51 protein-coding genes and 1 pseudogene (1 of these 52 running past the window's edge) are annotated in these 56,576 nt (G+C 62.6%); 18 read left to right on the top strand and 34 right to left on the bottom strand.

The genetic code is table 11. The annotated features are described in order from the left end of the window. From SAZ10_RS30885 to SAZ10_RS30875, 3 genes and pseudogenes are all read right to left on the bottom strand, one after another. Positions 1-13, bottom strand: the 5' end (the start) of a protein-coding gene (locus SAZ10_RS30885; RefSeq protein ID WP_318613325.1) for a hydantoinase/oxoprolinase N-terminal domain-containing protein. 335 nt of this gene lie to the left of the window's left edge; 13 of the gene's 348 nt are visible here — the first part of the coding sequence; its start codon is at positions 11-13; its stop codon lies off the left edge, out of view. Positions 14-610: 597 nt separating this feature from the next. Then, complete coding sequence (locus tag SAZ10_RS30880; protein ID WP_318613324.1) at positions 611-1,321, bottom strand: type 1 glutamine amidotransferase; 711 nt, start codon at positions 1,319-1,321, stop codon at positions 611-613. Positions 1,322-1,542: 221 nt separating this feature from the next. Further along, positions 1,543-1,779, bottom strand: a pseudogene (locus tag SAZ10_RS30875) (integrase); the annotation flags it as partial. Between the two features lie 1,093 nt (positions 1,780-2,872). Here SAZ10_RS30875 and SAZ10_RS30870 point away from each other — a divergent pair. From SAZ10_RS30870 to SAZ10_RS30850, 5 genes are all read left to right on the top strand, one after another. Then, complete coding sequence (locus tag SAZ10_RS30870) at positions 2,873-3,505, top strand: tyrosine-type recombinase/integrase (RefSeq protein WP_318613323.1); 633 nt, start codon at positions 2,873-2,875, stop codon at positions 3,503-3,505. Between the two features lie 1,124 nt (positions 3,506-4,629). Continuing rightward, positions 4,630-5,610 (top strand): sugar ABC transporter substrate-binding protein, encoded by a 981-nt coding sequence (locus SAZ10_RS30865; protein ID WP_412535333.1) that lies wholly within the window; start codon positions 4,630-4,632, stop codon positions 5,608-5,610. Positions 5,611-5,684: 74 nt separating this feature from the next. Beyond that, entirely contained in the window at positions 5,685-7,190 is a 1,506-nt protein-coding gene (locus SAZ10_RS30860) for a sugar ABC transporter ATP-binding protein (protein ID WP_318613322.1), read from the top strand. Continuing rightward, positions 7,187-8,209 (top strand): ABC transporter permease, encoded by a 1,023-nt coding sequence (locus SAZ10_RS30855; RefSeq protein ID WP_318613320.1) that lies wholly within the window; start codon positions 7,187-7,189, stop codon positions 8,207-8,209. Before SAZ10_RS30860 ends, SAZ10_RS30855 begins: the two co-directional genes overlap by 4 nt. 9 nt (positions 8,210-8,218) lie before the next feature. Continuing rightward, positions 8,219-9,232, top strand: coding sequence for a LacI family DNA-binding transcriptional regulator (locus tag SAZ10_RS30850; protein WP_318613318.1), 1,014 nt, complete (start codon positions 8,219-8,221; stop codon positions 9,230-9,232). A 67-nt stretch (positions 9,233-9,299) separates the two neighbouring features. Here SAZ10_RS30850 and SAZ10_RS30845 read toward each other — a convergent pair whose 3' ends face one another. The 4 genes from SAZ10_RS30845 to SAZ10_RS30830 all read right to left on the bottom strand — a co-directional run bounded on the left by SAZ10_RS30845 (position 9,300) and on the right by SAZ10_RS30830 (position 13,055). Continuing rightward, positions 9,300-10,217, bottom strand: a complete 918-nt coding sequence (locus SAZ10_RS30845) for an NADP-dependent oxidoreductase (protein ID WP_318613316.1) — start codon at positions 10,215-10,217, stop codon at positions 9,300-9,302. A 41-nt stretch (positions 10,218-10,258) separates the two neighbouring features. After that, positions 10,259-11,176, bottom strand: a complete 918-nt coding sequence (locus SAZ10_RS30840) for an NADP-dependent oxidoreductase (RefSeq protein WP_318613314.1) — start codon at positions 11,174-11,176, stop codon at positions 10,259-10,261. Positions 11,177-11,461: 285 nt separating this feature from the next. Beyond that, on the bottom strand, positions 11,462-11,728 hold the full coding sequence (locus SAZ10_RS30835; protein WP_318613313.1) for a hypothetical protein: 267 nt from the start codon (positions 11,726-11,728) through the stop codon (positions 11,462-11,464). Between the two features lie 232 nt (positions 11,729-11,960). After that, positions 11,961-13,055, bottom strand: a complete 1,095-nt coding sequence (locus SAZ10_RS30830; protein WP_318613312.1) for a lactonase family protein — start codon at positions 13,053-13,055, stop codon at positions 11,961-11,963. A 660-nt stretch (positions 13,056-13,715) separates the two neighbouring features. Here SAZ10_RS30830 and SAZ10_RS30825 point away from each other — a divergent pair. The 4 genes from SAZ10_RS30825 (at position 13,716) to SAZ10_RS30810 (ending at position 18,783) form a co-directional block, all read left to right on the top strand. After that, a complete protein-coding gene (locus SAZ10_RS30825) occupies positions 13,716-13,922 on the top strand; it encodes a hypothetical protein (RefSeq protein WP_318613311.1) in 207 nt (68 codons plus the stop codon). Between the two features lie 2 nt (positions 13,923-13,924). Beyond that, positions 13,925-14,890 carry a 4-hydroxy-3-methylbut-2-enyl diphosphate reductase gene (gene ispH, locus SAZ10_RS30820; protein WP_318613310.1) on the top strand — a complete coding sequence of 322 codons (966 nt, stop codon included), beginning with the start codon at positions 13,925-13,927 and terminating at the stop codon, positions 14,888-14,890. A 33-nt stretch (positions 14,891-14,923) separates the two neighbouring features. Further along, positions 14,924-16,084: an adenosyl-hopene transferase HpnH gene (gene hpnH, locus SAZ10_RS30815; protein ID WP_318613309.1), complete on the top strand. Its 1,161-nt coding sequence runs from the start codon at positions 14,924-14,926 to the stop codon at positions 16,082-16,084. A gap of 110 nt (positions 16,085-16,194) precedes the next feature. Further along, positions 16,195-18,783, top strand: coding sequence for an MMPL family transporter (locus SAZ10_RS30810; RefSeq protein ID WP_318613307.1), 2,589 nt, complete (start codon positions 16,195-16,197; stop codon positions 18,781-18,783). A 15-nt stretch (positions 18,784-18,798) separates the two neighbouring features. On the opposite strand, the gene SAZ10_RS30805 is transcribed toward SAZ10_RS30810, so the two are convergent. Then, entirely contained in the window at positions 18,799-20,190 is a 1,392-nt protein-coding gene (locus SAZ10_RS30805; protein WP_318613306.1) for an aspartate aminotransferase family protein, read from the bottom strand. Positions 20,191-20,400: 210 nt separating this feature from the next. Here SAZ10_RS30805 and SAZ10_RS33675 point away from each other — a divergent pair, with 210 nt between their 5' ends. From SAZ10_RS33675 to shc, 6 genes are all read left to right on the top strand, one after another. Further along, positions 20,401-21,228, top strand: coding sequence for a phosphorylase (locus SAZ10_RS33675; RefSeq protein ID WP_412535332.1), 828 nt, complete (start codon positions 20,401-20,403; stop codon positions 21,226-21,228). A gap of 146 nt (positions 21,229-21,374) precedes the next feature. Then, complete coding sequence (locus tag SAZ10_RS30795) at positions 21,375-22,511, top strand: glycosyltransferase (protein WP_318613304.1); 1,137 nt, start codon at positions 21,375-21,377, stop codon at positions 22,509-22,511. After that, the gene (gene hpnC, locus SAZ10_RS30790; protein ID WP_318613303.1) at positions 22,508-23,380 is read left to right on the top strand and encodes a squalene synthase HpnC; all 873 of its coding nucleotides are present in this window, start codon (positions 22,508-22,510) and stop codon (positions 23,378-23,380) included. Before SAZ10_RS30795 ends, hpnC begins: the two co-directional genes overlap by 4 nt. Further along, positions 23,377-24,216 (top strand): presqualene diphosphate synthase HpnD, encoded by an 840-nt coding sequence (gene hpnD / locus SAZ10_RS30785; RefSeq protein WP_318613302.1) that lies wholly within the window; start codon positions 23,377-23,379, stop codon positions 24,214-24,216. Before hpnC ends, hpnD begins: the two co-directional genes overlap by 4 nt. Further along, complete coding sequence (hpnE, locus tag SAZ10_RS30780; RefSeq protein ID WP_318613301.1) at positions 24,216-25,466, top strand: hydroxysqualene dehydroxylase HpnE; 1,251 nt, start codon at positions 24,216-24,218, stop codon at positions 25,464-25,466. The genes hpnD and hpnE overlap by 1 nt, the downstream gene beginning before the upstream one ends. A gap of 5 nt (positions 25,467-25,471) precedes the next feature. Continuing rightward, positions 25,472-27,436, top strand: coding sequence for a squalene--hopene cyclase (gene shc, locus SAZ10_RS30775; RefSeq protein WP_318613299.1), 1,965 nt, complete (start codon positions 25,472-25,474; stop codon positions 27,434-27,436). Positions 27,437-27,515: 79 nt separating this feature from the next. Here the strand turns inward: shc and SAZ10_RS30770 are convergent, their stop codons facing one another. From SAZ10_RS30770 to SAZ10_RS30695, 16 genes are all read right to left on the bottom strand, one after another. After that, positions 27,516-27,953, bottom strand: coding sequence for a VOC family protein (locus tag SAZ10_RS30770; protein ID WP_318613298.1), 438 nt, complete (start codon positions 27,951-27,953; stop codon positions 27,516-27,518). 106 nt (positions 27,954-28,059) lie between these two features. Further along, entirely contained in the window at positions 28,060-29,391 is a 1,332-nt protein-coding gene (locus SAZ10_RS30765; protein WP_318613297.1) for an aspartate aminotransferase family protein, read from the bottom strand. A 5-nt stretch (positions 29,392-29,396) separates the two neighbouring features. Further along, on the bottom strand, positions 29,397-30,065 hold the full coding sequence (locus SAZ10_RS30760; RefSeq protein WP_318613296.1) for an isochorismatase family cysteine hydrolase: 669 nt from the start codon (positions 30,063-30,065) through the stop codon (positions 29,397-29,399). Then, positions 30,062-31,081, bottom strand: a complete 1,020-nt coding sequence (locus SAZ10_RS30755) for a branched-chain amino acid ABC transporter permease (RefSeq protein WP_318613295.1) — start codon at positions 31,079-31,081, stop codon at positions 30,062-30,064. Before SAZ10_RS30755 ends, SAZ10_RS30760 begins: the two co-directional genes overlap by 4 nt. A 7-nt stretch (positions 31,082-31,088) precedes the next feature. Next, on the bottom strand, positions 31,089-31,979 hold the full coding sequence (locus SAZ10_RS30750) for a branched-chain amino acid ABC transporter permease (protein ID WP_318613294.1): 891 nt from the start codon (positions 31,977-31,979) through the stop codon (positions 31,089-31,091). Positions 31,980-32,009: 30 nt separating this feature from the next. Then, complete coding sequence (locus SAZ10_RS30745; protein WP_318613293.1) at positions 32,010-32,717, bottom strand: ABC transporter ATP-binding protein; 708 nt, start codon at positions 32,715-32,717, stop codon at positions 32,010-32,012. Then, a complete protein-coding gene (locus SAZ10_RS30740; protein ID WP_318613292.1) occupies positions 32,710-33,444 on the bottom strand; it encodes an ABC transporter ATP-binding protein in 735 nt (244 codons plus the stop codon). The genes SAZ10_RS30745 and SAZ10_RS30740 overlap by 8 nt, the downstream gene beginning before the upstream one ends. A gap of 49 nt (positions 33,445-33,493) precedes the next feature. Then, complete coding sequence (locus SAZ10_RS30735) at positions 33,494-34,630, bottom strand: ABC transporter substrate-binding protein (RefSeq protein WP_318613342.1); 1,137 nt, start codon at positions 34,628-34,630, stop codon at positions 33,494-33,496. A gap of 161 nt (positions 34,631-34,791) precedes the next feature. Beyond that, complete coding sequence (locus SAZ10_RS30730; RefSeq protein ID WP_318613291.1) at positions 34,792-35,757, bottom strand: branched-chain amino acid ABC transporter permease; 966 nt, start codon at positions 35,755-35,757, stop codon at positions 34,792-34,794. After that, positions 35,757-36,638, bottom strand: coding sequence for a branched-chain amino acid ABC transporter permease (locus SAZ10_RS30725; RefSeq protein WP_318613290.1), 882 nt, complete (start codon positions 36,636-36,638; stop codon positions 35,757-35,759). Before SAZ10_RS30725 ends, SAZ10_RS30730 begins: the two co-directional genes overlap by 1 nt. Next, positions 36,635-37,369 carry an ABC transporter ATP-binding protein gene (locus tag SAZ10_RS30720; protein ID WP_318613289.1) on the bottom strand — a complete coding sequence of 245 codons (735 nt, stop codon included), beginning with the start codon at positions 37,367-37,369 and terminating at the stop codon, positions 36,635-36,637. The genes SAZ10_RS30725 and SAZ10_RS30720 overlap by 4 nt, the downstream gene beginning before the upstream one ends. Then, entirely contained in the window at positions 37,366-38,109 is a 744-nt protein-coding gene (locus tag SAZ10_RS30715) for an ABC transporter ATP-binding protein (RefSeq protein WP_318613288.1), read from the bottom strand. Before SAZ10_RS30715 ends, SAZ10_RS30720 begins: the two co-directional genes overlap by 4 nt. Positions 38,110-38,184: 75 nt before the next feature. Beyond that, positions 38,185-39,420 carry an ABC transporter substrate-binding protein gene (locus SAZ10_RS30710; protein ID WP_318613287.1) on the bottom strand — a complete coding sequence of 412 codons (1,236 nt, stop codon included), beginning with the start codon at positions 39,418-39,420 and terminating at the stop codon, positions 38,185-38,187. A 29-nt stretch (positions 39,421-39,449) separates the two neighbouring features. Further along, positions 39,450-40,766: an ArgE/DapE family deacylase gene (locus SAZ10_RS30705; protein WP_318613286.1), complete on the bottom strand. Its 1,317-nt coding sequence runs from the start codon at positions 40,764-40,766 to the stop codon at positions 39,450-39,452. A 34-nt stretch (positions 40,767-40,800) separates the two neighbouring features. Beyond that, positions 40,801-41,466: an isochorismatase family cysteine hydrolase gene (locus SAZ10_RS30700; RefSeq protein WP_318613284.1), complete on the bottom strand. Its 666-nt coding sequence runs from the start codon at positions 41,464-41,466 to the stop codon at positions 40,801-40,803. Beyond that, entirely contained in the window at positions 41,459-42,265 is an 807-nt protein-coding gene (locus SAZ10_RS30695; protein WP_318613283.1) for an N-formylglutamate amidohydrolase, read from the bottom strand. Before SAZ10_RS30695 ends, SAZ10_RS30700 begins: the two co-directional genes overlap by 8 nt. 171 nt (positions 42,266-42,436) lie before the next feature. Between SAZ10_RS30695 and SAZ10_RS30690 the strand changes: the two genes are divergently transcribed. Together SAZ10_RS30690 and SAZ10_RS30685 are read left to right on the top strand one after the other, a co-directional pair. Beyond that, complete coding sequence (locus tag SAZ10_RS30690) at positions 42,437-43,300, top strand: MurR/RpiR family transcriptional regulator (RefSeq protein WP_318613282.1); 864 nt, start codon at positions 42,437-42,439, stop codon at positions 43,298-43,300. Then, positions 43,297-44,607: a glutamine synthetase family protein gene (locus SAZ10_RS30685; RefSeq protein WP_318613281.1), complete on the top strand. Its 1,311-nt coding sequence runs from the start codon at positions 43,297-43,299 to the stop codon at positions 44,605-44,607. The genes SAZ10_RS30690 and SAZ10_RS30685 overlap by 4 nt, the downstream gene beginning before the upstream one ends. A gap of 416 nt (positions 44,608-45,023) precedes the next feature. Here SAZ10_RS30685 and doeB read toward each other — a convergent pair whose 3' ends face one another. The 10 genes from doeB to SAZ10_RS30635 form a co-directional block, all read right to left on the bottom strand. After that, complete coding sequence (doeB, locus tag SAZ10_RS30680; RefSeq protein ID WP_318613280.1) at positions 45,024-46,022, bottom strand: N(2)-acetyl-L-2,4-diaminobutanoate deacetylase DoeB; 999 nt, start codon at positions 46,020-46,022, stop codon at positions 45,024-45,026. Positions 46,023-46,026: 4 nt separating this feature from the next. Continuing rightward, complete coding sequence (gene doeA, locus SAZ10_RS30675; RefSeq protein ID WP_318613278.1) at positions 46,027-47,208, bottom strand: ectoine hydrolase DoeA; 1,182 nt, start codon at positions 47,206-47,208, stop codon at positions 46,027-46,029. Between the two features lie 282 nt (positions 47,209-47,490). Beyond that, on the bottom strand, positions 47,491-48,483 hold the full coding sequence (eutC, locus tag SAZ10_RS30670; RefSeq protein ID WP_318613277.1) for an ectoine utilization protein EutC: 993 nt from the start codon (positions 48,481-48,483) through the stop codon (positions 47,491-47,493). Positions 48,484-48,699: 216 nt separating this feature from the next. Next, complete coding sequence (gene eutB / locus SAZ10_RS30665; RefSeq protein WP_318613276.1) at positions 48,700-49,683, bottom strand: hydroxyectoine utilization dehydratase EutB; 984 nt, start codon at positions 49,681-49,683, stop codon at positions 48,700-48,702. Between the two features lie 250 nt (positions 49,684-49,933). After that, on the bottom strand, positions 49,934-50,725 hold the full coding sequence (gene eutA, locus SAZ10_RS30660) for an ectoine utilization protein EutA (RefSeq protein WP_318613275.1): 792 nt from the start codon (positions 50,723-50,725) through the stop codon (positions 49,934-49,936). Further along, the gene (gene ehuD, locus SAZ10_RS30655) at positions 50,722-51,381 is read right to left on the bottom strand and encodes an ectoine/hydroxyectoine ABC transporter permease subunit EhuD (RefSeq protein WP_318613274.1); all 660 of its coding nucleotides are present in this window, start codon (positions 51,379-51,381) and stop codon (positions 50,722-50,724) included. The genes eutA and ehuD overlap by 4 nt, the downstream gene beginning before the upstream one ends. Beyond that, positions 51,381-52,040 carry an ectoine/hydroxyectoine ABC transporter permease subunit EhuC gene (gene ehuC / locus SAZ10_RS30650; protein WP_318613273.1) on the bottom strand — a complete coding sequence of 220 codons (660 nt, stop codon included), beginning with the start codon at positions 52,038-52,040 and terminating at the stop codon, positions 51,381-51,383. Before ehuC ends, ehuD begins: the two co-directional genes overlap by 1 nt. 175 nt (positions 52,041-52,215) lie before the next feature. Continuing rightward, on the bottom strand, positions 52,216-53,073 hold the full coding sequence (gene ehuB, locus SAZ10_RS30645; protein ID WP_318613272.1) for an ectoine/hydroxyectoine ABC transporter substrate-binding protein EhuB: 858 nt from the start codon (positions 53,071-53,073) through the stop codon (positions 52,216-52,218). A 69-nt stretch (positions 53,074-53,142) separates the two neighbouring features. Continuing rightward, entirely contained in the window at positions 53,143-53,928 is a 786-nt protein-coding gene (gene ehuA, locus SAZ10_RS30640) for an ectoine/hydroxyectoine ABC transporter ATP-binding protein EhuA (protein ID WP_318613271.1), read from the bottom strand. Between the two features lie 380 nt (positions 53,929-54,308). Then, complete coding sequence (locus tag SAZ10_RS30635) at positions 54,309-55,694, bottom strand: PLP-dependent aminotransferase family protein (RefSeq protein WP_318613270.1); 1,386 nt, start codon at positions 55,692-55,694, stop codon at positions 54,309-54,311. A gap of 84 nt (positions 55,695-55,778) precedes the next feature. Here SAZ10_RS30635 and SAZ10_RS30630 point away from each other — a divergent pair, with 84 nt between their 5' ends. Further along, positions 55,779-56,276: an Lrp/AsnC family transcriptional regulator gene (locus SAZ10_RS30630; protein ID WP_318613269.1), complete on the top strand. Its 498-nt coding sequence runs from the start codon at positions 55,779-55,781 to the stop codon at positions 56,274-56,276. The last annotated feature ends 300 nt before the right edge of the window (positions 56,277-56,576 follow it).

The following is a 56,576-nucleotide window of genomic DNA, read 5'->3' as shown; positions in this document are numbered from 1 at the left end:
GGTCGAAAGCCACGACAATCGGTGAATGTCCCGCCGATATCGACGGCCACGCTCAAAGCGGCAGACTCATTTCCGTTCCCCAATGATCGCTCTCCCGCCGCGTGTTCTTAACGACCCGGCTGCCCTGCTTCCGTGCGCTGAGAGCGAGTGAAAAGGTCAAGTGGCTGGGAGCATTGGACGGTTCGCACCTTGCGAAAGCAATCCAGTCATCATCTCGAAAACCGATAGGCTTGGAGCTATCGTCATGGTCGCAAATGGACCGGCACCCGGACAATTGCTTCTGCTCTGGCACAAGCGCGGGGCAGCAGCGAAGGGTTCGACTTCACCGCGATTACGCACGAGATGGGGCATTGAGGACGGAGTAGCTAATGACTTGGGTCGAAGCACATTATGACGGGCGTTGAGTTGATCCGAAGGCGACCTTAGTCAGACGCGTGGGAACGGCGGCTTTGCGCCTTCATCTCGGCCCTTGAGACTCGTTTTGCCGCTACCCAAAAGCGGACGCCTGCCGCGAACCACACTGCAGGTCATCTGTAAGCCAAGCATCGACGTTGGCAATCGCTTGATCGATCAACTCCATTTGGCGAGAACGCTTGGGCGACCAGAGATCTCACCCGCGGGAGCGGACCACCTGCACCCACGCTCCAACGAGTGCTTCGGCGTCCCTCCGCATTGCCACATCCGCCGCCTCGGCCTCCGCGACGAGCGTCTCCTTGTCGAATCCGAGCGCCGCGAGTTCCGCGGCGTTCCAGTCGCGCACGTTCTCAGCACTCACCTCGGGATGGAACTGCGTTCCCCACGCAACCGGTCCGAGGCGGAATGCCTGGAACTCGCACGCCTCGCTTGATGCCAGGAGCACCGCCCCGGGGGGGAGTACGGTGATGCGATCAACGTGGCTCTCGATGAAAGCGGTCTCCTTCGGCACGGCTGAGAAGACCGGGTCGTTTTCGGCATCAGCGGTGAGCCTTATGCGAGTCGACCCCTTCTCTGGTACTCCCGTGTTGGCAGCAACCGTGCCGCCGCCCACATGCGCGAGCATTTGTCCGCCGAGGCAGATCCCCAGCAACGGTGTTCCCCGCGCGAGTGCCGCTCGCGTGAGATCTGCCTCACCCGCGAGCCAGGGACCACGCGCGACATCGTCGGGCATGTATCCCCCACCGAGGAGCACTAGTCCGTCATAGTCCTCGAGATCGTCGGGCGTGGGAGAGCCGCTCACGGCACCGATGCGCACGTTGAATTCGACATCACGCCCGAGGAGCCACGGCACAAGAAGACCTGGCTTGGAGCCGGTACTGTTGACGAGGATGAGAACGCGAGTCATGCGAAGATTTCCATGAGGGTGGAGTACGCGGCGATCGTGGACATCGAGGATGTGCACCGAAGTCCGTCGCACTGCAACCGTGGTCAGGCAACAACCTTGTTAACCCGTAGAAACCCTCCATCCACTGCGCGGCACTCCGCTTCGTCTGCGGTTGCGAGAAGGGGCACCTGCAAGACATCGAGTGGCGGAGCGTCGTGCACGCCGGGCGCTTTGGCGAGGCACATTTGGCCGCCCGCGACAACGTCGCCAATCCTGACATTTACGACGTCACAACCGCGTAGTTTGCTGTCGATCGCCAAGTCGAACAGCGCACGGTCACGAAGGCGCCCATGCTGATTGAGGAAGAAGCGAATTGCCCAGACCTGCCGTGGTTTCAACGGCCGCTTAGCTCCCACCTTCCGTGCAGCATTCCATGGCTGACGGTGGCGCCAGCCAGGATCAAACTCTGACATTCCCATCTCATTTCTCCTTCGGCCGGGATGGCCGAGGAGGAAACGGCAATGGAGAATGCTCAAATGGGGCCGTAAGCTGACCATCCACAATCAGGACGAAACCTATCAGAAAGTGGCCATTCCGCTGACGACCTCTACTAAACCAAGTGGTCCCCAAACTGCGACGAGAGATCGGCTATCGCTTCAACATTATAGTCAGCCACAGCCGACATATAAGCTCAAACGTGGCTCAGGTGCTCTATCGGCCGGAACGAACCGGACTCCATCTCCCCGTCCGAGTCGTCCGCTTGATCTAACTATCCCCATTTTCCCCAGATATTTGAGACCGACGTAATACCTGGAATCGGGCGGCATTGTTGGAATTGTCCCGCTTTGTTGGTCTGCTTCGATGAAAGTAAAAAGGTGCCGCGCCCCAGGATCGATCGTCTCATCGAACTCGTGCGATCTAGAAGTCGAAAGCTGTGTAGCAAGCGTGGTGTGAACCGGAATATCTTTGATGTCGCACGATGCCCTCAGAACTCCTCGCGAAGGGTCAAATATAAATAGCTTGTATCCCGCACCAAAATAGTATGTCCCGCTTTCGGCGGACCGATAGATAACAAGCCCGGCGTTATAGGGTCTTTTCCATATCTCGATCCATTCGCTTGACGGCCCTGATATTAACGCCCCGACGGGTGTGAGACTGAATTTCTCGTCCATGCCCCAACCCCAAGCCATGGTGTAGGTCAAATTATATCCGGCCGCCTCCAACCTGATCGTTGTCGAGCGCGTCATTTCAACTTTCCAAAAGGCATAGCCTACGCAGATCACGACCAACGTGACGGTTAAGATGCGTCGCACAGTAACCCTGTCTGGTGACCGCTCGTTCGGTAGACCGTCGGCCGCGACACCGAAAATAATCGTTAACATCTTAGGGACTTTTGCGGCTGCCACAATGACTGCTTGGAGGCGCGCTGCTGTTTGATCACCTGGAGGGCCGAATGCGGACTGTCCGGTCCTGGCAGGTGCCCAGCCTATAGCTGCCCTTCGGCAAGCGGCCCCCGAGCGATAGCGCCCCGCACCGTTTCTCTTCGGCCAATCACGGCCGAGGAGAACTCACATGGGTCACTCTCAATACGATGATGCCAGCCGCGAGCGCGCAGCTTGGAACGCTGGCAAACGGGTGGGAACGAAGCGCCCGCTCACGCAGAAGCAGATCTGGGCCGTCCGCTTCTTTCTCGACCGCGAGCGCCGCATTCGCGACCGTGCCCTGTTCGATCTTGCGATTGATAGCAAGCTTCGGGGCTGCGACCTGGTCAAGATCAGGATTTGCGATGTGGTCGCCGGACCAGACATCAGGACTCGCGCGATCATAGTTCAGCAAAAGACGGGACGGCCGGTCCAGTTCGAGATCACCAGCGATGTTAGAGCCAGCCTTCTGTCTTGGCTCGAACGGCGTGGCGGCACGGTCGAGGACTATGCCTTCCCAAGCCGGATCGATCACACACGTCACATGAGCACAAGGCAGTATGCTCGCCTCGTGGACGAGTGGGTGACTGCCATCGGTTTGCGTTCAGAGGAGTATGGCACTCACTCGCTTCGTCGCACGAAGGCGTCGATGATCTACAAAGCGACGGGCAATATCCGCGCCATCCAAATCTTGCTCGGTCACTCCAAGATTGAGAACACCGTCCGCTATCTCGGAGTCGATGTGGAGGACGCCCTGCTCCTGGCCGAGCGAACCGAAATCTGACGGTCGGCGGTCATCCGACGCAACGCGGATGACCGCTTGTACTCGCGGGAAGTCTTGCCGCCCCGTCCGTCATTGGTGGTTTCCCGCCGTCCGTTCTCGCAATCGGAACGAGCGCCTAGCGCCAATAGCAGCATTGCCCATTACAGGCAGCTTACCGGTCCAACTGCCGCATAGGCGGCCCGCACACAAGCTATCATTCCAATGGTGAGTGCCATTCCGTGGCTCGCTGCTAAAAAGAACCATGTGCCGCGGAGCGGCGGACGAAAAGCCGACGCCAGCAGGACCGCGGAACTGTACACGGCGATTACGAGAACCAGGGCGCCGACAGGCGGAATATAGACCAGAATGATGGTCCAGCAGCTTGCGAACTTGTACGGCCCTGCGGTGGCGTAGGCCCTCATTGCGAGCGCCATCCATAGCAAGATGTGAGGCAGCAACGACCATGTAAAGAACCGTTTCATCGCAGCAGCCTAACGTGCAACTTTCCTTCGACCGTCTTTCTCATCGCGAACTCACGCAGTAAAACCGCGTCCGAGAATAACGGACAACAAACTATAGTCTCTTAACGGCTTACCTCAATTTCGGGTGGTTTCTGTGGTGGTATCGCGTCCGATTTGGGTCAACTCGCGTTGTAGCGTGCTTGAATCCTAACGACCGGAACGAGGTCGGAATTGGAATGGCATCTTTCCGCCATCCGCTGCTCTTATCTGACTGTCCGCTTCCGGCCCCAAACGCGACATCTCAAAATTGGCCCGATGAGGACGCTTCTGTGACAACTACGACACTCGCTGGATGGAAAATTTGACCGTGCCGGAACATGTCCAGTCAGGGAGCCCGTAGCCGTTCGGCCAGGCACTAGCGCTCATCAGAAGTGAAGGGGCTCGACTTCACCGCCATTCTCGTCGAGGGCCCAGCCTGGCAGTTGCCGCGCCGCAAATCCGATAGGGTCCGCCCGCCTCCCCCCGATCCGCTCCCGATGCGGCAGTCGGATCGACACAAACGACGTTGCCTGCGAGGTCGCGAACCACGCAGCCAACGAATTCTCTTGACCCCCTGCCTCTTCACATTTCTACTGCTTTGACGTTTGCGCAAACGATTGCGTGGACGGTTTGGGAGGATACCTGATGTCAAAATCAACTCTCTTGGACCACACATCGCATCATTTCTTATCGCGCCGTCAGCTCCTTATCTCGGGAGCCGCGGTATCGGCGGCGTTAGCTGGATTGGCTCTGCCGGCCATGGCGGCCGACAAGCCCAAGGTCGGTCTGGTGATGAAGTCCCTCGCCAATGAGTTCTTCAAGCAGATGCAGGCCGGAGCCGAAGCTTACGCGGCCAAGAACGCCGACAAGTTCGAATTTGCGGCAGTGGGCATGAAGGATGAACGCGATTTTGCCGCGCAGGTCGACGCGATAGAGAACTTCATCACCCAAAATTACAACGTCATTGTCGTTGCGCCTGCCGATTCCAAGGCCATGGTCACGCCGCTGGCGAAAGCCGTCAAAGCGGGCATCGTCGTCATCAACATCGACGTTGAGCTCGACAGTGAGGCCAAGAAAGCGGCTGGCATCGATCTGGCATTCTTTGGGCCGGACAACCGCGCCGGCGCCAAGATGGCCGGCGATGCGCTGGCGAAGGCGCTCGGTCCGGGCGCCAAGGTCGTCATCCTGGAAGGCAATCCGGAAGCGGACAACGCCAAGCAGCGCAAGCTAGGGTTCGACGATTCCGTCAAGCAAGGCAATCTGACCCTGCTCGACAGCAAGACCGCGCATTGGGAAACCGAGGAAGCCAATACGCTGATGACGAACTTCCTGACCCAGTATCCCGATATCCAGGGCGTGATGGCGGCTAATGACTCCATGGCTCTGGGGGTGGTGAAGGCTCTCGATGCCGCCGGCAAGTCGGGGCAGATCAAGGTGGTCGGCTTCGACAACATTCCCGCAGTGCAGCCGCTGATAAAGCAAGGCAAGATGCTTGCGACCGTCGAGCAGTATGGCCCCCAGATGGCGGCAATGGGGATCGACTACGGCCTGCGTGAACTGAACGGGGAGAAATTCACCGGCTGGGTGAAGACTGACGTCAAGCTGATCACGGCATCGAACGTCTGACCCAGGCCCACAACGCAGCGAACGGCGGAGCGCGAGCCCTTTTCGCGCTCCCCTCCCCTGGTTTGAATTAGCTCATGAGCGAAGCGGGCGACCCACTGCTTGAACTCCATGCCGTCGGCAAAAGGTTCCCTGGCGCTGTGGCGTTGAGCGACGTCTCGCTGTCGATCAACCGCGGCGAAACACATATCCTGCTGGGCGAAAACGGAGCGGGCAAATCCACGCTGATCAAGCTGCTTGCCGGAGTATATGCGCCGGACGACGGCGAGATCCGATTCGAGGGCCAGCCTTACCGGCCGTCATCGCCGCATGGAGCTTCAGCGGCGGGCATTCGAGTGGTGCACCAGGAACTGAACCTGATGCAGCACCTCAGCATCGCGGAGAATCTGATGCTGGAGAAGTTGCCGAGCAAGTATGGCCTGGTGCAGCGAAGCAAGCTCCGCGCCAAAGCCTCGGCTCTCCTCGAGGAGGTCGGCCTTTCCGTCGATCCGCGGCTGAGGGTCAGCGCGCTCGGAATCGCGCAGATGCAGCTCGTCGAGATCGCAAAGGCACTGGGCTACGAAAGCAAGCTGCTCATCCTCGACGAGCCGACCGCAACTCTGACCCCGCCCGAGATCAACCGGCTGTTTCAGATCATCAAACGCCTGAAGGCGAAGGGCGTGACGATCATCTATATTTCGCATCGCCTGCATGAGATCTTCGAGATCGGTGACCGCGTGACAGTGCTGCGCAATGGCCGGCTCATGCTGACCCGGGCGCTCGAGGGCTTCGCGATCGAGGACATCGTCCGGACCATGGTCGGCCGGCGGATGGAAAATCAGCTCGTGTTTCGCGAAGACGTTGCACTCGGGGACGAACTGCTCCGGGTCAGGAATCTCAAACGCAATAACAGAGCCCCGGAGGTCAGCTTCGATGTTCGTCGCGGCGAGATCGTCGGCGTGGCCGGACTGGTGGGTAGCGGTCGCACCGAAACCGTGCGGGCCATTTTCGGTGCGGATCCCAAGGCAGGTGGGGAAGTCTGGCTGTCCGGCCACAAGGCAGAAGTGCGTTCGCCGAAAATGGCCGTAAAAAGCGGCCTGGGCCTTGCTACGGAAGATCGAAAGGAGCAGGGCTTGCTTCTCGACCTGTCTTGCGAAGCCAACATCACGATCACCGACCCCCAAAAAGTCGCCAGGGTAGGACTGCTTGACCGGACGGCCGAGGCCCGTTTCGCCTCCGATCTGTTCGGAAAGCTGCGCGTGAAGGCCAAGTCGACCAAGCAGATCATTCGTCATCTCTCCGGGGGCAACCAGCAAAAAATCGTGCTGGCGAAATGGTTGTTCCGCGGATCGGACATGCTCATACTCGACGAGCCGACGAGAGGAGTCGACGTCGGCGCAAAACATGAAATCTATGAACTGCTGTGGATGCTGGCCGCGCAGGGTAAGGGCATCTTGATGATTTCATCCGAAATCCCGGAATTGATCGGGGTCTGCCACCGCATTCTGGTGTTTTCCAAGGGCAAGATCGTCGGCGAACTGGCGCGTCCTGAGTTCGACCAGGAGAAGATTCTTTCGCTTGCATTCCAAGAGCACATTCAATGACGGATGACGCTGCCTACACGCCAAGTCCGACTGTGGCGAAGCGTCGGGCCAGCAAATTGTGGCGGTTCGTGATCCGCGATGCCGGCGTCGTGGTCGCCCTGGTGCTCATTCTGATATTCTTCTCCATCAAGGCGCCTTACTTCGCCACGTCGGGGAATTTTCTCAAGATCTTCGTTCAAACTGCCATCAACACAGTGCTCGCCGCGGGGATGACATTCGTCATTCTGGTTGGCGGCATCGACCTCTCGGTGGGATCGGTCCTGGCCCTATGCACGGTCGTGGGTGCCCTGATCATGACCGCGGAAGGGTGGTCTCCCTACCAGTCGGTTCCGTTGGCGCTGTTTGCCTGCGCGGCGACCGGGGCGGTCTGCGGCTTTCTGAACGGATGGATATCGGAGCGCTGGCGCATCCCGTCCTTCATCGTCACCCTCGGCATGCTCAATGTCGCCCATGGCGCCGCAAGAGTGATCAGCGACAACTCGACGATAACCGGGTTGCCGCAATCCTTCGTCGACTTCGGCAATCTGATCATCGGCGGGTTCATGCCGTCCATCTTCATGATCGCCATCCTGGTCGTTCTGGTCGGATGGTTTGTCCTCCGCTTCACCGTATTCGGCAGGCTTATCTTTGCCATCGGAACCAACGCCGAGGCTGTCCGGCTTTCCGGCCACAATCCGCCGTTCTACAAAATCGCTGCCTTCACCATCAGCGGGTTTACCGCCGGCATTGCAGCGATCGTCTATCTGTTGCGGCTCAACGTGGGCAGCCCGATTGCCGGCGTCGGCTACGAGCTCAATGCAATCGCCGCCGTCATCATCGGCGGCACGAGCCTGAATGGCGGGCAAGGGTCGATAATAGGCACGCTGATCGGCGCCTGTATTCTCCAGGTGCTCAGCACCGGCCTGCAACTGCTGGGCGTCGGCGACAACTTCAAGCCGATCGTGATCGGCATGGTTGTCGTGCTGGCTGTCATTCTGGACACATATCGCCAGCGGCTGCTCCGGCGCCTCGATTATTAGCGAATATTCATGGTCACAATATCCGATGTAGCACGCCACGCAGGCGTTTCGGCCACCACCGTCTCACATGTCATCAACGCTACGCGCTTCGTCGATCCTGCGACCGAGGCTCGCGTGCGGGAGGCGATCGAGAGCCTGCGCTACCGGCCGAATTCGATTGCCCGCGGCCTCAGGGTCGGAGAGACGAAGACGCTCGGTCTCCTCGTGCCCGACAACTCCAACCCGTTCTTCGCCGATCTCGCCCGGGAAATCGAAAACGCCGGTTTCGACGCGGGATACACGGTGTTCTTGTGCAATTCTGACGGCAGCACCGTGAAAGAGGACAAGTACCTGTCGGTGCTGCTTTCGCGAAAGGTAGACGGGTTGATTTTTGCAGCGTCGGCCAATTTCTCGGAGGGTTTGACGCGCGCGCTGCGCCTCGGTTTGCCGACAGTCCTGATCGACCGCGAAATCTCCTCCGCCAGAGTTGATGCGGTTCTGGTCGACAATTGGCAGGGCGGCTATTTGGCTGGACGATATTTGCTCGAACTCGGCCACAGGCGTTTTGGGGTGATCTCGGGCCCCAACGATACGACCTCAAGCCCGCAGCGTGTGGGCGGCTTTCGGCAGGCGCTTCGTGAAGCGGGGATCACGCTCGATCCACGCGCAGAGGTCACTGCCGATTTTCATTTCGAAGGCGGCCTGGCCGCCATGGGGGAACTTCTGGACCGGGTTCCAGCGCTCTCTGCAGTGTTCGCCTGCAACGATCTTATGGCAATGGGCGCCATGGTGACTACGCGGGCAAGGGGACGCCTCGCGCCTGAACAGATTTCAATCATTGGCTTTGACGACATCCGCTACGCTGCCACCACCTGGCCGCCGATAACCACCATAGCCCAGCCGATCGAAGAGGTCGGGCGGACGGCTTTGCGAGTTTTGCTTGACCGTTTGAAAGCGCCCACCGGAGAGCCAAAACGTACCCTGTTGCAGCCGCGCCTGGTCGAGAGGAACAGCTGCGCGGTCTGCCCACCGAGTTCCGGCTGACTCATAAACCACGCCGGCCGATCTGGACAGCGCCGGCGGGCCTCGTGCATCGATGGGCGCGCGTCGCTCACGGACGGACGCGGATGATCGTCTTTCCCTTGCGTCGCTCGGTCGAATTGAAGGCGGCGACGGCATCGTCGAGGGTCGCGATGTTGCCGATATTCGTCCGCAGTCTTCCGTCCCGCACCCGCTGGACGATCTCACTCAGTTGCGCACGGTCGGACTCGACAACGAAGTCGACCGCCAGGCCGTCGGCGGGCCGCGCCTCCGGTGGACCGACGACGGACACCAGCGTTCCTCCCGCTCGAACCATGCCGGCGGACCGCTTCCCGATGTCACCGCCGATGACATCGAACACCAGATCGACTTCGCCGATGTCTTCCAGGGCGTCGTTCTCGAGGTCGACGAACTCCTGCGCGCCAAAGTCGAGCACCGTCTGGCGGTCGGCGGAGCGCCCGGTCCCGATGACGTAGGCGCCTGCCTCTCGTGCTAGCTGCGTCACCATCGACCCGACTGCGCCGGCAGCGCCGTGTACGAGAATGCTCCGACCCGCCCGAAGGCGGCCGTGATCGAACAATCCCTGCCATGCGGTCAGTCCAGAGATCGGCAGGCTCGCGCCCACCGTGAAGTCGACGTCGCCCGGCAGCGGCGCGAGGTTGCGTGCCTCGACGGCCGCGTACTCCGCCAGGGTGCCATCGCGATACCAGTCCGTGAGGCCAAGCACCCGCTGTCCGACCGACAGCCCTGTCGTGCCATAGCCGAGCGCGGTGACTACCCCGGCCAGCTCGTGTCCGGGGATCGTCGGCGTCCGGTCACGGTCGAGGCGATCGGTCCAGGTCGAAGGCCAGGCCAGCTCTGTCGGGACGAACCCTGACGCATGAACCCGAACAACGACGTCGTTTATCGCTGCCTGCGGCTCGGGCCGCTCGGCCAGCTTCATCCCGGCCATTCCCAAAGCCTGATCCGTCACCACGATTGCCTTCATGGGAATTGTCTCCTTGGTCATTGTCGATGGGCGCGTGTCGCTCACGGACGAACGCGGATGATCGTCTTCCCGCTGATCCGCTCGGTCCGATTGAACGCGGCGACGGCATCGTCGAGGGTCGCGATGTTGCCGATGTTCGTCCGCAGTCGTCCGTCCCGCACGCGCTGGATGATCTCGCCCAGTTGGACGCGATCGGCTACCAGGACAAAGTCGATGGCCAGTCCGTCGGCGGGACGCGCCTCCGCCGGGCCGGCGATGGTCACCAGTGTTCCTCCGGCCCGGATCACGCCTGCGGACCGCTTCGCGATGTCGCCGCCGATAACGTCGAAAACCAGGTCCACTCCGCTGGCGTCTTCGAGGACGTCGTTCTCGAGGTCGACGAATTCCTGCGCGCCGAAGTCGAGCGCCTTCTGACGGTCGGCGGCGCGTCCGGTGCCGATGACGTAGGCGCCGAACTCTCGTGCGATCTGCGTCACCATCGACCCGACCGCGCCGGCCGCTCCGTGCACGAGGACGCTCTGCCCTGCCCGAAGACGGCCATGCTCGAATAGTCCCTGCCACGCAGTCAGGCCTGGCATCGCCACGCTCGCGCCCACCGTGAAGTCGACGTCGCCCGGCAGCGGCGCAAGGTTGCGTGCCTCGATGGCCGCGTACTCCGCCAGGGTGCCGCCGCGATACGAGTCCGAGAGGCCGAACACTCGCTGTCCCACAGACAGCCCCGTCGTGCCGTAGCCGAGGGCGGTGACCACTCCGGCCAGTTCCTGCCCGGGGATCGACGGGGTCCGGTCACGGCCGAGGCGATCGGTCCAGGTCGAGGGCCACGTCAGCTCACCCGAGGTGAATCCCGACGCATGAACCTGAACGACGACGTCGTTTATCGCTGCCTGCGGCTCGGGCCGCTCCACCAGCTTCATCCCGGCCGTCCCCGCAGCCTGGTCCGTCACAACGATCGCCTTCATGGGAGTTTTCTCCTTGGTCGTTTGTATCCTCGGCGGAAATGTAGCGCTGAAAGCCCGTTCGACATCTTTCCTGTGTTGGTGAACATGCCAGCCGGAGCATTCTGCCCCGGGAGCCTGGTTGATCACTGGTGCCGCGTTTTGCATCGAGCCGTGCATGCGTGGTCTCCCGGAGAATTCGGGCGCACAGGTCCAAAATCTCTGACCAGGTAGTTTCACGACGTGGTGATCGTCGACGCCAGTCTGATCAGCGGCTCCATCGCTGAGAGCTGCTGTGGCGCACATATGTCAGGCGGGCTGTCGCACCGCCGTGCCTTGATTATTGTCGATAGTGTAGCCAGAACCCTTCTGCGCCGCGACGCATGATGTCGCTCGCTGTGCCGTGCATGTGTCGGCGAACGCCCGCGTGATCTGGCGGTCGGCAAGGATGGAGAAACGGTCCGTCCAGCTCTGCGATGATTTCAGCGAGCGCCGCGCCAATGCGATGATGACCTGTTTCAAAAGTGATGCCGTCATCGCTCCCATGCCGACCTCATGCGACAAGAGCTCATTCATGGCCTCACGGAGCTTGCCATCAAATGGCTCGCCCCATCAGATGAGCTTCGCCTATGCATAATTTTCCCCGGAGACCCCTGCGTTCTACGGGGAGAAGGTGCTGGCAGGCAGATGCGGGGCAGCGCCGACAGTCAAACCTTAGCCGTTGATATTCCGCCGCGGGTCTAAATAGCCTTGCGGCATAAAGGCCGCGTCAACCGAATTGAAGCGCACGCTCAGTCACCCGAGCCGATCACCTCGTAATGCGCACGCACATCGGCGTGCCGATCTCGATGGCGCTGCCAGTGTCCGTCAGCCGGCCGCTCGCCGGGTCACGTGCGAAGATCGAGATGCGATCGGCATTCTGGTTGGCGCTGAAAAGGTGGCTGCCGGATGGCGTCAGCGCCAGATTGCGCGGCGTGGCGCCGCCGCAGGGCGTGTAGTCGACCAGCGAGAGCTTTCCGGTGTCCTGCTCGACCGCGAAGATCGCAATCGAATCGTGGCCACGGTTCGAGCCGTATAGGAATTTCCCGTCCGGCGAGATCTGGATGTCGGCGCAATGGTTGCCCTCACGCGCCTCGGCCGGCACGGCGGGCTGGGCATCGATGAAAGCCAGGCCGCCGGTCTCGGCGTCGAGCGCCAGCGAGACCACGGTCGAGTCGAGCTCGTTCATGACAAAGACGTATTTGCCGTTGGGATGCAGCGCGACATGGCGAGGGCCGGCACCTGGCTTCAGGCCCGTCTCGAGCAGAGGTGTCAGGCTGCCATCAGCTTCGATGCGGTAGGTGACGAGGCAATCTATGCCGAGATCGGCGACGATCGCGAGATTTCCGGCGACGGCCTCGGTGACCGAGTGAGCGTGACTGCGTTCCTGCCGCTCGGCATTCGGGCCGGTACCCTCATGCTCAACGCTTGCGATCGGCGGCGTCAGGCCCCCATCAGCGCGAATACCGTAGACGGCGACGGCCTGGTCCGGTCCACCCTCGCCCATTCCGTAGTTGGCGACCAGGAGCTTCGTGCCGTCACGTGTGAGCGTATTGTGGGCGGTGATGCTGCCGAGCGCAGGCTGCTTGTTGATATAGGTGAGTGCATTGGTCTCCCGGTCGAAGCGGTATGCCGAGACCGTCCCCTCGCGCCAGCCAAACACCTCCGAATTGGCATAGATGTGCGTTCCATCCGGCGTAACGGACAGGAAGGTCGGGTTGTCGATATCGCTGGTTTCGGCGAGCTTCGTCGAGGCCAGTGTCACATCATCAAACGCGTAGACGGAGAGCCCGACCCCGCGCGCACCCTGGAAATAGGGTGCTTCGCGATTGAGTGTGCCGACGAAAATGAGGTGATTGGTCACTGATCCCTCCCATGATTTGAAAGTCTTTTTTGGCAGTAGAGTTTACCGGCAGTTGGCGTCAACGGATAGCCTGAATGGCCGCGAGGTTCGGCCGACGATACATTAGCGATGCTTAAAATATGAATGTCCGAGTTTGCGGGTTCGTTACCTCGCGCGCCTAAGGTAACGCCCAGGGGGCGACGGAGAGGCGGCGATGGCTCGTCTGCACGAACGCTGTAGGCTGATCCCTCAAATCCAATGCCAGCCAGTCGTGACACCCGCTCACAAATGCGCGTGGCATGGCTGCACAGAAAGCTTTGCCGGCCAGCTACCCGATGAATGGCGCTGGCTTCTGCTGCATGGTGGCGATCCGGTGCTGCGCTTCGACGATATCCCGCTTCGCTGCATCGATCAGGACGCCGTCCTGTGTCCGCAGCATGCCCGCGAGCTCAACCGGCTGCTGACACATGCCGGGATTGCGCCAAGGGCCTGATCCAGGTCGGCGCCGCATGCCCCCCGCGCGCGTCAATGCTGCCAACAAAAAAACAGCAATTCGTCAAATTTGACGGTCGATGGATCAGCGTGTAGCATCGAAATGCTACGGTGAACCCGCTTACGATGCCAGATTTCGGTGCCAGGAAAGCAGTTGCGTCCTGGAATTTGTCCGGATCGAATGTCGAAATGCTTGACACCATCAAGGAACCCGGCGATTTGCGCCGGCAAGATGTGGCTGATCTCAAGCAGATGAGCCTCCCCGAAAGTTTTTCCGGTCACGACTGCCCGATGGCGATGTACGCCAAGTCGGGCCTGAATTCGGCCGGAATCGTTTCGAAAGCCTTCAGCATTCTTGGGAACGATGTTCACACCTGCGCGGTTGGACACGGCTGAGCATGACAGTCGGAGCGCCCCAAGGAGCAATCAGACCGGCGGTTCAGGTTATTCTTGCCCAGCCCCGTGGTTTTTGCGCAGGCGTCGTCCGCGCCATTGAGATCGTCAATCGCGCGCTTCAGAAATCCGACGCACCGATCTATGTCCGCCATGAGATCGTGCACAATAAGCATGTCGTTGACAGCCTGAGGGCGAAAGGGGCACGCTTTGTGGAGAGTATCTCTGAAATGCCGGACGATGCCGTCGCCATCTTCAGTGCGCACGGGGTTTCGCAACATGTCGAAGGCCAGGCAAGGGAACGCGGGCTTGCGGTCTTGGATGCTACCTGCCCTCTCGTAACCAAGGTGCATAATCAGGCGCGGCGGTACATCGCGCAGGGTCGGACCCTGGTTCTCATCGGCCATGCCGGGCACCCGGAGGTCGAGGGGACAATGGGCCAGATCTCCGCGCCCGTCACTCTGGTTCAGACGGAGGAAGATGTCGACATGCTCGACCTCCCCGCAGACACGCCCGTCGCCTATGTCACGCAGACGACGCTGAGCGTGGACGACACGAGGGGGATCATCGATGCGTTGAAGCGGCGCTTCAGCGATCTGGTTGGGCCCGAGACAAGAGATATCTGCTACGCCACGCAAAATCGTCAGACTGCGGTCCGTGAACTCAGTAAGATTGTCGACGTCATTCTGGTTGTGGGAGCAAAGAACAGCTCGAACTCGAATCGCCTGCGTGAGATAGGATCTGAGGCAGGCATTCCCAGCTATCTTATCGCTGACGGCAGCGAGCTAGATGCGGACATGGTGCGAGACGCGCGCGCGATCGGGATCACGGCCGGCGCATCGGCCCCAGAAGTTTTGGTCGATGATGTCGTTGAGGCACTGCGTCGCCTTGCTCCGGTCGAAGTCTCTGTACTCCCTGGGCCTGAAGAGACGATCGAATTCCGATTGCCACCGCAATTGATGTCCCCCTAAGCGTCTTGCGAGCGTTTGCCGAGGAAGAGCCGCATGGCGATCCCATTCTTCAAGGAAATCAAGATCGGAGCCTATCTTCTCAGCCAGAAGATCCGGGGCCGCCAGCGCTATCCGCTGGTTCTGATGTTGGAGCCGCTGTTTCGCTGCAATCTCGCTTGCGCTGGATGCGGCAAGATCGACTATCCGGATCCGATCTTGAACAAGCGCCTGTCGGTTCAAGAGTGCCTTGATGCCGTGGATGAATGTGGCGCCCCAATGGTTGCAATTCCGGGTGGCGAGCCGCTGATCCATCGGGAGATCGATGCGATCGTCAGAGGGATAGTCGCACGCAAGAAGTTCGTTTCACTCTGCACAAATGCGCTGCTGCTCGAGAAGAAGCTCCATCTGTTCGAGCCCTCGCCCTATTTGTTCTTTTCCGTCCACCTCGATGGGCTCAGAGAACATCATGACAAGTCGGTTTCGCAAAAGGGCGTCTTCGACAAGGCGGTCGCAGCCATAAAGGCCGCAAAGGCGAAGGGCTTCTCGGTCAACGTCAATATGACGATCTTCGACGGTCACTCGGCTGAGGACGTCGCCGCCTTTCTCGATTTCGCCAAGCAACTCGGCGTGGGCGTATCAATTTCGCCGGGCTACGCCTACGAGCGGGCGCCCGACCAGGCTCATTTCCTCAACCGTCGTAAGACCAAGGAGCTATTCCGCCAGATCTTTGCGTTAGGCTCGGGGAAAAAGTGGGGTTTCATGCATTCGACCCTGTTCCTCGACTTTCTCGCCGGCAACCGGGAATATCACTGCACCCCCTGGGGCATGCCCACGCGCAACGTGTTCGGATGGCAGAAGCCCTGTTATTTGCTGGGCGAGGGCTACGTGCAAACCTTCAAAGAGCTGATGGAAACGACCGAGTGGGACGCGTACGGAACCGGTCGATATGAAAAATGCGCCAACTGCATGGCCCATTGCGGTTACGAACCGACGGCAGTCCAGGCCACTCTCAGCGACCCGATCAACGCGCTATGGACTGCATGGCGCGGGGTCCGCACCGAAGGACCGATGGCGCCGGAGATATCGCTTGATCGGCAGCGGCCTGCGCAGTTTGTCTTCTCCCGTCACGTCCAGGAAATGCTGAACGACATTCATGCAGCTCATTCCGGCGGAGCCAGGCAAGACCCGGCGGGCATTGGCGCCCTTCGCACATAAGCCGTGACTTTCTTTCGGCTCGCTCCATACTACGATCAGGGCCGAGGTGGTCCGCAGCGCACTACCTACTCATTTGACAGCCACAATCGCTCGCCGGCGCAAGCTCGCTCATGCTCACATCGTTTTTTGTCGGCCTTTTCGGTTTCTGCACGCGACATCCCTGGCCGGTCGTCGCGGCTGGACTGCTTGTTGCAGTTGCATCGGGGATTTACGCCTCGCGACATTTCGCGATCAATACTGACGTAGGCACCTTGTTTTCGCGCGACCCGGATTGGCGCAAGCGCGAATTGGCGTTCGAAGAGGCTTTTCATCCCTCCGAGCGATTGCTCGTCGTCGTTGAAGCGCCGACCCCGGAACTGACAAGCCAGGCAACAACCGCGCTGGCGGCAGCGCTGTCGGAAAACAAGGGTTCTGTTGGAGAAGTCAGCATAATCGGCGGTGGCCCGTTCTTTGTGCGCAACGGGCTGCTCTTCCAGTCCACGCAGGAGCTCGAGCAGACTGTCTCGCAACTGAAGCAGGGTGAGCCCCTGATCAGCGACCTCGCCAAAGATCCGAGCTTGCGTGGGCTTGTCACTGCCCTTGGAGACGGCCTCCAGGCCATTCAGTCGGGCGACCTCAGCATCAGTGATGATTTTACGCGCGTTTTCGATTTGGCCTCGAACACTCTGGAAGATGTGCTGGCCGGACGGCCTGCAAGCTTTTCCTGGCGCGTTGCCACGCAGGGCCGGGCGCCCCAACCCAGCGAGCTCCGCGGCTTCATCGACGTGCGCCCCCACCTCGACTATGGGGCAATCGAGCCCGGCCAAGCGGCGACCACGGCCGTCCGTGAACTCGCCGCTGCAGTTCTTCCGCAATATCAGGCGGATGCGAGGCTGACCGGTCCTGTCGCTATGACGGACGAAGAATTTGCAACAATAAAAGAAAACGCCGTTCGCAACGGTATTGTCACGGCGATCGTGGTCCTGATCATCCTCTGGCTCGCATTGCGTTCGGGCAGGCTCATTTTTCCGGTCTTGATCAATCTGGCGATAGGGCTCGCCATCACGGCGGCGGTCGGCCTGAAGATGGTGGGATCGCTCAACGTGATCTCGATTTATTTTGCAATCTTGTACGTCGGCATAGGAGTGGACTTCGGGATCCAGCTCAGCGTCCGGTATCGGGCAGAGCGGCATGAGTTCAACGATCTCCGCACCGCCCTCCTGCGCACGGCGCGCTTTGCGGGAGTGCCGCTGACGCTGGCTGCTGCCGCGACTGCGGCAGGTTTTCTGTCATTCCTGCCGACCGACTATCGCGGTGTTTCGGAACTCGGCCTGATCGCCGGAGTCGGAATGCTGATCGCGTTGGCAACAAGCATTTCATTGCTGCCGGCCCTTATCTGTTTACTGAGCCCACCGGGCGAACCGAAGCCGCTCAGCCTGTCGTTCCTTGCACCGATCGACGAGTTCCTTGAACGTCGCCGCATTCCGATCGTCATCGGGACGGCGCTTGTTGTGATCGGCGGTCTGCCGCTGCTCTATTATCTGAGATTCGATTCCGACCCGATCAACTTGCGCAATCCCAGGACGGAATCGATCGCCACCTATCTCGATCTCAGCCGCGACCCGGACAGCAACGTCAATGTCATCGAGGTGCTGGCGCCTTCCATCGCCGACGCAAGGACCATCGCGGCGCGCGTTTCGAAGCTTCCTGAAGTCTCGCATGCGATGACAGTTGAGAGCCTCATTCCCGATCGGCAGCAGGAAAAGATGCCGCTCATCGGAGAGGCGGCAAAGACCCTCCAAGCGGCCTTTGATCCACGCAATGCATCGGCACCGCCGACCGACGCTGAGAATGTGGATGCTCTTAAACAAGGTGCCAGTTGGCTCGCCGCCGCGGCAGCCGGTCAATCGGGCGCCGGCGCTATGGCGGCGAACCGAATGGCCCAGGCACTCACCCGGCTTGCCAGTGAAAGCCAGGATGTTCGGAAGCGGGCCGAATCCGCCTTTGTATCGCCGCTGAAATTGACCCTCAGTGAACTCCAAGCCTCATTGGAAGCTCAGCCGATCACTGTGGAGTCGTTGCCCCCGGAGCTGCGGGACGCCTGGGTCACGCCCGACGGACAGGCTCGCGTCACCATCGTACCCAAGGATAATCAGAATGACAGTGAGGCCATGCAGCGGTTTGCCCGCGCCGTGCTGGCGGCGGAACCGAGTGCCACGTCGGGACCGATCTCGATTCTGAAGGCTGGTGACACCGTTCTACGCGCCTTCATCGAGGCCGGCCTATGGGCGGTGCTGTCAATCGCGATTCTGCTGTGGATCGTGCTGCGCCGCTTCGGCGACGTTCTTTTGACCCTGATCCCGCTTATCCTCGCCGGCGTCGTCACATTGGAAGCTTGCGTGCTGATCGACTTGCCGCTCAATTTCGCCAATATCATTGCTCTCCCGCTGCTGCTCGGCGTCGGCGTGGCTTTCAAGATCTACTATGTGATGGCTTGGCGAGCGGGGCAGACGCAACTTCTGCAGACCAGCCTGACGCGGGCGGTATTCTTCAGCGCGCTGACGACAGCCACCGCCTTTGCCAGCCTGTGGTTCTCGAGTCATCCGGGAACATCCAGCATGGGCAAATTGCTGGCGCTGTCGCTCTTGTGCACCCTGTTCGCCGCGGTGGTCTTCCAGCCTTTGCTCATGGGTAAGCCCCGAGAGCTTGCGTCAGATTGATCGCCAACGACCTTATTACGCCGCGCCGGCTCTGCTCCTGAGGCTGTGGCCCGCCAATGTTCGGCCGAGATCCCACACCGCACCAGGTACGCGATGGCAATCGGCAATGACGGCATCAAACGCGTCGCGAATCCATACGCGGTCGGTTTCGTCGATGACGAGCGAGGGCAACAGCTTGATGACGTGAATATTGGGGCCGGAAACCTGGCACAGAATGTGATGGTCGCGGAACAGCGGGATCAGCACCATCTGGCAGAAGAGCCCTTTGTTCGCGCTCTCCAGCAGGTGCCATGCGGTCTTCAGGGCGAAGCTGTGTGGCGCCCCGAATTCAAGCCCGATCATCAATCCCTTTCCGCGAACATCCTTGAGCAACTCATACCTGCCCGTCAGTGCCTGAAGATCGGCCAGCAGCGCGGCGCCCGTTGCGGCGCTGCGCGCGATCAGATTCTCCGCCTCGATGACCTCGAGTGTTGCGAGCGCAGCGGCCATGGCGAGGTCGTTCTTGCCGAAAGTGGAGCCGTGCACCAGGGCGCGGTCCATTCGGTCGAACAGCTTGCTGAAGATCCATTCTTTCATGGCCACCGCGCCGACCGGCACGAACCCACCCGAAAGCGCCTTCGCCAGCAGCACCATATCCGGCTCTACGCCCCAATGCTCGAGGGCAAGGAACCGGCCAGTGCGCCCGATGCCGGTCTGGATCTCGTCAGCGACAAACAGAGTGCCATACCGGCGGCACAGGCGAGCGGCTCCGGGCAGATACTCGTCGGAGGGAATATGGACGCCCTTGCCCTGTATCGGCTCGACGATAAATGCGGCAACATCGGAGCCGGCGAGCGCCGCCTCGAGCGCCGGCAGATCGTCGAACGGCACGCGGACACAATCGCCGAGCAGCGGGCCGAAGCCAGTACGAAACACGTCGGTGCCGTTGACCGAGAGTGCGCCATAGGTGAGCCCGTGGAAGGCATGATCACAATAGACGATCTTGGCGCGTCCCGTGGCGGCGCGTGCGAACTTGATCGCGCTCTCTACGGCTTCAGCGCCGCTATTGCAGAAGAACAGGCGCTCCATTCCAGGCAGCCAGCCCAGCAGGCGCTCGGCAAGCAGCCCGGCCAGCGGCGAGACATCCAGCTGCACGAGATTGGCCATACCCGCATCGAGAACCTGCTTGAGCGCGGCGATTACGGTGGGATGGTTGCGGCCGATGGCGAAGACGCCAAATCCGCTTAGAAGATCAAGAAAACGCCGGCCTTCGCGATCGTAAAGATAGGCTCCAGTTCCCGACGAGAAGTTGACGTCATAGCCGATCGTCTTGAGCACGCGCACAAGCTGCGAATTAAGATATTTGTCGTGCAGGGCATATTTCTCGTTCTGCCGCGCCGCGAGAAGGCCCGCGATATCGATCGCCATTTCCGAATGCTCCTCACCTGAAGGGCTAGTGTTGACGCTGTGCTCGTCTTATGCGGCGGTCGTGCCTGCTGACCGAAACCTGAAAGGGCTTTCCGAAAACTCCATCGGGATGCAAGGTTGCATAGCCTTCTCGAACCTGTCTACCATCGCGACAACAGGAAACCTTGGGCTACCGCGAGCGGGCAACTGCCGAGCATTCAATGATCGAGGATGGCTGTTCTCCTTTTGCACGATCATGGCCAGCGACGTGCCTTCCTGTCTCGGCGGTGTTGCGCTAATTTCAAGCTGGAGCGAGGGTGCGCCCCGCATTGGGACTTGAGCACTATTTTAGCCATTCCGCCCGTTATCGCTGTGACAGGCCTGTCCTTTGAGGCTCGGATAGCCTCAGGCCAGGGCGTCAGCACCTTATGCAGCGGAGATCGCCGGCAGTTGCTTGCGTCGCTGAACGAAGCGGTGGGCCGCGGATGCAGTGGCATCGTTAGTTTCGGAATGGCCGGTGGACTTGACCCGGAAGCGAAGCCGGGGTGCTGGGTCGTGGCGACCGGGGTCGTCACGAACGTAAAGCGATACCCAACCGATGTTCTTTGGTCGCAAGTACTGAGGCAAAAGCTATCGCATGCCATCCAAGGAGATATTGCCGGAGTTGACGCGCCGGTAGCCGCCCCCTCGGCTAAACGAATGCTGCGAGAGCGAACCGGAGCAGCGGCGGTAGATATGGAGTCCCATGTCGCGGCCAGCGTAGCCGCCGCCTGCAACGTACCCTTCGCGGTTTGCAGAGTGATCGTCGATCCAGCCCATCGAGCCCTGCCGCCTGCAGCCCTGCTCGGGCAGCGTCGCGACGGGACACTGAATATCATCGGCGTGCTCGCCTCGGTGCTACACTCGCCGGGTCAGCTGCCGGCTCTGATGCGCACCGCCATGGACGCACGGAAAGCGCGGACGGCGCTAATGCGCGGCCGGCGCCTCTTTGGCTCGAATTTCAGTTTCCCTGACCCAAATCCTGGCAGGCGCCCGGTATCTGCGGGGTTCGTGCAATGATTGCGTCGTCGCACGGCTATAGGTAAGCTGCATTAGCGATAACGCTCTCGACCAACGGCGAAACGGCAACTTAAATCTGACATTGTCCCGATTCGGATTCTAGTTCGTCATTTCATCAAGCGGGAGATCCGAGGGTCCGAATAGCTATGATCCTGCTCGCCTGCGTTGCGTTGGGAATCTGGCTTTATCTGGTCGCTTGGCGCGGCGGCTTCTGGCTTGCGGCCATACGTGACGAGGCTGGTCCGGCGCCGTCGGATTGGCCCGCTGTGACGGCTGTCATTCCAGCACGCAACGAGGCCGACGGCATCGCTGAATGCATCACTTCGCTTGGCCGGCAAGACTATCGGGGCCGGTTTTCCATCATCGTCGTGGATGACCAAAGCACCGACGGCACGGGAGAGATCGCACGAAGAGCTGCTCGAAGAGCAGGGTTCAACGACCGATTGACGGTTTTGGCCGGGGGCGCACCGCCAGCCGGCTGGACAGGCAAGCTATGGGCGATGAAGCAGGGCATCGAGCATGCGCACACACGCCTCCCCGCCTATTTGCTATTTACCGACGGCGACATCGTGTACTCGACCGATATGCTTTCGCGTCTCGTGGCAAAGGCCGAGGCGGACGGTCTGGTACTCAATTCGTTGATGGCGAAGTTGCGGTGCGTCAGCTTGGCCGAGCGGGCCCTTGTTCCCGCTTTCGTGTTCTTTTTTCAAATGCTCTATCCCTTTGCCTGGGTAAATCGGCCCAAGCATCGCATGGCTGCAGCAGCCGGCGGCTGCATGCTGGTGCGGCTGGATGCACTTCGCGCCGCCGGCGGAATTGAGAGCATCCGAGGCGAATTGATCGACGATTGCGCTCTTGCAGCGAAACTCAAACGGCAAGGTGCGATCCGGCTGGCGCTGACCGACGGTGTACACAGCATCCGCGCCTATCCTGCGCTCGGAGACATTCGCCGCATGGTCGCCCGTTCGGCATATGCGCAGCTGCGCTATTCTCCAGTGGCGTTGGTCATGACCGTCGCCGGAATGGCGCTCACTTACCTGACACCAGTGATGCTGACGATTTTTGGTCGTGGGTTGGCACAAGCGTCAGGTCTCTTCACATGGACGATCATGGCTTTCGCCTTCCAGCCAACATTGCGATTTTACCATCTCTCGCCCTTGTGGGGCCTCTTCCTTCCAGGGATCGCCCTCATGTACACGGCATTCACGCTGGATTCCGCATATCAGCATGCACGGGGAGCGGGCGGGCTTTGGAAGGGCCGCGTGCAGGCGCCACTCCGATGACAGCTCCAAGCGCCTTTCGCTCCGGAAAGACGTACCGCGATGAAAACTTCCCGGTGGCATCGCGACTGATCCCTCGTCGTCATCGCGACGTGATCCTTGCCTTCTACGAATTTGTCCGCACCGCCGACGACATCGCCGACCATCCCTCTCTCCGAGCTCAGGACAAGCTCGATCTGCTGGACCGTATGGAAGGAGATCTTCTCGGCTTCGGCAACTGGAGCGAGGAAGCTTCCGCATTGCGTCGGGCGCTTGCCGAACGCGAACTTGCGCCTCACCACGCGCAAGACCTCCTCAAGGCGTTCCGGCTCGATGTGGTCAAGCGTCGCTATGCCGACTGGAACGACCTCCTGAATTACTGCAGGTACTCCGCCATGCCCGTCGGACGCTTCGTGCTCGACGTTCACGGCGAAAGCCGCGCCACATGGTCGGCATCGGACTCAATCTGTGCGGCCTTGCAGATCATCAACCACCTGCAGGATTGTGGCGACGACTTTCGCAAGCTTGACCGTATCTATTTGCCCGAGGATGCACTTGAGGCTTTTGGCCTCGGGACCGAGGCGCTCGGAGAAGCGACCGCTTCTCCGCAGCTTCGCCGCTGCCTTGCGAGCCTGGCTCGACGCGCTGAAGACCTCCTGCGGCAAGGGGATGACCTTCCGGTGCTGGTGCGCAATACCCGGCTTGCACTTGAGATTGCGGTTATTCATATGCTCGCGCTGCGTCTGACGCGCTATATCGCCGGCCGCGATCCGTTGGGCCAGCGCATGCATCTCGGCGCGCTCGAAGTGGCGGCGACCAGTTGCCGCGCAGCCCTCAAGGGCGTTTCGCAGCGGATTGGCTCTCGCCTTTCCCTATCTGTGAAGCACGAATGATGATTGACAGCGGCTTACCTTCATCGGAAGCCGCGCGGCGCGCATCGGGCAGCTCATTCTATGCAGCAATGCGGATCTTGCCCCAGCCGCAGCGCCAGGCGATGTTCGAGATCTATTCGTTCTGCCGGGCTGTCGACGACATCGCTGATGGGTACCAGGCCGACTCCGAGATCCGCCTCGAGCAATTGCAGCACTGGCGCAGCCAGATCGACGCTGTCTATGCAGGCAAGCCGCTCTCAAACCTGCGGCAGCTCGCCGATGCAGTAAGCACATTCGACCTTCGCCGAGAGGATTTTCTGGCAATCATCGAAGGAATGCGAATGGACGTGGTATCGGCGATGCGAGCACCCGATCTTTCGACACTCGATATCTACTGCGATCGAGTGGCCTGCGCGGTCGGAAGGCTGAGCGTCCGCGTATTCGGGATGGAAGAGAATGCAGGCATTGCCCTCGCGCATCACCTGGGGCGCGCGTTGCAGCTCACCAATATCTTGCGTGACCTCGACGAGGACGCCACGATCGGTCGCCTGTATCTTCCGAGGGAAGCCCTGGATGATGCGGGAATAACTACATCCGACCCGCTGACGGTGTTATCGGATCCAGCGATTGACAAGGCCTGCCTCATGATCGCTGCCCGAGCGCATCAGCATTTCACCCAAGCTGAGATGATCATGGCACGCAGCCCGCGCCGGATCGTGCGGACACCGCGCAGCATGGCTGCCGCCTACCGCATGATGCTCAATCGCCTGACGGCGCGAGGGTGGCGCGCACCGCGCGCGCCGGTGCGCCTTCGCCCGCGCCAACTCCTCTGGATCGTTCTGCGCTACGTCGTGTGATGCGCGCGGTTCACATCATCGGTGCAGGACTTGCCGGCCTTTCGGCGGCGGTGCGGCTGGCGTCGTCTGGCATTCCTGTGACGGTCTACGAAGCTGCAAATCAGGCGGGCGGCCGATGCCGGTCATATCATGATCCGATCCTCGATATGACCATCGACAACGGCAACCATCTTCTGCTTTCGGGCAACCAGGCGGCTCTTTCCTATCTCGAGAAGATCGGGGCACTCGATCGCGTAACAGGACCGTCAAAAGCGGAGTTCCCGTTTGTCGATCTTGCGAGCGGCGAACGATGGACGCTCCGCCCTAACGACGGCCGTCTTCCATGGTGGCTCTTCGCTCGTCAGCGTCGCGTGCCCGGCACACGCTCCCTCGATTATCTGGTCCTGTTGCGCTTCCTTTGGGCAGGACCGCACAAGGCAATCGGTGACGTGTTGGATTGTAAGGGGACGCTCTACGAGCGGCTGATTGATCCCTTCTTCCGCGCCGTCCTCAACACAGAGCCGCAGAAGGCGTCGGCAGCCCTGGCCTGGGCTGTGCTTCGCGAGTCGCTGGCGGCAGGCGGACGCAATTATCGCCCGCTGGTCGCCCAGGGAGGCCTCTCGAGCGCATTCGTCGAACCTGCGCTGCGATTTGTCGAGACGCATGGAGGAGCGCTCGCCCTCAGCCAGCGATTGCGCGCGCTTGCCTTCGACGACGACCACATTACGGCGTTGGATTTCGCCGGCGCTTCGGTGCCGCTAGCGAAGGAAGATGCCGTCATTCTTGCCGTTCCACCGGCCGTCGCGGCCTCGCTTGTTCCTGAACTGATCACCCCGGTCGAATCCCGGACTATCGTCAACGCGCATTTCCGTATTCCCGTGCCAGCTGGCGTCGCGCCCATTACCGGGGTGATCAATGGAGAGATCGAATGGCTATTCGCTTTCCCGGACCGCCTCTCCGTTACGATCAGTGCCGCCGACCGCTTGCTCGAGACACCCCGAGAGGAGCTTGCCAGCCGGATCTGGGAGGAAGTCGCCGAGGTGGCTGACATAGTCTCTCCCATGCCCCCCTGGCAGATCATCCGGGAACGGCGGGCGACTTTCGCTGCCCTGCCGCAGGAGGATGCAAAGCGCCCCAGCGCTCACACAAGGTGGCGTAATCTTGTTCTTGCCGGGGATTGGACAGCAACAGGATTGCCCGCAACGATCGAGGGGGCAGTCCGGTCAGGCAATCGGGCGGCCGAACTGATCCTCAACACGAGCGCACCCTAAGCAACATGTCCGATACATCAATCGATCAGAGCGTCGGCGGCCCAGATGCCTCAAAGCTGGAGCGCGCGATCGGTGCAGCCTCCGAAGCGCTGCTCGTCTGCCAGCATCCCGACGGCCACTGGATCTTCGAACTGGAGGCCGATGCGACCATCCCGGCGGAATACGTACTGTTGCGGCATTATCTCGGTGAGCCCGTTGACGCGTCACTGGAAGCGAAGATCGCCGCCTATCTGCGCCGCATCCAACGTGCAAGCGGTGGCTGGCCGCTTTTTCACGATGGCGAGTTCGACATGAGCGCCAGCGTAAAAGCCTATTTCGCCCTGAATATGATCGGCGACGACCCGGGGGCGGAGCATATGCGGCGCGCCTGCGAAGCAATCCGCGCACGAGGCGGGGCAGAAGAGAGCAATGTCTTCACCCGAATCCTGTTGGCACTCTACGGCATACTGCCGTGGCGCGCGGTGCCCGTCATGCCGGTGGAGATCATGCTGCTGCCGCGCTGGTTTCCATTCCATCTATCCAAAATATCCTACTGGGCAAGGACGGTGATCGTGCCGCTCCTGGTCCTCCAGGCGCTGAAGCCGACGGCCCGCAATCCCAAGGGCGTAGGAATCGATGAGCTCTTCCTGGGCTCGCCGAGAAACGTCGGTCCTCGCTCGAGAGCACCCCACCAAAAGCGGTCGCTTTTCCTCTTCTTTGCGGGCATCGACGCGGTTTTGCGCCTGGCGGAGCCGTTTTTTCCGAAAGGCATCCGGAAGCGGGCGATCGACAAGGCCGTATCGTTCGTTACCGAGCGGCTCAACGGCAAGGATGGACTTGGCGCGATCTTCCCCGCCATGGCCAACTCGGTCATGATGTTCGATGTACTCGGTTGGGATCACGATCATCCGGATTATGTGACGGCCCGCGCCTCCATCGAGCGGCTGCTCGTCACAAAGGCCGAGGAGGCCTACTGCCAGCCCTGCGTGTCACCGGTCTGGGACACCGCGCTCGCATGCCATGCGCTCCTCGAGGCTGGCACCGGACCCGCGCTCCGTGCCGCGGATGCCGGCCTAACATGGCTCCAACAGCTTCAGGTGCTCGATGTCGCCGGGGACTGGACTGCTCGTCGCCCGGATACGCGGCCAGGTGGCTGGGCATTTCAATACGCGAACCCGCATTATCCCGATCTGGACGACACCGCCGTTGTTGTGATGGCCATGGACCGCATTCAGAAGATTCTCGGCCACCATCGATTTCAGTCCGCAATCGAGCGCGGGCGCGAGTGGATTCTCGGGCTGCAGAGCCGCAGCGGCGGTTGGGCGGCCTTCGATGCCGACAATGAATACCTTTATCTCAACAACATCCCATTCGCCGATCACGGCGCCCTGCCGGACCCGCCGAGCGAGGACGTCACTGCCCGCTGCGTATCGATGTTCGCCCAATTCGGAGAACGTCCGCCAGCGAGCCACAGCCTCAGCAAGGCGTTGGCCTATCTTTCTCGGAAGCAACGACCTGACGGAAGCTGGTATGGCCGATGGGGCATGAACTACATTTACGGCACATGGTCGGCTCTATGCGGCCTCAGCGCGATTGGCATGCCGCCTGAATCGCCCCAAATCCGGCAGGCAGTAAGCTGGCTCCTCTCCATCCAGAATGCCGACGGGGGATGGGGCGAAGGGGCAGCAAGCTACGCGCTCGACTATCGGCACCACCAGGCCGTCGCGAGCACCGCGTCACAGACCTCCTGGGCATTGCTCGGCCTCATGGCCGCAGGCGCGGTCAGTCATCCCGCAGTTGCGCGCGGGATCGACTTCCTTCTGCGGACCCAAAAATCGGATGGGTTTTGGGAGGAGGATCAATACACCGGCACCGGTTTTCCCCGCGCTTTCTACCTGCGGTACCACGGCTATCCGAAATTCTTTCCCCTGTGGGCTTTGGCGCGCTACCGGAACGTTATCGGAGGCGGCGCCACCAGCTTTGGCATGTGAGTTGAGCCGCCCGGCGGTGAAAGACCGATACCGACATCCCGCCGGCCATGAGGGCATCGTCAATCTCGTCGTCGTGCCCTCAGCTGAGTTCTTGGGCGAGTCCGATGAGAAGCCCTTCGGGCCCGCGGATGTAGCAGAGCCGATACGCCTCTTTATACTGGACTACTTCGCCTACGAGCTGCGCGCCGCGATTGCGAAGCCTTTCAAGCGTCTCGTCGAGGTCGTCCACGGCGAACATGACGCGAAGGTAGCCCAGAGCGTTGACCGGGGCGTTGCGGTGATCCGCGACGGCAGGCGGCTCGAGGAAGCGGGACAGCTCGAGCCGGCTGTGGCCGTCCGGGGTGCGCATCATGGCAATCTCGACGCGCTGATCGCCCAATCCAGTGACACGCCCGGCCCATTCTCCTTCGATCGTGGCCCGCCCTTCGAGCTCAAGGCCGAGCTCGCGAAAGAAATCGATCGTCTGCCCGAGGTCATCGACGACGATTCCTATGTTGTCCATCCGTTTGAGGGCCATGGGTCCAAACTACAAGCTGTCGTCCGGGCCGTAAACTCAGTCGCGTCTCGATCAAAAGCCCGTGAGCCTACCGCCTAAAACCAGAACACCCCGCGCGCGAGATACTTTACCATCCCGCGAAGGCTGTGAGCGCGGCCGCATTCACCCGCCCTGCCGCGACGTCGGTCAGCGCCTGGTCGAGCAGTTCCACCCCGGCGTCGGCTTCCGGAATGGTCAGCGTCAACGGCGGCGTGAATTCGAGCACGTTGGAGTTTACGCCGACATAGAAGACGACCAGTCCGAGCTCGAAGGCGCGAAACACGGTCAGCGCCGTCTCGGTCTTCGCCGGTGCTTTCCCTGCTCGGTCCTGGACCAGCTCGACGCCGATCGCCAGACCGCGGCCGCGCACGTCGCCGATCAGCGGATGCTTCTGCTTCAGTCCTTCCAGCCGAGCGATCAAGTGGCGGCCGACCTCGGCAGCATGGCGCGCCAACTGGTTGCGCTCGATCGTGTCGAGCACCGCGCAACCCGCTGCAGCGCAAACGGGATTGCCATGCACCGTCTGGAAGGAGAAGGCCGCAGCGTGGTTTATGATCGCCTCCGGCCCAATGGCTGCCGATACAGGCAGCCCGCCGCCGAGCCCTTTGCCGAACACCACGATGTCGGGCTCGATGCCGAGATGTTCGTAGGCGTGCAGCCGACCGGTGCGGCCGAGCCCGACCTTCACCTCGTCCGAGACGAGCAGGATGCCGTGCTTACGGCAGAGTGCCTCTACTGACTGGAAATAGCCGTCGGGCGGCACGACCATCCCACCGTCCGATTGGATCGGCTCGAGGAAAAGTGCTGCTACCTCGTCAGGCGGCACCTGCTCGGCGAACAATGTCTCCAGCTCAGCCAAGGCGGCCTTGCCGGCCAACTCGGCCCCGTCGTCTCGATGGGCATTGGGATAAGAGATCAGCGTCAGCCCTGGAGCCTTGGGCACGCCCTGCTGCACCGGATGACCCGAGATCGCCATCGAGCCCGACGTGCCGCCGTGATAGGCGCCTTTGTAGGAGATGATGCGCGGCCGGCCGGTCGCCGCGACGACGGCCCTCGCCACCGTCTCGTTGGCGTCGGAGCCCGAATGTCCAAGCCAAACGCGTCCCCTCGCCCGATCCGGCACGATCGCGAGGAGCCTTTCGGCCAGCTCTACGGCCGGCAGGTTGGCGGAGGACAGATGGCTCGCGCCCGCCTGGCTCGACAGTGCTCTGTTGACCGCCTCCCGTACTGCCGGATGCGAATGGCCGAGGCTCGCCGCTCCCCAGGAGGCGGAGAAGTCGAGCAGCCTGCGCCCGTCATCTCCGATCAGCCACGCACCCTCGCCGCCGGCCACAGCCAATGGAAAGAAGCGCAGGAAGGACATCTTCGAAAGCGCCTGCTGATCGCGCTCGTAGAGGCTGAGCCCCTTCCCCTCATCCATAGCGCTCACCCGAAGAAGCCGATCACCTCGTCGAGCTGCACGACGTGGCAGTAGATCATGTTGATGATCTCCAGTTCGTGGCGGTGCAGCTCCATGGTAGCGGCCGCGCAGCAATCATCCACCACGACCACTCCGAAGCTTTCGTCCGCCAGGCTGCGCACGCTCGAGGATACGCACTGATCCGTGAAGATGCCGACGCAGATCACGTCCTTGATGCCCATGTTATGGAGCAGCAGCCGGAGATTGGTCCCGGTCAGCGCGCTGTCCGTGGTTTTCAGAATGGTGATATCATCCGCCTGCGGGGCTAGCTCTTCCACGATCTGCCCCTCCGCGAGGTCTTTCGGCAGGAGCAGGTAGTTGAAGCCGGGCTTCTTCTGGCTCAGCGAGCGGTCGCGCCCGTCGGACTTCAGGCAGGCTATGCGCGCGAATATTACTTCCACCCCACGCTGCCGGCATTCCGCGATGAGCTTGGCGATATTAGGGATCACCGTCTGCCGCATGCGGTCGTAGAAGGGCTGCCAGCGCGCCGTCTCTTCCGGAGAGTCCTTCGGCGCGAGATAGGTGTTCTGCACATCGATCACGAGCAGCGCCGTTGTGGCCGGATCCAGCCTGATGTCGGCCGGCTCTTCTGCATTGGCGTAGTAGAAGGAACGGTAGGCGGTCTTCCAGCTCATTTTTTCCTCTCCATTCGCCGCGCGATCAGCGCGCCGATCTCGCGCGTGGGAAACAGCCCACCGGGCTTCAGGATCAGAACCGCGATCATCGCGAGCGACAGCACGATCTCCGTCAGCCCGATCACCGGCTCGGCCGTCACCTTCGCGTCGTTGAGCACCCCTTCGACGCCGCGCAGTCCTTCGTAGGCGGCAGTGACGATGAAGGTGCCGACCACCGCGCCGGTCACGGTATTGGTGCCGCCGATCACCAGCATCGACAGGATCACGAAGGTTTCCTTCAGATAGAAGGCCTTGGGCGAGAAGGACGTGATGAAATGCCCCCACAGCGCCCCCCCGACCCCGGCAAAGAACGCCGCCAGGATGAAGGCCCGCCAGCGCAGCGCCGGGATGTTGACGCCCATGGCGGCCGCGGCGCGTTCGTCGTCGCGACTCGCCCGCAGCAGTCGGCCGGTTCGCGACTCCTTGAAGGCCAGCGCACCCACGAGAGCGATGATCGCGACAAGGGCCGCGAGATGGAGATTGGTCGCCTTCGGCAGGCCGAACAAGGTGCGCGGTCCATTGGTGAGCGCGCTCCAGTGCGTCATGGCGGTGTAGAGCACGACCAGCAGAGCGAAGGAGGTGATCACTGCGGCGGCATCCGAAAGCCGCATCAGCGGATAGGAGATGGCAGCGGCCACCAGTGCAGCGAGGATGCCGGCCGCCCCGATCGCCAGATAGGGCGACAGCTCGACACCGTGCAGGAACGGATAAAGGTCCGGCAGCGCCATGCCCTTCATCTGCACCGGAATGGTGAGCACGGCGGAGGTGTAGGCCCCTACCCCCATGAAACCCATATGCGCGAAGGACAGGATGCCGGAATTGCCCATGAACAGCTGCAACCCGAGTACCAGCACGAGCGAAATGCAGAGGTTGGTCACGATGCGGTCGTAAAGGCGGATACCGAGCGCCTGGGTGACGAGCACGACGACGATCACAAGGCCGGCAAGAAGTGCTGCGGTGAGGAGGTGCTGTTTCATTGTTTCCTCACGTGCGCTGTCCCGAGGCCGGCCCTTTGACCAGCCCCTCCGGCCGCCAGAGCAGGATCAGGATCACCAGGCTGAAAGTGAAGGCGTCGCGGAATTTCAGGAGGTCCTGCGGCAGCGTGTAGTTGAGCGTCGTGTCGATCAATGCCAGCAGGAAACCGCCGACGACCGCGCCGGAAAGGCTGCGCATGCCGCCGATGACCGTGGCGATGAAGGCAACGAGCAGCGGCTCCAGCCCGATGCCGGGAACGACGGTCCCGATGCGGCCGATCCACAGCAGTCCGACCACACCGGCCAGAAAGCCGGAGATGGCAAAGGCGGAGGAGATGATGAGGTTGGCGGGCACGCCGAGCATGCGGGCCATGGTGAAGTTGGTCGCGGCAGCGCGCATGGCGATGCCGAGCACCGTCCTGCGCATCAGCAGCGCGAAGAGCGCGAGCAGGATCACCGCGGCTGCGATAGTGATCAGGTTGCGCAGCGGCGTGATGGCGCCGCCGATCGTCACCGTCTCGGAGAAGAGGTCCGGCAGGGGCACCGTCTGGGGCCGCGGCGAGATGAAGAGAAGCGCCGCGTTCTGGAGCAGTGTCGAGAAGGCGAAGGAGGTGATCAGCACCGCCGTCACCGATTTCGCGCGCACCGGCCGGAAGGCGATATAGTCGGTTGCGATGCCGGCAAGCACAGCCATGCCGACAGCCACCATCGCCATTATGAGCCAGGGCAGGCCGGAGCCACCGACCAGGAACATGCTGTAGCCGGCGACCATTATGAGCTCGCCATAGGCGAAGTTCACCAGCCGCAATATGCCGTAAACGATGACCAGTCCGAGCGCCATCAGCGCATAGGCGCCGCCGAGGCTGAGGACATCGATCAGGAACTGGATCGCGAAGGTCATCTGGAAGGCCGCCCGTTCGCCGTCATGCCACTACGCTCCCAAATACAGCGCCGAGAGGTCCGTCTGGGCGCCGATCTCCGCCGCGGTTCCAGACGCTGCGATCCGGCCGAGCCGCATCACATAGGCGCGGTCGGCCACCGATAAAGCCTTGCCGACGTTCTGTTCGACGAGCAGGATGGTGACGCCTGTTTTCTTCAGTACCGCGATCATCTCGAAGATCTGGTCGACGATCACCGGCGCCAGCCCGAGCGACGGTTCGTCGAGCAGCAGGACCTTGGGCCGCGACATCATTGCCCGGGCGATCACCAGCATCTGCTGCTCGCCTCCCGACAGAGTGCCGGCCGGCTGGGCGGCGCGCTCGGCAAGCCGCGGAAAGAGCGACAGCATCCTGGCGCGGTCCTCGGCAACGCCTTTGCCATCGCCGCGCCTGATGTAACTGCCCAGCATCAGGTTCTCGTCGACAGTGAGATCGGGGAAGACGTCACGCGTCTCGGGCACGGTCGCGATACCACGCCGTACGATGGTCTCGGGCTTGCCGGAGGTGATATCCTCTCCGTCGAGATGCACCGAGCCGGCAGCTGCCTTCAGCGCGCCGGCGATGCACATCAGCGTCGACGATTTACCGGCGCCGTTGGCCCCGACGAGCGCAACAAGCTCGCCCGAAGCGACTCTGAGCGAGATGCCGCGCACGGCGCGGATCGCGCCATAGCGGACCTCGAGTTCCTCGACTTCAAGCATGGGCTGCCTCTGAACCGAGATAGGCTTCGATGACCGCGGGATCGCGACGGACCTGATCGGCCGTGCCGGTCGCGATGGTCCGTCCTGAGGCGAGAACGTGCAGGCGATGGCAGAGCCGCATGATAAGCCCCATGTCGTGGTCGATGATCAGCAGGCCGAGCCCGCGCGCCTCAGGCAAGGCCGCGAGCGTGTGCAGCAGCGCCTCCGTCTCGGCTTCGTTCATCCCCGCGGCAGGCTCGTCGAGGAGCAAAAAGGACGGATCGGCGGCCAGAGCGCGGGCGATCTCCACACGCCGCTTGTCGCCGTAGCTCAAGGCGGCGCCGAGCTCGTCCGCCTTGCCGGCAAGGGCGAACTCGGCGAGCAACGCCTCGGCCTTGGCGCGGGCAGCACGATTGCTATCGCCGCGCGCCAGCGCAGCAGCCTCGATATTCTCGACCACCGTCATGTTGTTGAAGAGCCGCACGATCTGGAAAGATCGCGAGATCCCCTTGAGCGCTATCTGCCGCGGGGCGAGCCCTGAGATCGTCCCGTCACCGAGCATGACTCGGCCGCCGGCGAGCGCCACCTGGCCGGTGATCGCATTGATCAATGTGGTCTTGCCCGAGCCGTTCGGTCCGATGAGGCCGACGATCTCGCCGGCATTCAGCGCGAGCGAGACGTCAGACAGCGCCTTGAGCCCGGCGAACTCGACCGAAACGTCGATCGCGTTGAGAGAGGATTTCGGCATGATGCCCCCGCAAAAGGCGCCGGGGCGAACCCCGGCGCGGATGTTTGGCTCAGGGGGCCGGCAGCGTCTCGGGCCGACGCCAGCCGAGGAAGGTCGGCTTGCCACCCTTGAGCTCGACCACCACGGCCGACTTGTTAGGCACGTGACCCTCCTCCGCCGTGCCATAGTCCAGATCGCCGGTGAGCAGCTTGAACTGCCCATCCTCGAGCGCCTTGGCGACGGCGGCACCGTCGGTGCTGCCGGCGGCAGTCACGGCCTGCGCCATCATCATGACCGTGTCCCAGCCGGTCGCGACGAAAGCCGTGTCGGGCGCGGCGCCGTGCTGCTTCTGATACAGGTCGAGGAATTTCTGCATGTCCGGATGCGCTTCCGGCGTCATGAAAGTGTGGGTGACGAAGAACACGTTGTTGCCGAGCTTCTCGCCGAGCGCCGCATGCATGGCCGGATCGTCATAGGCGTCGCCACCCAGGACCGGCGCGTCGTAGCCGACCTCGCGCAGCGCCCGGATGATGGCACCGATGTCCTGGCCGTAGGACGACAGGAAGATCACGTCGGGCTTCTTGCCGAGCGCCTGCAGCCGGGCGAGCTGCGCGGAGAAGTTGTTGTCGCCATTGGTGTAGGTGTCCTCCAGGATCACCTCGCCGCCATCGGCCTTGTACTGGGCGATGAAATATTTCGACAGCGACTTGGTGTAGGCGATGAACTGGTCGGTGACGACATAGGCTGTCTTCCAGCCCTTTTCCTTGAACGCAAAGTCGGCGGCGACCGCTCCCATCGTGGTGTTCCACATCGAGAGGGTGAATTGCTTGTCGCCGAGCGACCATGACGAATAGAGCGGGTCGGATGCACAAGTCGAAATGCCGACCAGTCCGGCCGCCTGCGCCTCACGGCTTGCCGGCCCGCCGAAGTCGAAGTCGCACGGCGCCATGATAAGATTGGCACCCTTGTCGATCAGCTCGACGGTGACATTGCCGACCGTCACTGGATCGGACTTGCCGTCGATATTGATGAACTCGACCTGCTTGCCGAGCACGCCGCCATTGTCGTTGAGGTATTTGACCGCCACCTCGGCGCCCTTCACGCCGGGCGTGTCGAGCGGCGCCTGCACACCGGTGAGCGACATCGCGCCGCCGATGATGATCTTGTCATCGGCCGCATGGGCAGCACCGGCCGCCAACAACAGCATGGCTGTCGTCCCGATAAGGCTTCTGATCGCAATCTGCATTGTGTGTTCCCCTTTCGCTTGTCGACTGCTGCATCTGTGGCAGCTTGATCGCTGGACCTTACGCTAGCCGCGATCCAAGCCCTCCACAATTCCAAAACCAGACGCGGTGGCCCGTACGGTGATCATTTGGCTGTCCTCTCCTTCCATGACTTGGGAAGCGCCGATGCGAGCCCCTTCGGCAGGAACAACAGCACGACGATCATTGCCACCGCGATCAGCATGAAACGCCCCTCGGCGAGACTTTCGAAATTGGCGAGTCCTTCCGAGACGAAGGTCAGCACCAAGGCCGCAAGCACCGGGCCGTAGATGCTCGACGTCCCACCGACAAGCACCATGCTCAAAATGAGCGACATGGTCGAGAAGCCGAAAACCTCCGGCGAGGCGACACGCAGATAGATGACGAAGAAGCCACCCGCGATGCCGGCAAAAAAGGCGCTTACGACGAGCACCTTCAGCCGCTGCACGGCGATCGGGATCCCACGCGAGCTGCCGTAGTCCTCGTTGTCGCGCAGCGCCACGATGGAAAGGCCGAAATCGGAGCGCACCAGACGTCTCAGGCAGGCGACCGCAACGAGCATCATGGCGAAGGCGACATAGTAGTAGCCGAACTTGTAGTCGCGCAGGAAATTGTAGCCGAACAGCTCGACTGTCGGCACGCGGACGAGGCCTTGCGTGCCGCCCGTGACGACGGACTGGCTGATCACCACCTGCAGTACAAGCTGGCTGAAGGCGAAGGTGACGAGCACGACATAGACGCCCTGCAGCCGCACCACCGGCAGGGCGACCAGGGCTGCGGCCGCCGAGGCGGCAACTCCGCCGACCAGCATCGCCAGCCAGGGATCGAGCCCGAGCAGCTTCGCCGTCAGGCCGGTCGCGTAGACGCCGATCCCGAAGAAGGCGACATGGCCGAAATTGAAGATACCCGCATAGCCGAGGCTGAGATCCCAGCTCGCGGCGACGACGGCATAGATGAAAGAGATGATGAAGAGGTGTCGGACATAGGTATCCTCCACCACCAGCGGCACCACGAGCCCCAGCGCAACCAGTGCGGCCAAGCCGAGCGCCTTCGTGTCGAGCTTGGATCGCATCAGCGCACCACCTTGCCGAGCAGCCCCTGCGGCCTGACGAGCAGGACGACGATCAGGAGGATGAAGATCATCGACGGCGCCCAGTAGATTCCGATGAAGAATATCAGCGCCGCCTCCAGGAGCCCGATGAGATAGGCCGCCAGGATTGTGCCGCCGAGTGAGCCGAGGCCGCCGAAGATGACGATGATCAGAGCCTTCACCAGCGGCTCGGAACCGAAGGCAGGCGTCACCATCCGCACCGAGCCGAGCAACACGCCGGTCAGCCCTGCAAGGGCTGCCGAAAGCGCAAAGGTGATGATGAACAGCCGCGACACGTCGATGCCGATCAGCCTCGCCGCATTCGGGTTCTGCCCGACGGCGCGGATGCCGCGCCCTATGCGCGAATTGCGCAGGAAGAGCCAGAGCAGGCCGAGGATCACCGGGGCCAGAACGATGATCAACGTCTCCTGAGCCGAGATCGTGGTCCCGAGGAAGTTCACCTGGCCGGGCACGATCGGGCGAAGCTGCTTCAGCCTTGCGCCCCAGACGAGTTGCGACCCCTTTTCGATGAAGATCATGGCGGCGAGTGTCGTCATGACCGTGATCAGCAGGATGTCGCGGTGATCATAGAAGGGACGAACGATCAGCCGCTCCATGAGTATGCCGGCGCCGACGGCGGCTGCGATCGCGACGGCTATTCCGGCGCCGAGCCACAGGCCGAGCCCGGCCGCATCCGACACCGTCCATGCGACATAGGCGGCGAGCGTCATCAGCGCGCCGTGCGCAAAATTGAAGATGCCGAGCGTGGTCCAGACCAGGGAGAGGCCGCTCGCCATGAGCGCGTAGACGGACGCCAGCACGATGCCGCTCACGAAGACTGCGCTGATCGTGTCGGCGGTCATGGCGCGGCGTGCTCCCCGAAATACATGTCCATGATCTCCTGATGGTCGACGTCGCTGCCGCGGTCGATCTCCCGGGCGATCTCGCCATGGTCGACGAAGTACATTCGGTCGACCAGCGAGAGCACGAAGGAGATGTCCTGTTCGACGATGAGCATCGGCATTCCGCGCGCGCCTATCCCCGCAATGGCGATGGCCAGCTCTTCCTTCAGCTTGGGCGACAGTCCAAGCGTCGGCTCGTCGAGCATCAGCATGCGAGGCGCGCACATCAGTCCGACGCCGATCGACAGCATTTGCCGCTCGCCGCCCGAAAGTGTCCTGCATTGCTGGCGGCGCCGTTCCGCCAGCCGCGGGAAGAGCTTGAGCACATAGTCGAGATTGGCCTTGCGCTCTCCGCGCGCGCGTTCGGTGAAGGCCGCCAGCTCCAGCGTCTCCATGATTTCCATATCGGGGAACAATGTGTTCGCCTGCGGCACATGGATCAGCCCGCGCTCGACGATCCGGCGCGAGGAGAGCCCCGCAAGCGGTTCGCCCATGAAGCTGATGCTTCCTTTCCTCGGCACGATCACCTTGGAGACGGTATTGAGCAGCGTGGTCTTGCCGTGACCGTTGGGGCCGAACAGGCCGACCCGCTCGGCGCTCCCGACATTGAGGCTCACCCCGCGCAGCACGTCATAGGCGTCGTAGCCGGCGTGAAGGTCGCGCACTTCCAAGACTTTGGCCGCCTCACTCAAAGCACGACCTCCCGTGATCCGAGATAGGCCTCGACGACCTTGGGGTCGCGCACGACGTCGCGTGGACTGCCGGAGGCGATGATCCGGCCGTAGTTGAGCACCATCAGGTGTTCGGAAACGCCGAGCAGCAATGGCAGCACATGCTCAATCAGCACGATGGTGATACCGCGCCCGCGGACCGTCCTGATCAGCGCCGACAGGCCGGCCACCTCGGGCTTGGTGAGGCCCGCTGCCGGCTCGTCGAGCAGCAGCACCTTGGGCCGGCCGGCGATCGCCGAGGCGATCATGAGTTGCTTGCGCTCGAACACTGAGAGTTCCGAAGCCGCCTTGCCTCGCCGCGAAGGCGGCAGCTCGACATCGTCCAGCGCCTGTGCCGCCAGGCTCCTTGCCTCTCCGCTACCGATGCCGGCGCAGTAGACGGCGCTGGTATAAACATTCTCGAAGGCGCTCAGAGTGGTGAACTCGGCATCCTTCTGAAAAGTCCTCAGCACCCCTGCCCTGCTGATCTGATGCGGCCGCAAATGATGGATCGGGCGACCCGACAACAGCACCTCGCCGCTGCTTGGACCGAAGGGAATGCCGGTCATCACATTGAACAGCGTGCTCTTGCCGCTGCCATTCGGCCCGGCGATACCGAACACCTGCCCGGATACGATCGAGAACGACACGTCGTCGACGGCGACGAGCGCGCCGAAGCGGCGCGTGACGTTGCGCGCTTCGAGGAGGGGGGCGCTGTCCATCTCTGCAGCCATAAAACGGTTCGATGCAAAACGGGGCCGCACGGATCCAACCACGCGGCCCGACGGCTACTCGGCCTATTTCATCCAGGGCGGCGTGCGGAACTCGCCGGTCGAATAGGCGGCGGGATAGAACAGCACGCGCTGTCCGTCCCACAGCTGGAAGAACTGGATCGGAATGGCATCGTCGCCCTGCACCGCGAGATGGGTCGCCGGATCGAATTTCAGCTTGCCGGAGGCAATCTGCTTCTGGGTTTCGCCGATCGCCTTTCCGATCTCCAGCCGCTTGGTCGGGTCACCGACTTTGGCGAGCGCGTCAGCATAGAGATAGACCTCCTCATAGAGCGAGGCCCCGTAGGAGCCGGTCTTCACGCCGTAGCGGTCCTGGAATTTCTTCGAGACCTCGGCCGCACGCGGATTCTTGGGCGTGTCGAGGACGCCGCCGAGCAAATTGTACATGATGCCGTTCGCCCGTTCCTTGGTGAGGTCGAGGAACTCCGGAACCGACGGCGCATACTGAATGAAGACGAGGCTGTTGGTCGGCGTCTCCAGGAACTGCGTCATGAATTTCGCAGCGTTGCCGGGCAGGTAGTCGGTGTTGATGATCACAGCCGGCTCGTCCTGACGTACACGGGCAAGGAAGGCCCGCCAGTCGTTGATTTCGCCGAACGGCAGAAGATCAGCCGAGGTCACCGTCCAACCGGCCGCCTCGAAGCTCTTCTTCAGGCCGTCCATGACGGTCTTCGAGTAAGGATTGTCCGAGGAGATCAACGCGACCTTCTTGTTGGGCAGCTTGAGCTTTCCTGATTCTTCAAGCTGTTTGATGACAGGCACCATTGCCGTCTCGTAAGCGTCATAGGACGGCGTCAGAGACCAGACGGTCGGGAACTCGTCGGGCTTTGGCGCGATGATGTCGCGGGTCTGGGCCGAATTGGCGGAGATGAGATAGGGCATCTCCTGCTCGGCCATCAGCTCGATCTCGAAATTGCTGCCGCTGGCATAGCCGGTCATGATCACGTTCAAGTCGCGGTCGCCGGCCAGCCGCTCGAAAGCGCTGGTGACGACATCGGCCGCCTGGTCCTGCGTGTCGCCGACGACGACCTCGAACTTGTAGCCGGCCACCCCGCCCGCCGCATTGATCTCGTCGACGGCGAGCTTGGCGCCATTGACCATCTCGTTGCCGTCGGCGGCGGCGCCACCGGTAAGCGGCGCCAGCACGCCGATCTTTGCGACCTTGTCCTGAGCGTATGCAGGCAGTACCGCGAGAACCGCTGCGGTCAGCAGCGCGTTCCTCATGAAGGCTGAGAGTTTCATTGCTGTTCCCCTGTTTTTTGCTTTGATGATCAGCGGACGCCGCACCAGTCGATGATGGCGGCGGCCAGCGTCTTGGTCGTTTCCTCCAGCGAGGCGATGTCCACGTATTCGTCGGTGCCATGGAAGCCATCGCCGGTAGCCCCGCAGATCATGGCGTTTACGCCGGCCCCGGCGTAGTGCGCGCAGTCGGCGACGGCGATGAACCCGGAGATCTTCGGCTTGCCGCCAAGCTCGGTGCGACGCTTGTAGAGCGACTGCACCAGCGGATGGTCTGGCGGAGTATCCATCGGCGGGAAATGCAGGCCGCCGAGTTCCCACTCGACCTTGATCGGGTGCTGCTGCAGCCAGAGATCCTGCTGACAGAAGTGATGGACGAAGTCCTCGAACTCCGCCCGGATCTCCTGCTTGGTCTGGTTGGGCAGGAACTTGTAGTCGAGGTCGATCACGGCCACGTCGGGGATGATGGCGGGGTTGGTCAGGATCAGCGGCAGGCCGTCCGGCCCGAGCCCTGCGCCCGCCCGCATCACGCCAACGTTGATCGTATTCATGCCCGGCGGCAGCAGCGGATGCTGGCGGTTGCGGCAGCGCGAGCTTTCGAAGTTCCTGAGCGCATCGAGAAAGCGCACGGCGATGTCGATTGCGTTTACGGCGGGGCGCAGCCGGGCCGGTTCGTCCCGCTGCGGCCAGATCTCGTTGTAGCGCCAGGCGGAATGACCCTGGCGGCCGGTGATGGTGATGCGGATCCATTCGAGTCCGCCTTCGCAGACCTGGATCTCGCCCCAGCTTGGTTCCGTGATGATCGCCGCCTCGGCCAGATAGCCGCGCTTTACGGCATCGATCGCACCGAAACCGCCGGTCTCCTCGTCAACAACGGAGTGCATGGCGATCCGCCCGTCGAGCTCGATGCCCGCCTTGCGGATTGCGCGTATGGCTGCAATCGCCGCGGCCACGCCACTCTTCATGTCGACCGCGCCGCGTCCATAGAGCCGGCCGTTCTTGATCTCGCCGCCGAACGGATCGACTGTCCACGAGCCGCGCTCGCCGACCGGAACCACATCGATATGGCCGCAGAGCAGCAGGCTACGCTCCTCAGAGCCCGGCAGCTGCCCGATGACGTTCGGCCGGTCCTCAAACACGTCCCAGCGGTCAATCGACATCCCGATCGACTTCAGTTCGGCCTCGACCGCATCCTGCACCGCGCTTTCCAGGTTCTGGTCAGGATCCCTGATGAATTTCGGATTGACCGACGGTATGCGAACCAGCTTCTGGGTGAGATCTGTCGCGTAATCCTTTTCCTCGTCGATCGCCTTCCAGGCGGCTTTCACTGCGGCTTCGGAACTGGCCATTCGCTTGGTCCCCTTTTCTTGTTTCGTATTGCTGTCAGCTGGCCGGCGTCCGGGCGCCGCCGATCTCGGCAATCAGCGCCTCGGTCGAGACTTGCCGGCAATAGCCCTTGATGGCGCTCAGCGTGTTGTCGTGGCGTTCCTGGCTGTAGGTTGCGCAGGCATCGGGAACGAGCGTCACGAGATAGCCGAGGTCGCACGCATCACGGATGGCAGACTCCACGCACTGGTCGGTGACCACACCGGACAGCACCAGCTGCTTCACGCCGAGATTGCGAAGGAGGTAGTCGATATGGGTCGACACGAAGACGCTCGACGATGTCTTCGGCAGCACGATCTCGTCCTCGCCGGGCGCGATCTCGTCGATGACTTTTCCGTCCCATGATCCTTTCGGTACGTGGAAGCCGGTGATCTTGTAGTCGAGGCTGCGATCCCGGCCATCCTTGGTCAGGCTCTCGATGGTCGTATAGAGAACCTCGATGCCGGCAGCGCGAAAGCCCTTCTGCAGTCGCTGCATGTTCGGGATCACGACCGACTTCAGCCGATCGAAATAGTAGCCGTATTTGCCGGTGATTTCGCTGTCCGGCACGTCCTTGAACTCGCCGCCGTCGCGCCTGACGGAGAAGTTCTGCACGTCGATGAAGAGCAGCGCCGAGGCTTTGGGGTCGAGAGGCACCTCTCGGGTTGTCGGGAAATCAGCCATCGGTATCTTCTCTCTTCTCCGTTTTGGCAGCGACCAGCGCGTCGGCCAGGCGCGCCGCCCAGATGTCCTGTCCTTCAGCGGCGGCGATCAGATCGTTGCGTATCTCGAGCAGCAGGTGCGGAATGCCGCGCGCCTCGCCATGGACCGGGATCGTGTAGTCCGTTCGGTCGTCGACCACGTAGGGCTCGTTATGGGCCGAGGGCACATCGCGATTGCGTGCCCGGAATGCAGCCAGGAAGCGTTCAGTGAAGCTGCCGTCGCGGTTCGACAGCGCTCCCAGGTGCCACGGCCGATCGGGCCCGCCGACGAGGCGCGGTGTAAAGCTGTGTACGGCAACCAGGATTGTCGGGCTCTGTAACGCGACTCGCCGGTCGAGCAGCTGCGCAAGCTCACGGTGGAACGGCTGATGAATCTCATCGAAACGCCGGCGGCGCTCCAGCTCTGTCAGCCGTATATTTCCCGGCACCGGCGTGCTGTCGCTCTGTTCGGGAAAGCAGTCCGGCGCCTCGATGGGGCGATTGCAGTCGACGACCAGCCGACTGTAGCGCTGTAGCACAAGCGGCGCGTCGAGCAGCGCGGACAAGCGTCGCGACAGCCCATCCGCGCCGACATCCCAGGCGATGTGCCTGTCCATGTCGGCCTGCCCCACGCCGAGGTCGCCGAGCCTTTCGGGGATCACTCTGCCGGCATGCTCGCAACTGAGGACAAAGGGCGAGCTGCCGTCGGCATTGACGGTCTCGACCGGCTGCGGGTCGCGCTCGGACAGCAGCGTTGTCGGGGTTTCGCTCGGTTGAAGCATGTTGACCCGAAACTCGTGAAAGCCAGCCGCCTTCCGGGGCCGTCCCGCCGAGAGAAAGAAAATTTTCGCTCATAGTCAACGTATATTTTCCGTTTGACTATTTTTTTTCAAAGCGGCTAGTGTTTGCCGGAATGGCGTCATAATGCCTTCAAACCCCATGCGGCGAAGCTGATGACTGTGCGCGAGACGATCCGGCGAGAGATGGCGCAGCTCACCGCGAGCGAGCGCAAGGTCGGCAATGCAGTGCTCGCCGACTATCCGTTCGGCGCCCTTCAGACGATCCAGGAGCTAGCCGAACGCACCGGTGTCAGCGCACCGTCGATCACGCGCTTCGTCAGCAAGATCGGCTTCGCGGGCTATCAGGAGTTCCAGCGCCAGCTGATCACGGAGCTGCGCGAAGGCGGCCGCTCGCCGCTCGACCTCAAGGCAAGCGAGCGGCTCGGCAACAGCACCACATTCCTCGCCGACTACGCTCAACGCATCGGCGAACGCCTTGCCGAAATGGCCGCGGCGGTGCCGCAGGAGCAATTCGATCGCATCGTGGCGCTGGTCGCAGATCCGGCGCGCAGCGTTTTCCTGCTCGGTGGCCGCATCAGCGACAGCATCGCGGCACTGCTCGCGATCCACCTCAAGCAGATCAGGCCAAAGGTCCATCAACTGCCGCCGAATCCCGAGCACTGGCCCGACCGGCTCCTGCAGATGCGCAAGCAGGACGTGCTGATCCTGTTCGATTTCCGCCGTTACCAGCCCGACCTCGCGCAGCTTGCCGGAATGGTGGCAGCCAAGCGGCATCCTTCGATCGTGCTCATCACCGACAAGTGGATGTCGCCGATCGCGCGCCACAGCGATCATGTCGTGGCCCTGCCGATCGAGATCGAAACGGCATGGGACACGGTCGTGTGTGCGATCGCCTTCATAGAGGCTTTGATCGTGAAGGTTTCGGAAGCGGATTGGCCGACTACAAAGAAACGACTGGAGGCGTGGGATGAGTTGCGCTTGGGGCGACCGGGCAAGGCGATGGAGGAAGAGCCATGATCGCTGAGGAAATGATCATAGCCTGCTGTACCGACTTGGCCGGGAAGGTGCGCGGCAAGGCCTTTCCCGCATCGCAGTTCGAGAAGCGGCTGCGGCGGGGCATCGGCTGGACGCCGACCAATGTGCAGATCACCTGTTTCGACGCCATCGGCGAGAGCCCGTTCGGAGCGCTGGGCGATCTCGTGCTCATCCCCGACCAGTCGGCGCGCGTCCGTGTCGATTTCGACGACGGCCAGCCGGTGGAGCATTTCGCGCTCGGCGACATCCGCCACACCGACGGCAGGCCTTGGGAACTCTGCACGCGTTCCATCCTCAAGGCCGCCCTGGACCGCCTGGAGAAGGTCACTGGACTGACGCTGCTCGGCGCCTTCGAGCACGAATTCCAGTTGCGCGATGTTCCGGCGCCGCGCGGCGAGGCCTACACCGCAGCAGGGTTTCGAACGGAACGCCGGCTTGCCGAGACGCTGATTGCGGCAATGCGCGAGGCGGGCCTCGAGCCGGACACCTTCATGAAGGAGTATGGCGGCGGCCAGTATGAGGTGACCATGGGGCCGAGCCGCGGCGTGTCGATCGCGGACCATTCGACGATCCTGCGCGAGATATTGCACGCCACGGCCGGGCGTTTTGACCGCAAGATCACCTTCACACCGATCCGCGATCCTGCCGGCGTCGGCAACGGCGTCCATATCCATCTGAGCTTCCTCGATGGCGACAAACCGGCAACCTATGATGCAGCCGGCAAGCACGGGCTCAGCGCCGTCGCCGGCCAGTTCGTCGCCGGCGTGCTTAGATATCTGGACTCGATCGTCGCCCTCACCGCTCCGAGCGCCGTTTCCTATCTGAGGCTGACGCCGCACCGCTGGAGCGCCGCGTTCAACAATCTCGGCTTCCGCGATCGCGAGGCGTCCGTGCGCATCTGCCCGGTGTCGGACCTCAGCGACATCGCCAAAGCCGCGCAGTTCAATTTCGAGTTCCGCGCCGCCGACGCGGCAGCAAGCCCGCATCTGCAGCTTGCAGCGATCATTCATGCCGGCGTCCAGGGGATCGAGGAAGGACTGCAGACGCCCGAGGCGACAGCGGAAGACCTTTCGCTGCTCGATTCCGCCGCATTGGCGGCGCGAGGCTATGTCCGCCTGCCGCAATCGCTCCGAGAAGCGCTCGAGCGTTTCGCCGGGAATACGACGGTCGCCGGTTGGTTCCCGGAAGGCTTTACCGATGTTTATGTGAAGCACAAGATGGCCGAGCTGGCCGTGCTAGAAGGTAAGGCCACTGACGAGATCTGCGGGCTGTACGAGCAGGTGTATTGAAGGACGGATTTTTGCTAGGGGGCGGGCTGCCGCGGCTGATTGGGTGAGCGGGATGTTGAACCCTGGTGCCCGCTGCAATTCTCGACGCAGTCTTCATGCCGCAAGGCTATTTGACCTAGTGAAGGGATTGCTAACGGCTTGAAAGTTTGACCTTGGCGCCGCCCCTCATCGCCCTGCCGGGCACTTCTCCCCGTAAACGGGGAGAAGGACGACTGCCGCTTTGATTTTCGCCAATCGCCGACGTTGAAGAACAAGCGCTTCAAAAGCGGCCGGCTTTCTTCTCCCCGTTTACGGGGAGAAGTGCCCGGCAGGGCGATGAGGGGCGGCGCCAACGCTCAAAAGCCATAACCGCGGTATCCACCGCTACCGATGACGACCCGCTCCCCAGCGCCTACATCAAGCGAATTGCAAATGCCCTACACCCGCACCGCGAGCACCGCGGCGCAGTCGCCTGCCTTCACCAGACCCGGGAAATGACGGGCCGCCAGCATGCCGTCCATCTTCGCGCGGATCTCCTTGGGCGCGGTTCCTGTGCGCGTGACGTCGTGGATGCGGGCGATCACCTCGCCCTTCCTCACTTCGCCGCCGAGATCGACCATCGTCTCGATCATGCCGTCGTCCTCGGCGAAGCTAAAGCAATCGCCATCGGGCATGTCCAGCCACTCGGTGGGCTGCCTGTCCGGGGTGCCCTTCACGATGCCGGCGTGGCGCAGCACGTTGACGACCCCGCGCCGGGCGATGCGCACTGTCTCGGCGCGCGACGTGCCGCCGCCGCCGAGCTCTGTCGTCACGAAGACCTTGCCCATCTCCTCGGCCGCGCTGTCGTACATGCCCACCGTGTCGATCTCGAGCATCTTCACCGAGTAAGGCGCGGAGAACGCCTCGACCGCCGCGAATGCCTTCTCTTCCTGCGCCTTGTCCGGCAGCACATGGGCTGCGCAGAACGGCACGAAATCGAGGGTCTTTCCGCCGGAGTGGAAGTCGAGCACGATATCCGCCCGGGGGAGAAGCTCCCGCTGAAAATAGTCGGCGATCTTCTGGGTCACGGTCCCGTCCGGCCGGCCCGGGAAGGTGCGGTTCATGTTGCCCTTGTCGATCGGCGAGGTGCGCGTGCCGGCGCGAAAGGCAGGGTAGTTCATGGCCGGCACGAAGATCACCGTGCCGCTCACGTCCCTGGCATCCAGCGTGCGCGCAAGATCGAACAGCGCCAGCGGCCCCTCATATTCGTCCCCGTGGTTAGCGCCGGTGAGCAGCGCCGTCGGCCCGGAGCCGTTCCTGATGACGGTGATCGGGATCATCACCGAGCCCCAGGCCGAGTCGTCGCGGCTATAGGGCAGCCTCAGGAAACCGTGCTGCACGCCTTGACCGTCGAAATCGACGGTCGGCGTGATCGGCGAGGGTCGAAGCTCGGACATCGCCTCAACCCTTCACGAACAGCTGGCGCGGCACGTTGGCCAGGCACTCGACGCCGGTCTCGGTGATCAGGATGGATTCCGTGATCTCCAGCCCCATCGTCTCCAGCCAGAGCCCGGTCATGAAGTGGAACGTCATGCCCGGCTTCAGCTCGGTGCGATCGCCGGGGCGCAGGCTCATCGTGCGTTCGCCCCAATCCGGCGGATAGGAAATGCCGATCGGATAGCCGGTGCGGTTGTCCTTGACGATGCCGTACTTCTTCAGAACCGCGAAGAAGGAGTTGGCGATGTCCTCGCAGGTGTTGCCGGGCTTCGCCGCGGCGAGCCCTGCCTCCATGCCCTCCAGCGTCGCCTTCTCGGCATCGAGAAAGGCCTGGGTCGGCTTGCCGAGGAAGACGGTGCGCGACAGCGGGCAGTGATACCGGTTGTAGCAGCCGGCGATCTCGAAGAAGGTCCCCTCACCTTCCTTCATCGGCTTGTCGTCCCAGGTGAGATGCGGCGCCGAGGCGTCGGCGCCCGACGGCAGGAGCGGCACGATCGCTGGATAGTCGCCGCCGATGCCGTCGACACCGCGCGTGCCGGCATCGTAGATCTCGGCGACGAGGTCGCATTTCCTCATGCCGACCTCAATCTTGTCGACGATGCGCGCATGCATGGCCTCGACGATGCGCGCGGCCTTGCGCATATAGTCGATCTCGGTCGGGCTCTTCACGGCGCGCTGCCAGTTGACCAGCGCAGTGGCGTCGACAAAGAGCGCGTTCGGCAGATGCTTCTGCAGGGACGCGAAGGCGGCCGCCGAGAACCAGTAATTGTCCATCTCGACGCCGATGGTGAGCTTGTCCCAGCGCCGCTCCGTGAGCACCTGGGAGAGGTAGTCCATCGGGTGGCGCTCGGTCGACTGCACATAGTGGTCGGCATAGCCGACAATGTTGTCGTGGCTGAGATAGGCGGTGCGCTTGGCGCCGTTCGCATCCTGGCCGCGGCCGTACCAGACCGGCTCGCCGGTCGGCGGCACGATCACCGCCTGGTGCACGTAGAACGACCAGCCGTCATAGCCCGTCAGCCATGCCATGTTGGAAGGATCGCTGACGATCAGAAGGTCGACCTTCTTCGCCTCCATGGCACGGCGCGTCTTGGCAAGACGCTCCGCATACTCCTCTCGCGTGAACTTCAAATTGGGCATTGTCATTGTCGTTGGTCTTCCTCGTTATTGGGCCGGGCTTGGGGGCCGGCCGACGACTTTGATTTGTTGCAGGCCCTTGTGCGGGCCAATCGAATATGGCGCGGCAAACCCCCGCTCCGCCTCGCTTCGCTCGGCACCTCTCCCCCTCAAAAGGGGAGAGGAAGGGCGCCTGGCATTACGGCCGGCACTTCCTCTCCCCCGTCGACCGGGGGAGAGGTGGTTCGCGAAGCGAACCGGAGTGGGGGTCGACCTCATAGGCGACTGCGTGGGTTCTTGTGGGACACTTGCCTAGCTCTCGAAAATGGTGCCGGCGCCGGCCGCCTTGGCACGGTCGCGGGCGAGCGTGGCGATCGCGGTGTCCTGCACGCCGGTGCCGGTGAGGTCAGCGACGGTAATATCGCCTGGCGAACGGCGGCCGTGCCTGATGCCTGCGATCAGTTGGCCGAGCTCGGTGACCTCCTGATCGGCGGAGATCAGCCCGGCGTCGATGGCATGATGCAGCTCGCCGAGCCGGCGCGTCTGGCGGGCAGCGTCCGCCACATAGAGGTCGGCGAGCTTGAGGATCGCCGGGGCGATCTCGTTCTTGTGCTCGGCATCCGACCCCATCGCGGTGATGTGCTGGCCGGCGACGACGAAGCCTGCCTTGACGATCGGCTCGGTCGACGGCGTCGTTGTGACGATGATGTCGGCGCCGGCTGCCGCCTCCGCCGCATCGGGCTCGGCGCGCACGACGATGCCGAGCTTCTCGCGCAGCGCCTCCGCCGTGGCTTCCGCCTTGGCAGCATCCCGCGCCCAGATCCGCGCCTCCGCGATCGGCCGCACCAAGGTCAGCGCCTCGAGCTGCAGCCTCGCTTGCACGCCGGCGCCGTAGATCGCCGCCACCGCGGAATCGGGCCGCGACAGATGCTTTGCCGCAACCGCGCCTGCCGCTGCGGTGCGCACGTCAGTCAGGTAGCCGTTGTCGAGCAGCAGCGCTTCGACAAGGCCGGTCTTTGCCGAGAGCAGCACCATCATGCCGTTGACGCTCGGCAGGCCGAGCTTAGGATTGTCGAAGAAGCCGGGGCTGATCTTGATCGCGAAGCCGTCAATGCCGGGCACATAAGCGGTCTTCACGTCGACCTCCCCACGATGCTCGGGAATATCGAGCCTCAGGATAGGCGGCATGGCGACCGGCAGCGTCGCCAGCGCGCGGAACGCGTTTTCGACACAGGCGACGGCGTCGAGATCGAGCTTCACGATTTCGCGGAGCTCAGCCTCGGTGAGGATGGTCATGCTAGGCATGGGAGAGCACCTCCAGGGTTGGCGCCCTACGGCGCCCCCCTCTGTCCTGCCGGACATCTCCCCCGCAAGGGGGGAGATTGGACAGCCGCTTTGGTTTCGCTAGACGCCAGCGTTGGAAATTGGCGAAACCCTCGATGACAGGCAATCTCCCCCCTTGCGGGGGAGATGTCCGGTAGGACAGAGGGGGGCGCGAACGAACTCGACGTGCCAGAACTTTCATGCTGACTTCCCCTCCCCGCACACGATCTTCCTGTGCAGCGCCATGTCGATGTTGCCGCCCGAAAGCAGCACCACCGTCGGCCCCTCCGGCTTCACCTTGCTGGCGAGCAGCGCGGCGATCCCCACCGCCCCGGCGCCTTCGACGATCTCGCGCTCCTCGGCATAGGCGTGGACGATGCCCGCGGCGATTTCTGCCTCGGTGAGGAGCACCACGTCGTCGAGCAGCTCGCGGCACATCTGGAATGTCAGCTGGTTGTCGAGCCCAATGCCGCCGCCGAGCGAATCGGCCAGTGTCGGCAGTTCCTCGACCAGAACCGGCCTGCCAGCATCGAGGCTCGCTTTCATCGCCGCGCCGCGCTCCATGGAGATGCCGATCACCTTGATGTCCGGCTTAAGCGCCTTGGCCGCGGCGGCGATGCCGGCGGCCAGCCCGCCGCCGGAGAGCTGCACGAGGATCGTTTCGGCGTCAGGAACGTCTTCGAGGATTTCGATCCCTATCGTCCCCTGCCCGGCCGCCACGGCCGGGTGGTCGAAAGGCGGCACCATCACCAGCCCCTCCTCGGCTACGAGACGATCCACTTCCTGCTGGGCATCGTCCTGGCTGTTGCCGATGATCTTCACCTCGGCGCCGAGACGGCGGATTTCCGAGACCTTGTTTTCCGGCACCAGCCGCGACATGCAGATCACCGCGCGAACGCCCTCGCGCTTTGCGGCGAAGGACAATCCGCGCCCGTGGTTCCCCGTCGATGCAGCCACCACGCCGCTTTGCTTCTCAGCTGCCGACAGCGAGGCGACGGCGTTCGACGCCCCGCGCAGCTTGAAGCTGCCCGTGATCTGGCGATGCTCGAGCTTGAGATGCACGGGTACGCCGGCGATCTCGGTGAGGCTGCGCGACGGCACGACTGGCGTGTGCACCACCTTGCCGGCGATGCGCGCGCGTGCGGCTTCGATGTCGGAGAGGGTGACGGGAGTGAAGGTCATCAGAGCGTTCTGCCTGCACGCTGGTTTTCATGAGGCGGCAGCGCTCTACGTTGCCCCCCCCCTCTGTCCTGCCGGACATCTCCCCCACAAGGGGGGAGATTGGCTTTCATTGAGGGTTTCGCCAATCGCCGACGCCGCAGGTTGGCGAAACCATCGCGGCCGTCCAATCTCCCCCCTTGTGGAGGAGATGTCCGGCAGGACAGAGGGGGGCGCGACGCGAGCTGGCCCGTCCGGAGTTGCGTGACAAACATCACCTCAGCCTCAGCCCCATCTCCATCAGCCGCCCCCACTCGGGCCGCGGCGCCTGATCCCCGCACACCCTCAGGCAATTCCATGCAGTCGCCAGGTTGCTGGTCACGACCGGCCGGCCGATCGCGCTTTCGATCTCAGGCACGACGGCCGCCGAACGCAGCGCTGTGCAGGAGATGAACAGAGCCTCGGCATCCGGCGCCATCGCCTCGCGCGCCAGATCCACCAGGGAGGCAGGCTTGAGGCGCGCCATCTCACGGTCATCGTCAAAGCCGAGGCATGTGAAGCTCGCAATGTCGAAGCCGTGCGCGGCGAAATAGGCGGCCATCGGCCGGCTGGTCTCGACCGTATAGGGGGTCAGTACGCTTATCCTTCTTGCGCCAAGGACCTTGAGGCCGTTGACGGCAGCCAAAGGCGGCGTGACCACCGGCACGCCGGGCTTGGCCCCGCGGATCGCGGCCTCGATCTCGGCGTCGCCGATGACGACGGATGCCGAGGTGCAGGAATAGCAGACCGCGTCCAGCCCCTCATCCGGCAGGATCAGCCCGGCGCCCTCGCTCAATGCCGGCTGCATCTTGCGCAGGTTTTCCGGCGTCGTCGGATTGGCGTAGGGAATGCGCGCCACATAGACCCCGATCCGCTCGCTGGCGACCATGCGGCGGAAATCCGGCTCGGTCGTGTGATCGGTGGCGAGGATGATCAGCCCGACGCGCTTTTCAAGCGGACGCGCATCGAGCGGCGGCCGCTGCTGATGGAGGCGGATGTCGACTGCAGGCTTTACTTGAACGTTCACCGTTCGATTCTCCCATAGCGGTATTCCAGCCACCGCAGCACGAATACCGACACAAGGCTGATCGCCAGGAAGAAGGCGCCGACCAGCGTCATCGGCTCGATGTAGCGATAGTAGGTGTTGGCGACGCTTTTTGCCTGGTTCATGAGCTCCAGCACGGTGATCGCCGAGAGAAGCGGAGTCTCCTTGAACATGGCGATGAAATAGTTGGCGAGCGCCGGGATCATCGGCGGAATTGCCTGCGGCAGGATGATGCGCGTCCAGGTCTGCCGCGCATTCAGGTTGCAGGCCTTGGCTGCCTCCCATTGGCCGCGCGGCACATTGTCGATGCCCGCGCGATAGACCTCCGCGGTGTAGGTGCCGTAATGCAGGCCGAGCCCGATCACGCCGGCAACCAGCGGCGGCAGCAGGATGCCGGCGTCCGGCAGCACGTAGAAGATGAAATAGAGCTGCACCAGGAGCGGGGTGCCGCGGATGAACTCCGCCGCGAAGCCGACCGGGCGCGAGACGAGCCGGTTCGGCGAGCGCCGCGCGAGCGCTATCCCCAGCCCGACAATGGCCGCCAGCACCGAGCCGAGCACGGTCGCGAGAATCGTGATCTTCACGCCCTGGATGAGGGTCGGCATGATCTCGCGGACGAATTCCCAATCCCATTCCATCAGACGCGCACTCCGTCAATTCCGCGCGCCATGCGTCGCTCCAGCATCCGCATCCCCCAGGCGATCAGCGTGGCGAAGATGAAATAGAGCACCAGGATCGTGGCGAACGGCACGAATGTGTTGCCGGTCTGCGAGCGCACCACCTGCGCCTGGAACGTCATGTCGGCAAGCGAGATCAGCGACACCACCGATGTTGCCTTGAGCAACTCGATGGCGTTGTTGCCGAAGGTCGGCAGCATGACGAGCAAGGCCTGCGGCATGATCACCTTGCGCATGCACTGAAAGCGGCTGAGGTTCAGCGCCACGCAAGCCTCATATTGCTCCTTGCCGACCGACAGGATCGCGCCGCGCACCACCTCCGCGCCATAGGCGCCGACATTCAGGCCGAGCCCGAGCACGCCCGCCTGAAGCGGCGTCAGCTCGAAGCCGATGACCGGCAGGACGAAATAGACCCAGAAGAGCTGCACGAAGATCGACGTGCCGCGGAAGAATTCGATGTAAGTCGTCGCCAGGGCCCGCACCACGAAGAAGCGCGAGATGCGTCCCAGCCCCGCCAGGAAAGCAAAGACCAGCGCCAGCGCCGAGCCCATGATGGTGAGCTCGACCGTGACGATCGCTCCTTGCAGGATCAGATTGAGATAGCCGAACCAGTCGGTCATTGATGCTTCCAAGGCTAGCGCCAGCTTTGCCGCCGCGTCCTTCTCCCCGTTTACGGGGAGAAGATGCCGGCAGGCAGATGAGGGGCGGCGCCGAGCTCGCCGATGTCAGCGCTGCCCCTCATCCGACCCTTCGGGCCACCTTCTCCCCGTGAACGGGGAGAAGGAAAGGCGTGTGTCACTTCGCCGAGCAGAGCTTGTCGCGGCTGGTCGACATCGCAGCCTGGGCGGAGAAGCCGTAGGGCTCGATGATCTTGGCGAACTCGCCGGACTCCTTCATCTTCTTGAGCTCTACGTCAAAGGCATCGCGCAACGCGGTGTCGTTCTTGTTGAACGCCGCGCCGTCGCAATAGACGGGCGCGCCCTGAACCGGAGCGAACACCTCGATCGTGTCGTCGCCGGACTTCTTCTTGAGGTCGTTGAGCGAGAGCACCGGCAGCGAGTAGACGTCGATGCGGCCGTCCTGCAGCATCTTCAGGCCGCTCTGCCCGTCCGGCACGACGATCACGCGGTCGCGCGGCACGCCGGCATTGAGCGCCAGCTTCTCTTCGGTGCCGCCGCCCGGGGCGCCGATCGTCGCCTTTTCGTCCTTGGCGATGTCCTCATAGCTCTTGAAGCCCTTCGGGTTGCCCTTCTTCACGAGGAAGGCTTCCGCGTCGCATAGGACCGGCTCCGAATAGGCGACGGCGGCGCAGCGCTCGGGCTTCATGAAAAGACCGGCAGTGACGACGTCGAAGCGATGCGCCTGGAGACCGGGGATCATCGCGCCGTATTCCGAGATCGAGGCGACGACGTCCGGCACGCCGAGCCGCTTGAACACCTCGCGCGCAACGTCCGGCGCTGCGCCCGAAACCTTGCCGTCGGGCGCGACCGCCGTATAGGGCGGCTCATTGGCGATCGCCAGGCGCGCAAAGCCCTGCTCCTTGAGCTGCTCGAGCTTGTCTGCGGCGGCCAGCTTCGGCGCCGTCATCATCACCACGGCTGCCGCCGCCGCAAACGCGGCGACCGTGCCCGCCAGAATTGCATTCCTTCTCATTGTTCCCAGCTCCTGTGCCCTTTGGTTTTCGTTCTGGTTTCTAGCGGCTTCATGCCGCGGGCATACCGGTCAGACCCGATGTCCGGCCGCTATGATCTTGCGCAGGAAGGTCTGAGTCCTCTCCTGCTTGGGATTGCGGAAGATCTCGTCGGGCTTGCCTTCCTCGACGATCCTGCCGCGATCGAAGAACAGCACGCGGTCGGCGAAGTCATGGGCGAACCCCATTTCATGCGTGACGAGCAGCATGGTCATGTCGGTCTCGGCCGCGAGCTTGCGCATGACGTTGAGGACTTCTTCGACCAGCTCGGGGTCGAGCGCGGAGGTGACCTCGTCGAACAGCATGATCTTCGGCGACAAAGCGAGCGCCCGGGCGATCGCGACGCGCTGCTTCTGGCCGCCCGAAAGCTGCGCGGGCATTGCCTTGGCCTTGTCAGCCATGCCGACCATGTCGAGAAGCTCCATCGCCCGCTTCTTGGCGGCGTCGCGGGCAATCCCCTTGGTCAGCATCGGCGCCAGCGTGATGTTGTCGCAAACGCACATATGCGGAAACAGGTTGAACAGCTGGAAGACCATGCCGATCTTCTGGCGCATTTTCGCCAGGTGCCGTTCATCCGCTTCGACCAGCCGGCCGCTGCGCTTCATATGGTAGAGTTCTTCGCCCTCGACCTGGATGTGGCCGCTGTCGATGCGCTCCAGCGTCATCAGGATGCGAAGGATTGTCGTCTTGCCGGAGCCGGACGGCCCGATCAGCGCCAGCTTTTCGCCGGGCATGACCTCCATCGACAGCGAGTCCAGCACGCGCAGCGCGCCGAAGCTCTTGCTGATGCCGTCAATCCTGATGATGGGCTCGGCCATGCCGCCTCCCTCGGGGTTCCGAACGCCCGAACGATGGAAAAGTTACAAAATCATGTCAATTCTTAAAATTACATCATGACAATTTTTTCGATTCCGCACAATTTGGTGGGCGGCGGCTGCGTGAATTTTGGGCAGCGATTTGAAGGGGCGGAACGATGGTGAGGCCGGCGCGCGTCGCGCCCCCCTCTGTCCTGCCGGACATCTCCCCCACAAGGGGGGAGATTGGACGGCCGCTTTTGTTTCGCTAATCGCCAACGTTGCAGATTGGCGAAATCCTCAATGACAGCCAATCTCCCCCCTCGTGGGGGAGATGTCCGGCAGGACAGAGGGGGGCAACGTAGAGCGCGACGTCATCGTCTCGCCCCTCATGCCCGCCCACCTCAAATCGCCAACAGCACCGGCTCCGGATCTGCGAGCAGCAGCCTGGCAATCGCGCCGAGCCCTGCCCTTAGCTCACCCTCCGTCGTCGACCCGAGCGAGATGCGCACTGCGGGCTGCCAGGGGTCGTCCGAGATGCGGAACGAGCTGCCCGGTGCGATGGCGACGCCCTGCAGGCGTGCCTGCGAGACGAAGTCTTCCTCCGTACGGCCGCCCGGCAAAGGCAGCCAGACATGCAGCGAGTCGTGATTGCTGAGATAGCTCACGCCCGACAGCATCTCGGCGGCGATCGCCAGCCTGCGCTTCAGAGCCTTGCGCTGCCAGTGCACCAGATCCAGCGCGGTGCCGTCCGTCACCCATTTCGACGCGATCTCGGCGACCATGGGCGTCGCCATCCAGTTGGATACCAGATGCCGGTTGGCGACCGAGGCGACATAGCGGTCCGGCGCGACAAGGTAGCCGATCCTGAGCCCCGGCACGACGATCTTGGTGAAGCTCGTCACGTAGAATGTTCGCTCCGGCGCATAGGCCGCGAGCGGCGGAGCCCTGCCCTCGACCAGCGGCCCCAGCACGTCGTTTTCGACAATGGCGATGTCGTGCTTGCGCGCCACTGCCGCGATCTCGGCGCGGCGCTTGTCGCTCATCAGCGTAGCCGTCGGGTTGATCACCGAGGGCTGCACGAAGACGGCGCGGATGTCGGTTTCGCTGCAGGCCTCGTCCAAGGCTTCCGGCACCAGCCCGTCCTCGTCGATCGGCAGGCCGTTCAGGTTGAAACCCAGATAGGTTGCGAGCGGCACCAGCGTGTGATGGCCGATCGCCTCGGTTGCGACCGTGGAGCCGGGCGGCGCCGCGCTCATCAGGGCGACCGTCATGCCCGACGTGGCGCCGTTGGTGAGATTGATGTTGAGCGGCGAAGCATCCAGTCCACACAGTTTCAGCCAATCGGCGGCGACCGCGCGGTGGCGCGGGAAGACCACATTTGGACGGAACGACAGCGCAGAACTGGCCGGCAACTCCTTGGCCAGCCAGGCCAGCGCTTCCTTCATCTTCTCCAGGTGCATCGGTTCGCAGACGGGCTTCAGGATCGACAGGTCGATCACCTCGCCCAGCCGCTCCGGCAGATAGGGCGGGTCCGGCTCCTTCCCATGCGTGAGCACGAAGCTGCCGCGCCCGATCTCGCCCGATATCAGCCCGCGCCGAATCAGCTCCTCGTAAGCGCGGCTCACCGTCTGCACCGACAGCTTGAGCTCGTCGGCAAGCTTGCGGTGCGGCGGCAACCGCGTGCCGCCGGGCAGCCTCCCGTCATGGATCGCCCGCGAGAATTGCTCGGCCAGCGACAGATACGCCGGCCTCCGGATTGATGCAGGATCGGGGCGCCAGATTGTCATGACTTCATAAGAGAGCAAAATCAGGTCAATTGACAATGCAAATAATGCAACGTCATGTTCCCCAGGCAAAAAAGATGGATGGCCATGGCATCGCCGAGACTCGACCGCATCGACCTTAGGATCCTCGACGCCGTGCAGCGCGACGGCCGCATCACCAAGCTGGCGCTCGCAGAGAAGGTCGGCCTGTCGCCCACCCCATGCTGGATGCGGCTCAGGAAGCTCGAGAAGGCAGGCCTGATCACCGGCTACCACGCGAGGCTCGCGCTGCGCGCAGTCGCGCCTATCGCGACGGTGCTGGTCGAGGTGACGCTCGGCAGCCATCGCCAGGCGGATTTCGACCGCTTCGAACGGGCCATCCGCGACATTCCCGAGATCGTCTCCTGCTGGTCTGTCGGCGGCGGCGTGGACTATTTGCTCAAGGTCGTGGCCCGCGACATCGACGCCTATCAGCGGCTGATCGATGCGCTGCTAGAGCGCGAAATCGGTATCGACCGGTACTTCACCTACATCGTCACCAAGACGGTGAAGGATGAGACGGTGGTGCCGGTGGCGGAGCTGCTGGCGGACCGGGAGGAGGTGTAGGGGCGCGCATTTCGCTCGCGCCCTCTCGGGCAACGTTGCGGCCGGCAGACCCCTCATCCGTCTCGGCGCTACGCGCCGAGCCACCTTCTCCCACGGGGGGCGAAGGGGGAGCTTGGCATTCAGCTCGCCGCAAATCTCAAACGTCGGAGATTCGCGGAGACGAAAAATGCAACGCGCGCCCCTTCTCCCCTTGTGGGAGAAGCGCAACCATTAGCGGGCGAGATGCTGTTGGGGTGCTTTTCTTATCCATGGAGTGCCGCGCTCGACGACGGCATTGGCGAAGATCAGTAGCTTTCGGGC

This window comes from Mesorhizobium sp. BAC0120, assembly GCF_033542235.1.
Lineage (GTDB): Bacteria > Pseudomonadota > Alphaproteobacteria > Rhizobiales > Rhizobiaceae > JAWRCU01.
Note: the sequence above shows the minus strand (reverse complement) of the source record. Positions and strands in the feature narration are given on the sequence as shown.

Bases quoted from the DNA above. Each gene is read 5' to 3' on its own strand.
- SAZ10_RS30825 (WP_318613311.1), top strand. From the start codon at position 13,716: ATGCTTGACACCATCAAGGAACCCGGCGATTTGCGCCGGCAAGATGTG.
- SAZ10_RS30770 (WP_318613298.1), bottom strand. From the start codon at position 27,953: ATGGCCCTCAAACGGATGGACAACATAGGAATCGTCGTCGATGACCTC.
- SAZ10_RS30690 (WP_318613282.1), top strand. From the start codon at position 42,437: ATGACTGTGCGCGAGACGATCCGGCGAGAGATGGCGCAGCTCACCGCG.
- SAZ10_RS30835 (WP_318613313.1), bottom strand. From the start codon at position 11,728: ATGAATGAGCTCTTGTCGCATGAGGTCGGCATGGGAGCGATGACGGCA.
- ehuC (WP_318613273.1), bottom strand. From the start codon at position 52,040: ATGACCGACTGGTTCGGCTATCTCAATCTGATCCTGCAAGGAGCGATC.
- SAZ10_RS30840 (WP_318613314.1), bottom strand. From the start codon at position 11,176: ATGAAGGCGATCGTTGTGACGGACCAGGCTGCGGGGACGGCCGGGATG.
- ispH (WP_318613310.1), top strand. From the start codon at position 13,925: ATGACAGTCGGAGCGCCCCAAGGAGCAATCAGACCGGCGGTTCAGGTT.
- SAZ10_RS30630 (WP_318613269.1), top strand. From the start codon at position 55,779: ATGGCATCGCCGAGACTCGACCGCATCGACCTTAGGATCCTCGACGCC.
- hpnD (WP_318613302.1), top strand. From the start codon at position 23,377: ATGATGATTGACAGCGGCTTACCTTCATCGGAAGCCGCGCGGCGCGCA.
- doeA (WP_318613278.1), bottom strand. From the start codon at position 47,208: ATGACAATGCCCAATTTGAAGTTCACGCGAGAGGAGTATGCGGAGCGT.
- hpnE (WP_318613301.1), top strand. From the start codon at position 24,216: ATGCGCGCGGTTCACATCATCGGTGCAGGACTTGCCGGCCTTTCGGCG.
- doeB (WP_318613280.1), bottom strand. From the start codon at position 46,022: ATGTCCGAGCTTCGACCCTCGCCGATCACGCCGACCGTCGATTTCGAC.
- SAZ10_RS30805 (WP_318613306.1), bottom strand. From the start codon at position 20,190: ATGGCGATCGATATCGCGGGCCTTCTCGCGGCGCGGCAGAACGAGAAA.
- shc (WP_318613299.1), top strand. From the start codon at position 25,472: ATGTCCGATACATCAATCGATCAGAGCGTCGGCGGCCCAGATGCCTCA.
- SAZ10_RS33675 (WP_412535332.1), top strand. From the start codon at position 20,401: ATGGCTGTTCTCCTTTTGCACGATCATGGCCAGCGACGTGCCTTCCTG.
- SAZ10_RS30750 (WP_318613294.1), bottom strand. From the start codon at position 31,979: ATGACCTTCGCGATCCAGTTCCTGATCGATGTCCTCAGCCTCGGCGGC.
- SAZ10_RS30735 (WP_318613342.1), bottom strand. From the start codon at position 34,630: ATGCTGTTGTTGGCGGCCGGTGCTGCCCATGCGGCCGATGACAAGATC.
- SAZ10_RS30705 (WP_318613286.1), bottom strand. From the start codon at position 40,766: ATGGCCAGTTCCGAAGCCGCAGTGAAAGCCGCCTGGAAGGCGATCGAC.
- SAZ10_RS30870 (WP_318613323.1), top strand. From the start codon at position 2,873: ATGGGTCACTCTCAATACGATGATGCCAGCCGCGAGCGCGCAGCTTGG.
- SAZ10_RS30730 (WP_318613291.1), bottom strand. From the start codon at position 35,757: ATGCGATCCAAGCTCGACACGAAGGCGCTCGGCTTGGCCGCACTGGTT.
- SAZ10_RS30850 (WP_318613318.1), top strand. From the start codon at position 8,219: ATGGTCACAATATCCGATGTAGCACGCCACGCAGGCGTTTCGGCCACC.
- SAZ10_RS30695 (WP_318613283.1), bottom strand. From the start codon at position 42,265: ATGCTTCAACCGAGCGAAACCCCGACAACGCTGCTGTCCGAGCGCGAC.
- ehuB (WP_318613272.1), bottom strand. From the start codon at position 53,073: ATGAGAAGGAATGCAATTCTGGCGGGCACGGTCGCCGCGTTTGCGGCG.
- SAZ10_RS30710 (WP_318613287.1), bottom strand. From the start codon at position 39,420: ATGAAACTCTCAGCCTTCATGAGGAACGCGCTGCTGACCGCAGCGGTT.
- SAZ10_RS30685 (WP_318613281.1), top strand. From the start codon at position 43,297: ATGATCGCTGAGGAAATGATCATAGCCTGCTGTACCGACTTGGCCGGG.
- ehuD (WP_318613274.1), bottom strand. From the start codon at position 51,381: ATGGAATGGGATTGGGAATTCGTCCGCGAGATCATGCCGACCCTCATC.
- hpnH (WP_318613309.1), top strand. From the start codon at position 14,924: ATGGCGATCCCATTCTTCAAGGAAATCAAGATCGGAGCCTATCTTCTC.
- SAZ10_RS30855 (WP_318613320.1), top strand. From the start codon at position 7,187: ATGACGGATGACGCTGCCTACACGCCAAGTCCGACTGTGGCGAAGCGT.
- SAZ10_RS30700 (WP_318613284.1), bottom strand. From the start codon at position 41,466: ATGGCTGATTTCCCGACAACCCGAGAGGTGCCTCTCGACCCCAAAGCC.
- SAZ10_RS30635 (WP_318613270.1), bottom strand. From the start codon at position 55,694: ATGACAATCTGGCGCCCCGATCCTGCATCAATCCGGAGGCCGGCGTAT.
- SAZ10_RS30810 (WP_318613307.1), top strand. From the start codon at position 16,195: ATGCTCACATCGTTTTTTGTCGGCCTTTTCGGTTTCTGCACGCGACAT.
- SAZ10_RS30755 (WP_318613295.1), bottom strand. From the start codon at position 31,081: ATGAAACAGCACCTCCTCACCGCAGCACTTCTTGCCGGCCTTGTGATC.
- SAZ10_RS30765 (WP_318613297.1), bottom strand. From the start codon at position 29,391: ATGGATGAGGGGAAGGGGCTCAGCCTCTACGAGCGCGATCAGCAGGCG.
- SAZ10_RS30865 (WP_412535333.1), top strand. From the start codon at position 4,630: ATGTCAAAATCAACTCTCTTGGACCACACATCGCATCATTTCTTATCG.
- SAZ10_RS30845 (WP_318613316.1), bottom strand. From the start codon at position 10,217: ATGAAGGCAATCGTGGTGACGGATCAGGCTTTGGGAATGGCCGGGATG.
- SAZ10_RS30880 (WP_318613324.1), bottom strand. From the start codon at position 1,321: ATGACTCGCGTTCTCATCCTCGTCAACAGTACCGGCTCCAAGCCAGGT.
- hpnC (WP_318613303.1), top strand. From the start codon at position 22,508: ATGACAGCTCCAAGCGCCTTTCGCTCCGGAAAGACGTACCGCGATGAA.
- SAZ10_RS30860 (WP_318613322.1), top strand. From the start codon at position 5,685: ATGAGCGAAGCGGGCGACCCACTGCTTGAACTCCATGCCGTCGGCAAA.
- eutB (WP_318613276.1), bottom strand. From the start codon at position 49,683: ATGACCTTCACTCCCGTCACCCTCTCCGACATCGAAGCCGCACGCGCG.
- SAZ10_RS30760 (WP_318613296.1), bottom strand. From the start codon at position 30,065: ATGAGCTGGAAGACCGCCTACCGTTCCTTCTACTACGCCAATGCAGAA.
- SAZ10_RS30740 (WP_318613292.1), bottom strand. From the start codon at position 33,444: ATGCCGAAATCCTCTCTCAACGCGATCGACGTTTCGGTCGAGTTCGCC.
- SAZ10_RS30715 (WP_318613288.1), bottom strand. From the start codon at position 38,109: ATGGACAGCGCCCCCCTCCTCGAAGCGCGCAACGTCACGCGCCGCTTC.
- SAZ10_RS30795 (WP_318613304.1), top strand. From the start codon at position 21,375: ATGATCCTGCTCGCCTGCGTTGCGTTGGGAATCTGGCTTTATCTGGTC.
- eutC (WP_318613277.1), bottom strand. From the start codon at position 48,483: ATGCCTAGCATGACCATCCTCACCGAGGCTGAGCTCCGCGAAATCGTG.
- ehuA (WP_318613271.1), bottom strand. From the start codon at position 53,928: ATGGCCGAGCCCATCATCAGGATTGACGGCATCAGCAAGAGCTTCGGC.
- SAZ10_RS30745 (WP_318613293.1), bottom strand. From the start codon at position 32,717: ATGCTTGAAGTCGAGGAACTCGAGGTCCGCTATGGCGCGATCCGCGCC.
- SAZ10_RS30725 (WP_318613290.1), bottom strand. From the start codon at position 36,638: ATGACCGCCGACACGATCAGCGCAGTCTTCGTGAGCGGCATCGTGCTG.